The following is a 57,671-nucleotide window of genomic DNA, read 5'->3' on the forward strand; positions in this document are numbered from 1 at the left end:
GCTTCCTTCCCACCCCACCTCACGGTGACGCAGTTGCCATTGACTAGGTCTTAAACCACCTTCTCGACCAGAGGACTTTCACCTCCAAGCAAATGCCCATGCTGGGCGTACTGAAAAAAGCACCCATCCACCAAAGGTGAACGGGTGCTTTTTTGTAAAGAAAGAAGATTTACTTCTTGTTACGACGCTGGTGACGCGTCTTGCGAAGCTGCTTGCGGTGCTTCTTCTTGGACATCCGCTTGCGGCGCTTCTTAACTACTGAACCCATGAAAGTTCCTCACAAACTGCATAGAACAACCTCGAATGAGGCCGTAAACGATTAGGTCGACCGATCTCAGGAATCGGTCAAAGCCGAAAATGGATCTTTCCTAGGGTACCGCCTTTACCCTGTATGCGCCGAACCGGGGTTAGTATGCGGACCTGTGCCATCCACCACTGCCTGGCGCAAATAACTTTCGTCGGCGTTCACTGGGACCCGATATGACCTTCCGAAGCGCACTGCGGGCAGCTCGCCAGCATGCACCCTACGGTAGATGGTCATCTTCGAAACACGCATGAGTTCGGCCACTTCTTGCACTGTCAAGAAGTGAACATCGGAGAAATTCTGCTCCTGCGTCATGGTTGCCTCGGTATTCACTTTCCCTAAAATGACGGCTCCTGGCGGCTTGTGCGCCTTCTGCCCGTAGCGCTAACTCTAGGGGCAGAAGGCGGCTTCGGGGAAGTCTTCACCGCCGTATGAAGCCAAAGCTTAGGCCGTCGCTGCACCCGTGCGGCGGGCGCGTGAAGCGTCGGCCAGCTTGGATAGGACGTCTGCTGTGACGTCCCAATCCATGCACGCATCCGTGACGCTTTGGCCGTACACCAGCTCGGCAGTGCCCGCAGCAACAGCTTCCACCTTCAGGTTCTGGGCACCGCCCACCAGGAAACTTTCGAGCATGACGCCGGCAATGGTGTGTGCGGAATCGTCGCCAGATTCCAGCTGGGCACCAATTTCAAGGGCCACTTCTGCTTGGCGGTGGTGGCTCTTTCCCGAGTTGGCGTGACTGGCATCCACGATCAGACGCGGGTTGACGCCTGCGCCAGCGGCTTTCTCCGAGGCCACAGCCACATCGGCCGCCTTGTAGTTGGGACCCTTGCGGCCACCGCGCAAAATCACATGAGTATCCTGGTTGCCAGCCGTGCTGACCAGGGAGGCACGGCCGTTGCCGTCAATACCGAGGAAAGACTGCGCAGCGCTGGCCGCATTGCACGCATCCAGAGCAACTTGCAGGTCACCGTCAGTGCCATTCTTGAAACCGATGGGCATGGACAATCCGGAGCTGAGCTGGCGGTGAATCTGGCTTTCGGTGGTCCTGGCCCCAATGGCGCCCCAGGAAATCAAATCTGCCGTGTACTGCGGGCTGATCGGTTCAAGGAATTCGGTGCCCGTGGGCAGACCCAATGCGGCCACGTTCAGCAGGAATTCGCGCGCCATTTCCAGACCGGTCGCGACATCGTGGCTGCCATCGAGTGCAGGATCGTTAATGAGACCCTTCCAGCCCACCGTGGTGCGCGGCTTTTCGAAGTAGGCGCGCATGACAATGAGGAGGTCTTCCTCGTGGGCTTTGGCGGTTTCGGCCAGAAGGGCGGCGTATTCCAGCCCTGCCTTGGTGTCATGGATGGAGCAGGGGCCCACCACCACCAGAAGCCTGTCATCGAGGCCGTCCATGATGGCCCGGACCTGATCACGGCCACGTTCGACGACGTTAGAGGTGTGAGCGTCCAGCGGCAGCTTTTCTGCCAGCTGGGCAGGTGACGGCAGTTCGGTGAACTGGCTGACGCGCAGATTTGCTGTTGTAGCTGTTGCGCTTGTTGCGGGGGTTTCGGTGGCTGCGGTGATGCTCATGGGGAGAGTTTCCTTTTACGAAGCTGGCAGCGAGCCCCTTTTCAGAAACCCGCCTGGAAATGGCGAAGGACAGAGAAAAGATTCTCTGTCCTGTTGGCTCTGAAGGTGATGGGATGCGTGTCAGTTAGACGCGGGCCCCTCCAGAGCCAACGAAAAATACGCATACCAACGGTTTGTCATGTCCACACCATATGCCGATGTTTATGCGGCCAGCAAATCGGCCACGTAATGAAGCTGGCGGACCCAGTGATGTTCCTGGCCACCTTCGTGATTATTGAAACGGTAGTACTCCATGTTTTTAGCCGGTTGCAGCGCAGCGTGGCGGCCGTAGGCGTTGTAAGAGCCATAGACGGTCGATGGCGGGCAGACATCATCCAGACCTGCGCAGGAATACAGCGCGGGGGCGGTGCAGCGGCGGGCGAGGTGCACGCCGTCGTAATAATTCAGCACCTCTAAGCTGCTCTCGTAGGAGGTGCGGTGACGCTTGTGAAAGGCGGCAATTTCTGGGTACGGGCCGCGGACAGCGAGGTCAATCGAGCGCGAGAAGTCCTGCAGAAAGGGGACATCGGGCATGGTGGCAATGACACCGTCGAGCCTGCCAGCGGCGAGGCCTGCTGCCGCGATCGCGAGCCCACCGCCTTGGCTGATGCCGGTAACTATGACCTTGTTTTCATCGATTTCGGCGTGAGATTGTGCCGCTTCAATGGCACGGAAGGAGTCAACGTAGGCGCGGCGATAGTAGTAGTCCTCACGGCTGCCAATGCCTCGGGTCATGAGGCCCGGATGGGCCACTCCCCCGGCGGACGGGTGCGGGTCCGGGGTGTCCCCCAGTATTCCGCCGTAGCCTTGGCCGCGCGTGTCCATGATGAAATGCGCGTAGCCGGCCTGCGCCCAGGCTGTGTCCTGCTGGACTAGCCCGCGTCCACCGGAATAGCCGATGTACTGGACCACCACGGGCAGCTTTTCACCGGGGGTGCGGTTCGCCGGAAGGTGCAACCAACCCTTGATCTCGTCCCCGCCGAATCCTGCGAAACGAGCGTCAAAACTATCGATGAGCGGCAGCAAGTTCTCCACCGGCTCAAAGCTGGCGGCCAGCTCAAAGCTGCGGGCCTGCGCAATGGTGTCATCCCAGAAAGAGTCAAAGTCTTCCGGCGCGGTGGCAGTGGATTCGTGGCGTTCCAGTTGCTCCAAGGGCAGGTCGAACAGTGGCATGGAGATACTCCGCTTCGGTCGATTTCCGGCGTCAGCGCCGGACAGTACTTTCCGAAGACATCCTATGTCCTACTTGCCGAAAATGGGCGCCCTTGTGCCAACTTTCTGAATTCGGTTAACGAATTGAGCGGGGTTGCTGGCAGGGCTGGGCCGCCAGGGCTGCCAGGGCTGCCGGTGGGGCAGCCCTGGACAAGCTGCGTTAGCAGCACTGGCGGCCACTACTAGCCGCCAGTGGGCAGCTAACGCAGCTGTTTACCGAAGCGGGTTGAAGTGCCGCATGGTCGCTGGCCGTGTGCCGCCAGTCAGCTCCGCAGCGACCATCTTGCCTGTAAGCGGACCCAGCGCGATCCCCCACATGCCATGACCGCCAGCGACGTGGACGCGCGGAGATCGCGTGGCTCCCACCAGCGGGAAACCGTCGGTGGTGCAGGGCCGGGATCCCACCCATTCCTCGGCGCGATCCTCCCAGTTAATCCCGGTGAACATGGGTGAGGCCGCCTCTACGATGGCCTTGATGCGCCTCGGATCCAGGGGCGCATCGGGATCTCTGAACTCCATCATTCCGGCCACCCGGAACCTATCGCCCAGCGGGGTGCAGGCCACTCGTTGGGCGGGAAAGTAGATGGGGTGGCTGGGCATGGATTCGGGGATCACCGTGAAGCTGTAACCGCGACCGGCCTGAACCACTCGCTTGACACCAAATTTGCTCGCTAGCGATCCCAGCCAGGCACCCGTGGCGAGGACGACGGCGTCGGCCGTCAGGGAGCGGCCTTCCGAGCCGATTACTTCGACGCCTGTTCCGGTGTCACGGACGTCCATGACATTGAAGGACTTAACCAAGGTGGCGCCGCGGGCAATCACCGAATCGGCGAGTGAGTGCATGAAAGTGGGCGGGTCAATGAAGCGCTGGTTGCTGATTTCAATCCCAGCCACCACACCGGCACCTAGGGTGGGCTCCAGCTCGCGGATTTGCTCGCCGGAGATGAGGTTGAAGTCCACCGTGCCACCGGTTTCGCGGATCACATGGAATTCCTTCACCAAAGCGTCGCGGTCTTTCATCGAGGCAAAGCCTGTCAGGAAGGGAGTTGCCTCGTGGGTTGGCTCGGCAACACCGTGACTGCCGGCCGCTATTTCGGCAAAGGCGTCTATCCCGGAACGGCCTAGCTCAGCGAAGACTGCCATGGCTGCGCGCCACTTTCCCGGCGTGCAGTTACGGGCAAACCCGAGCAGGAATTTTAAGAGCGACGGGTCGGTGGAGAAGGGAATATACAGCGGCGACGCCGGATTCAGCATGGCTTTGAGTCCGTAAGTGAGCACGGAGGGTTCACTCAGGGGCAACGTCAGTGCTGGCGTAAGCCATCCCGCGTTCCCCCATGAGGAGCCCGAGGCCACGCCCTCACGGTCCACGACGGTGACCTTGACTCCCCGCTCCTGTAAATACCAGGCAGTAGATAGCCCAATGATTCCCGCACCAACAACCACTACATGCTCAGGCGCCTTTGCACTGACCACGATTCACTCTCCTCGCGCGTTGGTCGGCCCCTTTTTGCGCCGACACTATTCCCAGCGTAGCCGTGTTTCTCTGAGCCGTGGATAACGGCCCCGGACCACCCCTACGGCAAGGCTTTAACCTCAACCCTGTTGCCACCGAGGCGAAAGATACCAACCCCTTCCTGAGGGCCATTCTTGCGGGAGCGGGAGACCTCAAATGCCAGCAATGGGACGCTCATTTTCTCAGTCATGGCAGCTTCCCGCCTGCCGGACGGTCAATGGGGCATAATGAAGAATTAGCAAGAATGAATCGATACAATATATTTTTGACGGCCCGTTCGCGCTCGGCGACGACTGTTGCTGACTTAGCTATCTCAGTAGTTCGCGCAGCCAACACCGCACCCTCCCCGCTATTAACTCTTCCCCCTGCCGCCCAACATCATGCAAGGAACCTTCATGCTCCATGTTTCGCTTCAGCCACCCGAACCTCCCCTGGCGGGCCATCTCCGGATGGGAACTGGCAGCCCGAACCCGGGCGGCAAAAAACAGGACGTCGCACTAGCCGGTGGCATCCACACCAACAGTCAGCACCTGGTCAAGTACGGCAAAGCGTGGTTCCCCATCATGGGCGAATATCACTACGGCCGGCAGGATCGAGCACACTGGAAATCTGGGCTGGAACGTATGAAGCAAGGCGGCATCACGGTGGTCTCCACCTATGTCTTCTGGCATCACCATGAAGAACGCCGTGGCCAATTCCACTGGTCAGGTAACCGCAATCTCCGCGCTTTCGTGGAACTGTGCGAGGAGTTGGACCTAGACGCTGTGGTTCGCATTGGACCGTGGGTCCACGGCGAAGCCCGCAACGGCGGATTCCCGGATTGGCTCCAGGAATTACCCATCGAGCACCGCAGCAACGATCCCGAATATCTGATGCACGTCAAGCCATTTTTTGCCGAGATTGCGCATCAGCTCAGGGGCTTGTATAGCGGACACGGAAACAGCACCGACAGGAACAGCGGAGACAAAGACACCGGCGAGAACGGCGGCCCCATCGTCGCCATCCAGTTGGAGAACGAGCTCTACGACCAGCCCGAACACATCCTCACGCTCAAACAAATGGCCACCAGCCTCGGCATGACTCCCCCGCTATGGACGGCAACGGCGTGGGGCGGCGACCAGCTTCCTGCCGGCGAGGTACTCCCGCTTTACGGCGGCTACCCCGAAGCATTTTGGGAGGATGCGCATCCCGGTTGGGCTCGTGGCAGCCGCAAGCACTACTTTTTCAGCAACATCCGCGATGACCACTCCATTGGCGCGGACCTGCGCTCCACCGCGGCCAGCGATGAGGACAGCGACGATGCCCTGTATCCGTACGCCACGTGCGAGCTCGGCGGCGGCATGCCCTCGGCCTATCACCGCCGCCCCATCATCCCCGCTCAGGACGTCGCGGCGCTTGCCCTGTCGAAGATTGGCAGCGGCTCCACGTGGCAGGGCTATTTCATGTACCACGGCGCCACTCAGGGCATGGGGCAGGATTCCACCTTGCAGGAGTCTCAAGCCACCGGTTATCCCAACGATCTGCCCGTCATGAGCTACGACTTTCAGGCGCCGCTGGGTGAGTACACTCAGGTCCGCGAGTCCTATCACCGGCTACGCGCGCAGCATTTGTTTCTCGCCGAGGCTGGCGAGCAACTGGCCACCATGCCGATGACCCTGCCCGCCAGTGTCCCAGAAGGGCTCGATGACACTCACACCGTCCGGTGGGCCGTGCGCAGCGACGGGCACAGCGGTTTCATTTTCGTCAACAATTACCAGCCGTCAACCGACGCACTCCCCGCTCATGACGGGGTGCAGTTCAGCCTCACGCTAGCCAATGACGAACACCTCGTGGTGCCCAGCCAGCCCATGAACCTCCCGGCCGGGGCGCACTTCATCTGGCCGTTCAACCTGCCCTTGGGCGGCGGCGTTACCCTCCTGAGCGCCACAGCACAGCTCATCACGAGCCTGCCAACCGAAGCCGGGATCTGCCACGTCTTCTCCCGCACCTCCGGCATTGCCGCTGAGTTTGTGGTGCAGCTTCCCGCGGACGACGGCGGCCCGCACCGCACGCTCCGACCGCACGTTCCGCTGGGGTCAGCTCATGTGCTGCTGCAGCTCACCGACGGCGTCAGCGTGCTGCTCGTGGATGAAGCAGCCGCATTGCGCCTCTGGAAGGTGGAATTTGCGGGTAGAGAGAGAATCGTCCTGGCCGATTCCTTGGTGGTCTCCGATCGAGAACTTCTGCTCGATGCCGCCCCTGAACAGGTGGTGGGTTTCTTCCCGCCCCTCGAACAGCTGCGGGTGACCGCAGAAGCTCCACTGCTGACGGCGAGAATTGACCGGGCACCGAATCGGGGCCCCTTCAGCACGTTCTCAGTGACCGTCCCAGCGGCTCCACTCGAAACGGCTCTGGACGTGCGGCTGGAAAAAGCAGCTGCCGGACCCGCGCCCATCCGCGCTGGTGGCCTCCACCAGAGGGCATCGGCACCTGTGGACACGGACTACATTAACGCTGCACACTTCCACATCAAGTTCACGCCCGAAGAGCTGGCCACCGGCCCCGACAATCTGCTCCGTATCGACTGGACGGGCGATTGCGCACGCGCATACGTCAACGGCCAGCTCATCTCCGACAACTATTGGAACGGCTTGCCGTGGGACATTGACCTGAGCGCTCACCGTGAAGACCTACTGCGCCACGGTCTGAGCATCCAGGCTTTCCCCTTCAACCCCGAGGCCGCCATCTACGTCGAGGAGTCCATCCGCCCCCGGACCACCACACTCGAGATCCACACCGCGCGCATTCTGCACCGCCAAAAAATTCAACTCTCGGCAGGCTGAAGGCAACCTCCTGCCGCAGCACTTGGGCACTATTAGTGCTGTGGCAGGTACTGGATTCCAGGCTGGCTCGCGGCAATAATCGCGCGCAAATCGGTGAGTGAACTCGGGGCAGCACCGGCGGCCCGCGCCTGAGCGAGCACGTTGCCTAGAGCAGTGGCCTCTACCGGTCCGGCCACCACCGGCAGCGACGTTGCGTTGGCTGTGAGCTGACAGAGCAATTCATTTTGCGAGCCACCGCCCACAATGTGGATCACATCGACGCTCTTTCCAGACAGCTCTTGGGCCTGCATCAGAGTTTCTGCATAGGCGGCAGCCAGGCTGTCCAAAATGCACCGCACGACGGCGGCTGGCTCGACGCCCAGCGCCCCTCCCCTTGCGTGCACCGCGGCACGGATGCGCTGTGGCATGTTTCCGGGGGCGATGAAGTCCGCCGAATCCACGTCAATTCGCGGCCCGCCAGCAGGCTCAGCCGCAGCGGCAGCCAACAACTCAGGCAAGTCCAACAGCTTAGGCAAGGACAGCGTGGCGGAGGAGGCGCTGGAAGCCGGAGTCCCGGCGTCGTACGCTTCCTGCTCCCAGGTCCGCATTGACTCGCTCAGCAGCCAGAGCCCACCTACGTTGCGCAGGTAGCGAATGGTGCCATCCACGCCGCGTTCATTGGTGAAGTTCGCCAGCCGGCTCGCCTCACTCAGGACAGGATTAGCAAGCTCAACCCCCACCAGCGACCATGTGCCGGAGGAGATGTAGGCAAAGTTGGGGCCAGTGGCAGGAACGGCAGCTACGGCAGAGGCGGTGTCGTGCGAACCAACCGCCACCACCTTTGTAGTGACCGGAAGAGAGGTCTGAGCGGCAATTTCAGGGCGCAAAGTACCGATGGTTTCACCGGGCTCGATCAGCGGCGGGAACAACTCCGCCGGCAAGTCCAGGGCTGCCATAAATTCCGTGGCCCACTCCCCCGCCACCGCGTCAAAGAGACCCGTGGTAGAGGCGTTGGTGGACTCGGTCCGGCGCGCACCACTTAGTTTGTAGGCCAAGAGATCCGGGATCAGCAAAGCTTGCTGGCCGGCCAGATCCGGCTCCGCCGCCACTTGGTAAAGCGTGTTGAACGGCAGATGTTGCAGCCCTGTGGTGGCATAGAGCTGCTCCGTGGAGATCCGTTCGTGAACGCCAGCTACCTGGGTTGCGCCCCGCCCGTCGCGGTAGCTGAAAGGCTGGCCGGTGAGATCACCCGCAGCATCGAGCAGGCCATAATCCACAGCCCAGGTATCGATGCCGATACTCTCGATGACTCCATTTGCTGCGGCAGCAAAATCCGCGGCTTTGCGCAGGCCCGTGAGGACCTCGGCGAAGAGCCCGTCAAAGTTCCAGTGCAGGCTGCCGTCACGTTCAATAACGCCGTTGGGAAAGCGGTGCACCACATGCAGCTGCGCAGCTCCGGCGCCAACTTCACCAACAATGACGCGTCCGGAGGATGCACCAATGTCGACGGCGGCGAACAACGCAGACGATGTAGCTTCCGAGGCAAGCTCAGGCACCGCTTCCCCAACACCACTCATCGCAGGAAGGCTGCGGCTACGCCGGCGTCCACGGGGATGTGGAGTCCGGTGGTGTGGGAGAGTTCTGCACTGGTGAGTACGGCGGCGGCGTTGGCCACGTTTTCTGGCAGGACTTCACGCTTGAGCAGAGTCCGCTGAGCGTAGTATTCACCCAGGTTTTCCTCGTCCACACCGTAAACCGCGGCGCGCTTGGCACCCCAACCGCCGGCGAAGATACCGGAGCCTCGGACCACGCCGTCGGGGTTAATACCGTTGACACGGATCCCGTATTCACCGAGTTCAGCGGCGAGCAGGCGCACCTGGTGAGCCTGATCAGCCTTGGTCGCTGAGTAGGCGATGTTGTTAGGGCCCGCGAACACCGAGTTCTTGGAGGAGATGTAAATGATGTCTCCACCCATGTCCTGTGCGATCAGGACCTTCGCCGCAGCCTTGGAAACCAAGAAGGAACCCTTGGCCATGACGTTGTGCTGGAGATCCCAATCCTTCTCGGAGGTTTCCAACAACGGCTTGGAGATAGACAAACCGGCGTTATTGACCACCAGATCCAGCCCACCAAAAGCCAGCACGGCGGCGTCAACAGCGCCCTGCACAGCAGCCTCATCCGTGACATCGGCACGGATACCGATGGCCACAGCCGGGCCACCCAATTCCAGCGCAACGGCCTGAGCTGCTTCCAGGTTCAAATCTGCAATAACAACGCAGGCACCCTCCGCCGCGAGACGCGTGGCAATGGCCTTACCAATGCCTGAGGCGGCACCGGTCACCAAAGCAATACGGGTCGCATGCGACTTCGGCTTGGGCATCCGAGCCAGTTTGGCTTCTTCCAACGCCCAGTACTCGATGCGGAACTTCTCCGCCTCATCAATCGGCGCATAAGTCGAGAGCGCCTCAGCGCCGCGCATGACGTTGATGGCGTTGAGGTAGAACTCGCCCGCCACGCGTGCGGTCTGCTTATTGGCACCGTAGGAGAACATGCCAACACCGGGCACCAGCACAATGGCCGGGTCAGCGCCACGCATGGCCGGTGAATCCGAAACAGAATTGCGGTCATAGTAGGCCGCGTAATCGGTGCGGTACTCGGCGTGAAGTTCCTTCAGGCGTGCAATGGAATCTTCCACGGAAGCATCTGCTGGCAGATCCAGGATGAGCGGCTTGACCTTGGTCCGCAGGAAGTGATCCGGGCAGCTGGTCCCTAGTGCTCCCAAGCGCGGGTGCTCGGCGGATGCCAGGAAGTCCAGAACTGCGGCGTCATCATTGAAGTGACCCACAGCGGCCTTATCCATCGAGGCCAACCCACGGATAGTTGGTGCCAGTGCAGCAGCCTTGGCCAGACGCTCAGCCTCGGGCAACGCACCGTAGCCGGGCAGGTCCGCGCCGAAGGGGTCCTTGTGGCCGTTCGCGGCAATGAAGTTCTCTGCTGTTTCAATCATCCACAGCGAGTTAGCCTCGGCCTCTTCACTCGTGGCGCCCCACGCCGTAATGCCGTGACCGCCCAAGATCACGCCAACAGCTTCCGGGTTTCCGGCCTTGATCGCAGCAATATCCAGACCCAGCTGGAAACCAGGACGACGCCACGGCACCCACGCCACCTTGGCACCAAAAATCGTGGCCGTGAGTGCTTCACCATCAGCGGCAGTGGCAATCGCGATACCAGAATCCGGGTGCAAATGATCCACATGAGCGGCATCGACGAGGCCGTGCATGGCCGTATCAATCGAGGGCGCAGCACCGCCCTTGCCATGCAAGCAGTAATCGAAAGCTGCCACCATCTCATCTTCACGCTCAACACCCGGGTACGTGTTAACCATGGCTCTCAAACGGTCCAGGCGCAGCACCGCCAAACCGGATTCCTTCAACGTACCCAAGTCTCCGCCGGATCCCTTGACCCAGAGAAGCTCCACGTCCTCACCCGTCACAGGATCAACAGCGGTGCCCTTGGCAGAGGTGTTGCCACCGGCGTAATTGGTATTGCGCTTATCCGCGCCCAAACGATTCGATCGTGAAATCAGCTGTGCCACCGTGTCGGCGCCGGTCTGTGCAGTGGCGGGGGCCGCCGTCGTGCTCGTTGCTTCAGTCATTTTCATGCTCCCCAACCGGCCTGGGTTCCGCCCACGCGCTCTTCGTTGATCTTCTTCTGGTAACCGCTGGCAGCAAATTCGGCCAGCGGATTTGCGGGCAGGCCGCGGGATTCACGCCATGATGCCAGTGTTGGGCGAACATCGGTGTAGAAAGCGTCAGAGAAGATCTCATTCGCTCCCAGAACATCTCCGGCGTTCTGCGCTTCGGTCAGGGCAACGCGGTCCACCAGCAATGCACGGGCCGTCATTTCCTGCACGTTGAGCACGGAGCGGATCTGGCCGGGGATCTTCTCCTCCAGGTTGTGGCACTGATCCAGCATGAGAGCCACGCCGGAGTCTGCGCCCAAACCATCGCCACGGATTACTTCATACATGATGCGGAAGAGCTGGTACGGATCGGCGGCGCCAACAATCAGGTCATCGTCGGCGTAGAAGCGCGAGTTGAAATCGAAGGAGCCAAGCTTGCCCAGGCGTAGCAACTGAGCCACGATGAACTCAATGTTGGTGCCGGGGGCGTGGTGGCCGGTGTCGAGGCAAACCAGCGCCTTCTCGCCCAAAGCCAATGTCTGAGCGTAGGAAGTACCCCAGTCCGGGACATCCATATGGTAAAAAGCCGGCTCAAAGAACTTGTATTCAAGCACCATGCGCTGGTTATCGCCGAGGCGCGCATAGATTTCCTGCAACGACTCCGCGAGGCGATCCTGACGGCCGCGCATATCGCCCTGTCCCGGGTAGTTGGTGCCGTCGGCGAGCCAGATCTTCAAGTCACGGGAGCCGGTGGCGTCCATGACATCAATGCACTCAAAGTGGTGATCAATGGCTTGGCGACGAACCGCCGCGTCCACGTGAGTCAACGAGCCGAACTTGTAAATATCATCTTGGAAGGTGTTTGAGTTCACGGTTCCCAGACCAACGCCCTGCTCCGTGGCGTAGGCGTTGAGGGCGTCATAATCTTCCACCTTGTCCCACGGGATGTGGAGGGCAACCAGCGGGGCCAAGCCGGTGAGCCTATTGACTTGAGCGGCGTCGGCGATCTTCTCTTCAATGGTGCGGGGCGTACCCGGGGTACCAAACACTTTGAAGCGGGTACCGGAGTTGCCATACGCCCACGAGGGCACCTCAATAGCTAGATCATCTAGGCGGTTCAGCGCCGTTGCCATATCCGTCATTTGTTGATTCCTTCTACATCGTTGCCAGCCGTTGCCAGCTGTTGTTCAAGATTAAAAACTTCTTCCAGCACAATGAACCCTTCATCGGGGTTGGTGTCCGACGCCGGGAAGAGACTTGCCATTTCGGCCTGCCACCGGGCATTGACTTGGGTCAGGGCCATCCGGGCGCGTGCCGCATCAAGGTCATCGCAGTCCACGAAGCCAATCAGGAGCCCGTCCGCACCTAGGTGCAGCGTGTAGTCATTCCAGCCAGCAGCCTTGAGTTCCCGGAGCATTTCTGGCCACACCGCCGCGTGCCGTTTTTTGTACTCGATCAGGTTCTTGGGATCGACTTTGGACCGAAAGCAGACTTTCACGGCACTCCCACTCTTGAAACGATTCATTGTTACGATTCAAAGTACACTTGCATGCAAAGTGATGTCAACCATGGTCCTGCAGGAAACTGCGGCCTGAACCTCGAATCTGGAGTACTACATGCGGTCAGCAAGCATCAAGGATGTTGCAAGCCATGCCGGTGTTGCCGTGGGCACCGTTTCTAATGTCCTGAACTACCCTGGCCGCGTAGCCCAGAAGACCCGCGACCGTGTGCTGGATTCAATTTCCGAACTTGGTTTTGTCCGTAATGACGTGGCCCGCCAGTTGCGGGCTGGCCACAGCCGCACCATTGGACTCATCGTCTTGGACATTGGTAACCCCTTCTTCTCATCGGTATCCCGCGCCGCGGAAGACTCGGCCGCGCAGGGCGGCAACGCTGTGGTTCTTGGCAATAGTGGCCACGACAGTCAACGCGAAGGGCACTACATTGAGCTCTTTGAGGAGCAGCGCGTCCAAGGGCTGCTCATTTCCCCTGTCGAGGAGAATTCCAAGCGCCTGACCGCCCTCTCGGAGCGCGGAACAAAGGTGGTGCTGGTGGACAGCACCTCAAGCACCGGCGAATTCAGTTCCGTCTCTACCGACGATATTTCCGGCGGTTACATGGCTACCCAACATTTACTGAACATCGGCCGCCGAAAACTCGCGTTCGTAGCCGGACCGCAGCAATTCCACCAGGTCACGGACCGCCTCGCAGGCGCCAGACGCGCCGTTGCCGAGGTAGCCAGCGCCACACTTGAAGTTCTGCAAGCCAGTGACCTGACGGTTCTGGCCGGACGCGAAGTAGGAGACTCCCTCGCAGAACGCGAGCCTAGCGAACTGCCCGATGGATTATTTTGCGCCAACGATTTGCTCGCCCTAGGGGTCATGCAGTCACTGACCATGCTGCGCACCTTGCGGATTCCCCAAGACGTTGCGCTAGTTGGTTATGACGATACTGATTTTGCCGCCTCAGCCGTGGTTCCGCTGACCTCCATTCAGCAGCCCACTGCCTTGATCGGGCGCACAGCCATTGAGCTCCTCACCGAGCAAGTCGAAAACCCCAAGGCACAACCCCGCGCCGTGGTCTTCAAGCCTGAATTGATAGTGCGGGCCAGCACCCTCGGGTAGCCACTCACAGCCACTTTCTTCACGAGTCCATCGAGACTATCGAGACTATCGAGTCCATTACGCGCGTTGCGCCCGCCGCGCCTGCTCCGCTCGCAGGTCTTTCGCCCCACCTTCATGGCCCCGGCAGGCCTCACATGGTCCAACTAAAAATGTGGCGTTGACCACCTCCATCCATTTTTGATACGTTTCATATCAGCATGAAGGCCACGCCTTCTGCTCACACGCTAAGGGCCCCAAGTAGCAGCTTTGGCCCCCGCTTCTGAGTTACCCACACTCTCCCGGAACACACCTCAAAAGGATTCTCGTCATGGCCAGCACGGAACACTCCGCTTCCCCACAAGCTCCAGCGACCCGCGTTGCGCTGGTGGGGGTACATGGCTTTGGTACTCACCATTTGGTCAATCTTGACCGGCTCGCGGCGGCAGGTCTCGTGGAACTGGTGGCTGTTGCCGATCCCAACCCGCCGGCTCCGGGCCGTTTGGCGGAGCATGTGGCAGTCTTCAATGACTTGGAGCAGTTACTGGCTGCCGGGACGGCACCGGAAATCATCATCATCGCCACCCCCATCCAGACCCATGCCACGCTGGGCTTGGTAGCGCTGGCATCGGGCGCCGATGTCTATTTGGAAAAACCCACAGCAGCTTCCATGGCCCAATTCCAGGAACTACGTGAAGCTGCCGCGCAAGCAGGCAAGGCTGTCCAGATCGGCTTCCAATCGTTGGGCTCACTTGCCCTGCCGGCACTGGCTACTTTAATAGCCGACGGCGCTCTGGGCACCATCCGCGGCTACTCCGCGTCAGGTATGTGGGTGCGCGACAAGGCTTACTACCAACGTTCCCGCTGGGCAGGTAAACGCACTATCAACGGTGTGGACGTGGTGGATGGTGTCACTACCAATCCGTTAGCCCATGCGGTGGCTACGGCTCTTCATATTGCCGGCATCAATTCGGCAGAAGCTATTGAACGGGTCGATACCGATTTGTACCGTGCCCACGACATTGAAGGGGACGACACCTCCACGGTTCGCATTGTTCCCCGCCAAGGTCCCGCGGTGATGGGCGCCCTGACGGTGTGTGCTGCCGCAGAATCGGACCCATTCGTCACGGTTCACGGCACTGGAGCCCAAGCCGTTTTCTACTACACCGAAGACATTTTGGAAATAACCACCCCAGCAGGCACTGTTCGTCAGGAGTTTGGCCGGACCGATCTTCTGGAAAACCTCATTGCCCACCGGAACCATGGCACGGCTTTGTTGAGCTCTTTGGAGAACAGCGGCGCGTTTATGAGCGTTCTCGAAGCCGTCCGCACCGCCGAAGACCCCGCCCCCATAGCGCCAGCCCACCTGGACTGGATCGGCGAGGGCTTGGCTGCCCACCCGGTTGTCAAAAATATTGACCAGTGGATAGCACGGGCTGTTGCAGCACAAGCCACCTTCAGCGAAATTGGTGCACCCTGGGCTCGAGCTGTCCCGCCTCAGAAATCAATGAGCATCTCTGGCGTTCCGCTCGCTGATGAAATCAGTGGCCGGAACATCGCCCAAACACTATCCCCCCGCCCCTATCTGCACCCGGTCACCACCCGTGAGGGCACCGTGGTTACAGCGGCTATGCCGTTGGATCACCCGTGGCACCTAGGCGCAAGCGTTGCCATCCCGGCAGTGAATAACGTGAACTTCTGGGGCGGGCCAAGCTTTGTCCGTGAAACCAACTCCTACCAATGGCTTCCGGACCACGGCGTGGTGGTGGTGAACCATTCCACCGAAGACAACGGTTCCTACCGCCAAGAATTGTCATGGCAAGCTCCGGACGGAACACCGCTGCTCCACGAAATACGAACCTGGTCTTGGCATGAGGCAGATTTGGGGGCCTGGACGCTGCTGCTGAACTTTGTTCTTTCCCCGGCATCAGACACACCGGTGGTGCTGGGCAGTCCCGGCTCCAACGGCCGCGAAGCCGCCGGATACGGCGGATTCTTCTGGCGCTTCCCTCCTGCGGAGAAGGTGCAGGTGCAGACAAACACCCACACAGGCGAGGACGCCGTCAATGGAACTACCGCCCCATGGCTCGCCTTTTCGGGCGAATTCGGCGGCAAGGAAGCAACTCTGGTTTTCACCGCACCGCCTGAGGCGCAGGACCCATGGTTTGTTCGTTCAGATGACTATCCGGGCGTTGGCTCATGCCTAGCCTGGGACAAACCCGTCACACTGCATCCCGGGGAACCACTCTCCCGGACCATCACCGTCACGGTGGCCGACGGCCGCATGACTGAGGAACAGATCCAGCGCTGAAGCAACACCCACTGAACTTCATCATGGTGACCGCGTCCACCCAAACGGTCATCTAGGAATCACTCAAAGCCGTTCAAGGCACCCAACCCCAAGGAGCTACATGCCCTCCCTGACTCCCAGGTCTTCCAGCCATCCCGCAGCCGGCACCGGCGCGCTCCCCACAGCGGAGGAATCTGCCAGCACCTTACGGATGCAGCAGTTCTGGAACAAAATCCCGGGCATCGCCTATGGTGCCGACTACAACCCGGAACAGTGGCCCGCTGAGGTGCACCATGAGGATCTGGAGTTGATGCGCCAAGCCGGTGTCAATGCGCTCAGCGTGGGCATCTTCTCCTGGGCGTGGCTGGAACCTGCCGAAGGTGACTACAACTTCAGCTGGCTCGATGAAATCATGGACAACCTCGCCACGGCCGGGATCAACGTTGCCCTCGCAACCGCAACAGCGGCGCCGCCCGCATGGCTGGTCCGCAAGCACCCAGAGATCTTGCCTGTCACCATGGACGGCACCACGCTGGGACCGGGCTCACGGCGGCACTACTCTCCGTCGTCGTCCGTCTACCGCGGGTACGCCGCGAAAATGACACGCGTCCTCGCCCAGCGGTACAAGGACCATCCGGCGTTGGCCTTGTGGCATGTGGACAACGAGCTGGGCTGCCACGTCTCGGAATTCTACGGCCCCGAGGACATCGCGGCCTTCCGCAGCTGGCTGGAACGGCGCTACGGCACCATCGACGCCCTCAACGAGGCTTGGGGCACCGCCTTCTGGTCCCAGCGCTACGGCAGCTTTGCCGAAATCCTGCCCCCAGGGAACGCCCCCACCACGTTGAACCCCACTCAGCAGCTGGACTTTGCGCGCTTTAGTTCATGGGCCTTCATCGATTTTTACAACATGTTGGCCGCCGTCATCCGCGAGGTCACCCCACTGATTCCCACCACCACCAACTTCATGGCCAGCAGCGCCACGAAGGCATTGGACTACTTTGACTGGGCCAAAAACGTCGATGTGATCGCCAACGATCACTACTTGGTGGCGGCCGATACTGAACGCCATATCGAGTTGGCTTACAGCGCCGATCTGACCCGCGGAATTTCCGGCGGCAAACCGTGGATGCTCATGGAACACTCCACCTCGGCCGTGAATTGGCAGCCCCGCAACATGCCCAAGATGCCCGGGGAAATGCTCAGAAACTCGCTGACCCATGTAGCCCGCGGAGCGGATGCCGTGATGTTCTTCCAGTGGCGCCAAAGCAAGGCGGGCTCGGAGAAATTCCACTCGTCCATGGTTCCTCACGGCGGAACCAACACCCGGGTCTGGCGCGAGGTGGTGGAACTTGGCTCCGCTTTGACGCAATTGGCGTCCATCCAAGGCTCCCGAGTGGAGTCCCGCGCAGCCATTGTCTTTGACTATGAGGCGTGGTGGGCCAGCGAATTGGATTCCCATCCCAGCACCGATGTGCAGTATCTGGACATGCTGCGCGCGTTCCACCGCTCGCTGTTCCTGCGCGGCATCACAGTGGACTTTGTGCACCCGGACGCCGCCTTGGAGAACTATGATCTGGTCTTCGTTTGCACCCTCTACAACGTCACCGACAGCGCCGCAGCGAACCTTGCCGCCGCCGCTCAACGCGGGGCAACGGTGCTCATCAGCTACTTCAGTGGGATCGTCAATGAGAACGACGCCGTCCGTCTAGGCGGCTACCCCGGCGCCTTCCGCGAATTGCTGGGTATCAACGTCGAAGAGTTCCATCCCCTCCCCGAGGCCGCCACAGTTGCGCTGGACAACGGCAACGCGGGAAGTATTTGGAGCGAACACGTTCACTTGGCCGGCGCCGAGGCGAAGGTCTCCTTCACGGCTTACCCGCTTGCTGAAGTACCCGCCATCACCCGCAACACCGTGGGGGCTGGGTCCGCCTGGTACCTCGCCACATTCCCCGACACGGCCACTTTGGAAGGCTTGGTGGATGCCCTGCTGGAAGAATCTGGCATCGCCGCTCCCAGCACGGCAACTGCCGGAGTTGAGTTGTCCCGACGCGTGCATGCCGATGGCCGCAGCTTCCTCTTCGCCATCAACCACAGTGACCTCGAGGCAGCAGTGAGCGCCCAAGGAACCGAGCTCATCAGCGGAGCCGCCTTCACCGGCGTCGTAGCACCCGGAGCAGTCGCCGTGATCGCCGAATCCTAAGCCACACAGCAAAAAGCCGGTGGCCTTGCAGGAAATCCTGCAAGGCCACCGGCCTTTTGCTGTACTACTCGCTTCGCTTGCTTTGCTAGCTCGAGACGGTGCGGTACCGAACACCAACAACGGCCAGCACCAGCGCTCCGGGAACAATAAAGACCAGTGGCGGCAGCATCCAGACAAACGTCACAGCCATAGCCATGGCTGCCAGTAACAAGATTGAACCGGAGATATCACCGGCCGCATCAACTTTGGCCTGTGCCCATGCACCTGACCAGACATCCTTGGCACGTACAGCTGTGGCTGGTGCACCATTAGTTGGCACCTCCTTGACGAGCAGCTGCGCTGCCTCACGTTCAACCTGCCACAAGGCTGCTGTGCGCAAGAGCACCACCGCCAACCCAGCAACCAGAACCACCGTGGCAACGAGGACAGGAGTTCCGCCGGGCAGTTGCTCCGAACCAGCGAGCAAGGCATTGATGGCTGCCACCGCGGCGGCCACCAAGGTGATCAGACCGAAGCGCCAGCTTCCGGGCCATGCCGCCCGGAAGTCGCTCCACAGAGAGGCCACACTGTCGCTTCGGCCTGCCACATGGCGTTCCATATGAGCGGAACCCGCAGCGAAGGCTGCCGGGGCAGTCACCACAGGAAGCGCCAGCACAAACAAGCACACTCCTAGCAACAGGGTCTCGCTGAGGAGAGCGAACTTGTTGACTTTGGGCGCCGCCGTCGCGGCTAGCCTGGCATTGCGTGCCTGCCGGGATTCTTTGCCGGAACGGAGTGAGGAAGCCATTTCTCTAGCCCTTGAGTCCTTGCGTAGACACACCTTCGACGATGTGGCGCTGGAAAATCAGGAAGAACAACAGCACCGGGAGCAGCGCCAAAACAGACATGGCTATCATGGCGCCATAATCGGAGCTTTGCGTCTGGTCCACGAAGAGGCGCAGGGCCAGCGGCAGCGGGTACTTGTCCGGGGTGTTCAAGTACAGCAACGGGCCCAGGAAGTCGTTCCAACTCCAGATGAAGGCAAAGATAGAGGAGGTAATGATGGAGGGCTTCATCAGCGGAAGCATGATGCTGACGAAGATCCTTACGTGGCCGGCTCCGTCAATACGTGCAGCCTCATCCAATTCCCTGGGCAAGTTGCGCATGAATTGAACCATCAAGAAGACAAAGAATGCTTCCGCACCAAGGAACTTGCCCAAGAGCAGCGGCACAAAGGTATCTACCAGTCCCAACTGTTGGAAAATGATGTACTGCGGGATGATGACCACGTGGAAGGGCAGCAACAAGGTCACGATCATCAGAGTGAAGAAGAGCTTTCGCCCCGGGAAATTGATACGCGTGAACGCATACGCCGTCACGGTTGAGGAAAACACCACACCAACAACTGAACCAACGGCTAAGAAGAGCGAGTTACCGAAGAACTGCAGCGTGCTAACCCCGCCAATGCCATCCATGGCCTTGGCGAAGTTTTTGAAGCTGAAGTTGCTCGACCAGATGGCGGCGTTGCCGACAATCTCACTGCTGGGCTTGAAGGATGAAGCCACCATCCACACTGCAGGGTAGAGCACTACAGCGATGAGAATCAGTGACACACCATGGAAAATCAATGTTTTGATGCTGCGACCAAAAAAGGTCCGTGACTTCGGTGAACGCAGTACCGGGGCACCAGCACTGCCACCAATGGTTTCATCGGGTTTGATGGAAGTGATTGTCATTTTTCATCCCCGCTGTAGTGGACCCAGTTGTTGGAGGTCTTGAAGAAGATCAAAGTGATGATGCCGATCACGATCAGCAGCAACCAGGCCATCGCCGAGGCGTAACCCATCCGGTAGTCCCCAAAACCACGCAGGTACAGGTAGAGCGTGTAGAACATGGTGGACCCTGCCGGACCGCCTGCACCATTGGAAATGATGAAAGCTGACGCGAAGATCTGGAACGCGTGGATGGTCTCCATCAACAGGTTGAAGAAGATGACCGGGGAGAGCATGGGCAAGGTGATACTGGTGAATTTCTTCAACCACCCCGCACCGTCCATGTCGGCCGCCTCGTAAAGCTCTGTGGGGACCTGCTTCAGGCCCGCCAAGAAAATGATCATCGGGGCGCCGAACTGCCAGACAGTCAGCAGGATCATCATGGGCATGGTCATGTTGGGGTTACCCACCCAGCCACCGATCCCGATCCCGAAGAACTGCAGGAATTGGTCCACCGGACCGGCGTCACCAAACATGGCTTTCCACACGATAGCGATCGAAACGCTCGCACCAATAAGCGAGGGAACATAGAACGCAGAACGGTAGAACCCTTGGCCGCGGCGCTTGCTATTGAGCAACATAGCAATAGCCAAAGCGGCCAGCAACTTCGTCGGAGTGCCGAAGACCACGTACGTCAGCGTGACCTTCACGGACTGGATGAAACGATCGTCTTGGAAGAGGTCCGTGTAGTTCTCAAAACCAATCCACTTGGGTGCTTCAAACAAGTTGTAATTGGTGAATGACAGGTACAGAGAATAGATCATCGGACCCGCTGTCAGGACAATGAAGCCCAACAGCCAGGGAAGAAGGAAGGTGTAACCGGTGAGGGCCTCAGCCCTCCGCTGCTTGGACTTTTTAGTCGGCAGCGGAGGACCGGTTTTGGCGCGCCGGGAGAGGGCTGGTGTTCGCGTCACAATGCCTTACTTTCGTTGACTACGCGTTTTGCTTAATGACGTCTTCAGCCGAGATGAACCACTGGTCCACAGCCTTATCCACGTCAACCTTGCCGAAGTTCAGTTCTTCCTGAATGCGCAGGAACTCGGACTCGAGGGTACCGAAGCCAACAATGGGCGGCTCGGGTGCATCGCTGAGGTACTTGGAGATTGAGTCCTCGTACGCCACCACCTGAGCATCGACGCCTTCAAAGGTAGTGCCGTCACGCTGAACCTTGGACGCCGGTACGCCACGAGTGGTCTTGAAGATTTCACCCACCTCGGGTGAGTTGACCATGAAGTCGATGAACTTCGCAGCTGCTGCGGCATTCTTGGTCTTGGCACTCGCCACCATCAGCATGGCCGGTTTAAGGAACAGACCCAAGTTTTCAGGATCATCGGAGGGTACCGCAACCATTTTCAGTTCCGCAGCACCGGAGTCTCCCAGGTATCCGCCCATGAAGTTATCCCACGTGGGCTCGGAGACCGTTGCGTTGGCGCCAAAGGGCGACTTGGGTAGCAGCTGGGTCACCTTGTCAGGCGAAATCATTGCAGGAGTCCCCCGCAGTTCCGAAACGGATCCCCACCACTTCTTCAAGTCAGCCTTGGTGAAGCCCAACTTTCCGTCAGCGGTAAAGGCCTCGATTTTGTTCTGGCGAAGCCAGATGTTGAACTGCCACCAGACCCCGGTGTAATCCGAAGAACCGAAGTACTTGCCGCTGCTGGCCTGGCCAGCATCCTGCAAGAACTTCTTGTACTCGGCGTAGCTCCAGTTACCTGTCGGTTCGGCCACGCCAATTTCTTTGAGCTTGGCCGGATCGTAGTAGATGGCGAACGCGTTGGTTCCGGTGGGTACAGCGAACTGCTTGTCGCTGACCTTGCCCGAGGGCAGCAGGGTCTTCTCAAAACCGGAGAGGTCCACGCCGGCCGCACCCAAGTCCAGCAGCTGGTTGCGCTGTGCGTAGTCACGCAGGTAAGACAAATCCCACTGCATGACGTCCGGCAAGCCGCCACCGGCAGCTTCGGTGGAGCGCTTCTGCCAGTAGCCGGCCCAGTCAGTGAACGTGCCAACAACCTTGATGGTGGGGTTCTGCTCGTTGAACAAGGCAATGGCCTTATTTGAACGCTCAGCACGATCCTCGTTGCCCCACCAGGTGTAGTTGATGACGGTGGGCTCCTCGACGGTGCCAGCACCGGAATCACCGGAATTGCCACAGGCGCTCAGTAATGCCGTCGCGGCCACGCCGGTAGTAATGGCGGTAATGAAATTCCTTCTGCTGATCATGAGAGCTCCTTCGCTCGTAGATTTGCGCGGAGCCGCCGTGGCCGCCGCAACTTACATTTCCGCTGTGGTTTCCACAACCGGATACGTGATTCAAATAACACTTATGAAACGATACAATATCGTCCGAAAGCTCTCTTGGCAAGCGCATTCCCAATACCTCGAAAGTTATTTCTAATTCGTTACTCAGCGCGCCTCGCCAAGATTTGCTGCCTGGCCAGCCGTCCCCTCAATGCGTGAACGTGTCAGGGGCAGGCACAGTGGCTCCGTGGACGGTACCACTGGCTCCAGCAGTCCAGCAGCGCCGTGATGCAAGCGGCCAAAGCACAACTCCCGGTGAGATCCGCTGCCCCTTGGAATGACAAAACGATGGTAGGCAATCACCCCATCGTCAGAGCCGGGGACAACGGTAATGGAGTGGTGACCGGTGCCTAAGATGCCGCGCTCATCCACCTTGCTCAGGAGCACTCTCCTGTCCCGCCAGGGGTCCAACGGATCCGAGCTCATGGCATAGTGCACCCGGTAACCCTCACTCCGGGTGTCATCCACCGACCACGAGGCGTAGAAGATATCCCCTCGCCGGCGTGCTTACACAGCTTCACGGAATTCTTCCGGCACCCAGGACACAACTGCCGTTGGGTCAAAGGGCACCATGTCAGGAGCCAGCCGAACGCCGTGGGCCACGCCATTGCCCCAGAACAGATAACTGGTTCCAGTCCCGCCCGGGTAACGGATCACAATGGCGCCAAGTTCCTCGTCAGCGCAGGCACGTCCTTGCGGAAACCTTGTTCGTCGGCTGCCGGATGACCAGGTTCATACATTCCCGTATAGACGCATCTGCCCATGTGCTCCACAAAAGAACCAAAGAGTCGGCGCGGAACTTCGGAGATAGTGAAATCGCGGTCAACACTGATCCGGGCACGTGACATGACAATTTGCTCCTTGGCGTTGCTCTCCTTGGTGTCGCTCTGGGGAACGCAAGCACATGAGGCACTCGCTGCGCATCAGCCAGCGTGAGCGCTCACACACATCATGTCTAGGCAAAATGGCGCACTAGTGAATCCTTCCACCCGTGACGGCAGTTTGGCCCTTAAACGGCAACTGACCCGCAGCGGACGGCCAGGGAACTTGATTCCTGTCCATCCGCTACGGGTCAGCTGTGATACTTAGAAGGTCCTAGATTAGGCCCTGTGCCAGCATGGCGTCGGCTACCTTGACGAAGCCGGCGATGTTGGCGCCAACTACGTAGTTGCCGGGCGAACCGTAGGTATCTGCGGTCTCAGCGCAACGATCGTGAATACCAATCATGATCTTGTGTAGGCGATCTTCGGTGTGCTCGAAGCTCCATGCGTCACGGCTGGCATTCTGCTGCATTTCCAGTGCGGAGGTGGCGACGCCACCGGCGTTGGCTGCCTTGCCCGGAGCGAACAAGATGCCCGCTTCCTGGAAGACTGCAATGGCACCGCTGGTGGAAGGCATGTTGGCGCCTTCAGCAACCGCCACGAGGCCGTTCTTAACCATGCGCGTTGCTGCTTCAGTGTTGACTTCGTTCTGCGTAGCGCAGGGAAGTGCAACAGCAGCATTGACGTCCCAGACTGAACCGCCCTCAACGTAGCTGACAGCGGAGCCGCGGCGAACCGCGTATTCCTTCAGGCGGCCACGCTCTTTTTCCTTGATCTGGCGCAGCAGCGGAACGTCAATGCCGTTCTCGTCCACAATGTAGCCGGAGGAATCAGAACAAGCCACCACCTTGGCGCCGTACTGCTGGGCCTTAGCGATGGCGAAGGTGGCAACGTTTCCGGAGCCGGAAACAACCACGCGCTGCCCGTCGAGGCTGCTGCCACGAGTCTTGAGCATTTCCTGGGTGAACATCACGGTACCGAAGCCCGTAGCTTCCGGACGGACCAGTGAGCCGCCCCAACCAACACCCTTACCGGTCAGAACACCTGACTCGTAACGGTTGGTGATGCGCTTGTACTGGCCGAAGAGGTAGCCGATCTCGCGGCCACCAACACCAATGTCACCTGCGGGGACGTCGGTGTACTCGCCGATGTGGCGGTAGAGCTCGGTCATGAAGCTCTGGCAGAAGCGCATTACTTCGGCGTCTGACTTGCCGCGGGGATCAAAGTCAGATCCACCCTTGCCGCCACCGATGGGCATGCCGGTCAGGGCGTTCTTGAAGATCTGCTCGAAGCCGAGGAACTTCACAATGCCCAAGTACACGGACGGGTGGAAACGCAGGCCACCCTTGTACGGGCCCAAGGCCGAGTTGAACTCAACACGGAAACCACGGTTGATCTGCACGCGGCCGGCATCGTCCATCCACGGCACACGGAAGATGATCTGACGCTCGGGCTCGCACAAACGCTGCAGCACGGCGGCATCAACAAATTCTGGATGCTTATCCAAAACGGGGCCGAGGCTTTCAAAAACTTCTAAAACAGCCTGGTGGAATTCTTTTTCCCCGGGGTTACGGGCTAGAACTTGCTCCCGGATGGCTTCGAGCCTGGTATCCATGAGTCTCCTGAAAAGGGTGAGGCGCCGCCGCGCGGCGCATAAATAAGCTCAGTGGTAATTTTCCAGTCACAGCGCCAGATAGGCTAATTCTTCTCATCTTTCAAGCATTTATGCATGATCTTGCGGATTATGTTGGAGCAAGATTCCATTTCTGAAGATCGTGACGGTGCTAACTACGCCAACCGGGGCACTTCTTAGTTCTTGCGACGCTTGAAGGTGGGCAGAGCTGGCAGGTTGGAAAGCAAGTCAGCGGCCTTATTAGCCAATCGGCCTGCGTTGCCCACACTGCGGCTGAATTGTCCTGAGGTGACGGCGTCGTTCTCATTTGCTTGCACCACTCCGGACTGCACGCTGCCGAACGGCACGACGGCGGCTGTTCCGTTCGACGTTGCCGCGGGAGAAGCTGCCTCTGCTGCTGAGTCGGCCTGAACAGAAGCCGCCACAAGAACTGGAACCTTCTCAGGTACTGGCTGGCTAGCCGGAACCGGCTGCGCAGCTGAAGCCGGAATTTTCGCAATAGGCGCAGGCGCAACAGACGCCACAGCGGCCGCGTCGGAATCCCCTGAGAAGGCCTCGGAACTGCTGGCAGTCACTGCGCTATCAGCCCGAGCGGCGCCATTTCGCTTCGGCACAACGGTGTCGATTACACCGGCGCCTAAGGATTCCAGCCAAGTGGATACCAATGTCAGCGGTTCGGTATTGATGCCGTAGTAGCGTTTCTGGCCTTGGGCGCGCATGGTCACCACACCGGCTTCACGCAGCACCCGCAAATGCTTAGAAACAGTGGGCTGGGAAATACCCAGTTCATCGACCAGCTGCCCCACCGATTTGCTTTCTTGTGCCAGCGCTTCCAAAAGATCTCGGCGGGTGCTTTCGGCGATCACCGCAAAGACTTTTTCAACAACCATTCCACTACCCTAACGACATATGCCCAATCCGGCATCCTGAGCACCCCAACATGGCACAGTAGAACCCAAAAATAGCCCTCAGTCGAACCAGGGATCCAGTCCATACAACGGGAAAACAGACTTACGCGTCGCCATGACGGTCCGATCCAGCGCATCCGAGGGGTTGTAGCCCACTTCCCACGAACGCCACCACGTGTCCGCGTCCTCGCTCATGAGCAGAGGTGCCACTATGGCATATTTTTCCGCCACATAACTTCGCCACGTCTCCGGAACTGCGGTACGCAAAGGCACCGGCCGTCCTGCCACGATCGCCATGAGGTGACTCCACACCCGCGGCACCACACTGACAATGTTGTAGCCACCGCCACCGGTCGCAATCCACCGCCCCTCGCACACCTTGTCAGCGAGGGCTGCAATACTCAAAGCCGCCTCCCGCTGCCCATCCACGCTGGTATTCAAGTGTGTCAGCTCATCCTCCCGGTGCGAGTCACAACCGTGCTGGCTGACAATCACCTCGGGCGCAAAGGCTTCCACGAGTTGAGGCACGACGGCGTGAAAGGCTCTGAGCCAACCGGCATCTGAGGTGCCAGCTGGCAAAGCGACGTTGACGACCGAACCTATCGCTGCTGGCCCACCTAGATCATTGGCGAAGCCAGTCCCGGGAAACAGCGTCATCCCCGATTCGTGCAGGGATATGGTCAGGACGCGTGGATCGTCCCAAAAAATTCTCTCGGTGCCGTCGCCATGGTGCGCATCAATGTCAATGTAGGCCACCTTGGAAACCCCTGAATCCAGCAGTTTCTGAATGGACACGGCAGCATCGTTATAGATGCAGAAACCGCTCGCTTTCCCAGCGAAGGCGTGGTGCATGCCGCCGCCAAAGTTCACAGCCCGAGGAACAGCTCCACTGATGATGGCATTGGCAGCTACGAGAGATCCTCCGGCCAGCCGTGCGCTTGCCTCATGAATGCCGTCAAAAACCGGGTCGTCTTCTGTGCCAAGCCCGCGTTCGGGATCGGTCAAGGTGGGGTCATCCCCCACTCGGCGTACCGCGGCAATGTAGTCACGGGTGTGTACCGTCGCCAAATCGTCGTCGGAGGCTACATAGGACTCCACCACATCCACCTGCGGGAGATCGAAGATACCCAACTCCCGAGCGAGCGTGGCAGTGAGGTCTAGACGCTTGGGCGACATGGGATGGTTGGGGCCAAAATTGTACGCGGACATGGCCGCATCGCAGACTATGCTTGTCGGGACGGCCGTTGGCCCTGAGCTGACGAATGATGACATCAATCACAGGCTATCGAAGTCCGGGCACAAATGCCGTATCCGCGACTTTTGCGCATTTCTAGTTTCAGAGCAGGATTTCACGGCAGGAGGGGAAGCACCGCGTTGACTGCTAGAACCGCACTCCCCCAGAAACTGCCCCGCTGGCCGCTCAAAGTAGTGGTCAGCATCCGCGACTTCGTAGACGGGGTAGCCAATAGCTCCCCGGCCAGACTGGCGCTGATTGTCTTTGCGCTCGTCATCTTAGCTTTCACCCTGACCCTCAGCCTGCCGGTGGCGGCCCGCGACGGCCAAGCCACTGCGTTCCATGACGCACTCTTCACCGCCGTCTCGGCAGTGTGCGTGACGGGGTTAACCACTGTCTCAACCGCCTTGCACTGGTCCTTCTTTGGCCAGCTGGTTATTCTAATTGGCATCTTTGTTGGTGGTTTGGGTATTTTGACGCTGGCTTCCTTGATGTCGCTCATGGTCAGCAAGCGCCTTGGCGTGCGTGGAAAATTGATCGCCCAGGAAGCCATGAACGCCGGCCGTTTAGGTGAGGTGGGTACTCTGCTGCGTATTGTCATCAGTACCTCGGTGGCCATTGAGGTGGTGTTGGCGCTGACCCTCGCGCCGCGGTTCCTGATTCTGGGCGAGTCCCTTCCCCAATCAATCTGGCATGCCACCTTTTACGCCATCTCAGCCTTCAACAATGCCGGCTTTACACCGCACTCCGACGGCGTAGTCCCCTACGAAGCCGATCTATGGATCCTGACGCCGCTCATGATCGGTGGTTTCATCGGCAGCCTCGGCTTCCCGGTCTTGATGGTCCTGCTGGCCACCGGCTTCCGCTTCAAGAAGTGGACGCTGCACGCCAAGCTGACCATTCAAGTCTCACTCATGTTGTTGGTGGCAGGGGCCATTTTGTGGGGCGCCATGGAATGGACCAACCCGGAGACCATGGGTGGCATGAGTGTGGGGGATAAGATCACGCACGCCATATTTGCCTCCGTCATGACGCGATCTCTGGGTTTCAACTTGGTAGATATGAACTCCATGAATACCTCCACCATGCTGCTCACGGACGCTCTGATGTTCGTGGGCGGCGGCTCCGCATCCACCGCCGGCGGCATCAAGGTCACCACGCTGGCCGTGATGTTCTTGGCCATCGTGGCCGAGGCCCGCGGCGACAGCGACGTAAAAATTTACGGCCGAACCATCCCCCAAGGCACCATGCGCGTGGCCATTTCCGTGATCATGATGGGTGCAACACTGGTGATGATCGCCTGTGGCCTGCTGCTTGCCATCTCCGGAGAAAGCCTAGATCGGGTGCTCTTTGAAACCATCTCGGCCTTCGCCACCGTGGGTCTGAGCACGGGGCTCAGTGCCGAGCTCCCGCCGCCGGGCGTCTATATTTTGTGCGCCATGATGTTCTTTGGCCGCATCGGATCCATCACACTGGCCGCCGCCTTGGCCCTGCGCCAACGCCGCCAGCTGTTCCACTACCCGGAAGAAAGGCCCATCATTGGCTGAGAAAATAGACCCCAGCAACCGCCCGCCGCACAACGCGCCAGTGCTGGTGGTTGGGCTGGGCCGCTTCGGTGCCGCCACGGCTCATCAGCTCGTGAAGCAGGGCCGAGAGGTGCTCGCCATTGAGCGCGACCCCGCCCTCGTGCAGAAGTGGGCCGGCGTGCTCACACACGTCGTGGAGGCCGACGCGACCAACATTGACGCCCTGCGCCAGCTCGGGGCACAGGACTTCAGCTCCGCCGTCGTGGGTGTGGGAACGTCCATTGAATCCAGTGTGTTGATCACCGTGAACCTGGTGGATTTGGGCATCGCACACCTATGGGTCAAGGCGATCACGCAATCGCACGGCAAGATTCTCACCCGCATTGGCGCCAACCACGTCATTTATCCCGAGGCCGACGCCGGTGTCCGCGCCGCGCACCTTGTGGGCGGTCGCATGCTGGACTTTATCGAGTTCGACGACGATTTCGCGATCGTGAAAATGTATCCACCCAAGGAGACTCAGGGGTTCACACTCGAGGAATCCAAGGTGCGCTCCAAGTACGGAGTGACGGTGGTGGGGGTGAAATCTCCTGGCGAAGATTTTACGTATGCGCAGCCGCACACCCGCGTTTCCAGCCGTGACATGCTCATTGTTTCCGGCGATGTTGAGTTGCTGGAGCGGTTCGCCGCACGGCCCTAACCTCACGTTTTTGACGTCCGGAACGTCTACTGGGCAGGAGGTGTTTATTGATGATCAGGCATCTGGTTTTTGATTCCCCGTTGGGGCTGTTGACCGCAGTAGAGCACGACGCCGGACTCGCGGCTGTGTACATGGCGGAGCATAAGCGCCGCCCGGCTTTGGAGACGTTCGGGGACGCGGTGCTCCCGTCTGCCTCCTTGGTTCTGGCTGCCACGGTGGAGCAGCTCGGCGAATATTTTGCTGGTGTGCGCCGTAGTTTTTCCCTGACATTAGCGCCGGTTGGCAGCGACTTCCAGCACCGTGTTTGGGCTGCGCTGCGGGAGATTCCCTATGGTGAATTACGTAGCTATCGAGAGTTGGCAGCGATGCTAGGTGATCCGTCCATGGCTCAGGCCGTGGGTTCTGCCAATGGTCGCAATCCGATCAGCATTGTGGTGCCGTGCCACCGGGTGGTGGGATCTGACGGATCGTTGACTGGTTATGCCGGCGGTCTGGAACGCAAACAATTTCTCTTGGAACTGGAAAATCCGGCCCGGACCCACACGGAGGCACTGTTCTAATGCGTCGCCGCAAGGTGGTGTTGCTTTGACAGCCGGGTCTGCGGAGGCTGCTGGTGGGGCTGCTGGTCAGGGAGCACTGCCGCCTTTTGAGGAGCTCGTGGGGGTGCATGGCGCCGTGGTCCTGCGTGTTTGCCGAGGCTTGGTGGGTCCGGACGACGCTGATGATGTGTGGCAGGAGACGTTCTTGGCCGCACTGCGGGTGTACCCGTCCACCGACGCTGTCGGCAACAGACAGGCGTGGCTAGTCACGATCGCCCGGAACAAGGCCATGGACCATCACCGGAAAGCCCAGCGTCTGCCGGCGCCGGACGGCGACGCGGCCGCATCAGCGCTCTCGGGCGATCCCGAGGGCATCTCACGCACTGACGCGCGAAGCTCCCGCGGGATGGGGCTGGGAGGAAGGGACGGCGTCGTACGTGCTGTTGAGGCCGGTGAAACGGCGGCTATGGTGTGGGCCGCATTGGCTGCATTGCCACTCAAGCAGCGTGAAGCCGTGGCATACCACCATTTGGGCGGGCTGCGTCATGCCGAGGTGGCGGCCATTTTGGGCAATTCGGAGGCGGCCGCGCGCAGGGCTACCGCCGATGGGATGAAGGCTTTGCGGGCGATGTTAGGTGAGGGAAGGGCTGATTTCCAATGACTGAAGACAAGATCGATGGGGTGTTGGCCGCTGTGGCAGGGGTCCAGGACGCACAATTGTTCAATCTCACCGCCCAGTTCAAGATGGCAGCCGCCGTTGAAGGGCTAGTGGATGTGGCGTATCGGGTGGTCGATTCACCCGTGGGTCCGCTACTCCTAGCTGGGACCGAGGCGGGCCTCGTGCGTGTGGCCTTCGCCGTTGAGGGGCACAACGCCGTGCTGGAACAGCTCGCCACGGCCATTAGCCCGCGGGTGCTGCTGGCCCCGGCACGGTTGGAGTCCGCTGCCCGGGAGTTGGGCGAATATTTCGAGGGGCACCGGAGGCGGTTCGATCTGCCGTTGGACTTCCAGTTGTCGCACGGATTCCGGCGTGAGGTGCTGGGCCATCTGCCAGAAATTGGCTACGGGCACACGGCTAGTTATGCCTCGGTTGCAGCTATGACATCGAGCCCCCGCGCGGTGCGGGCTGTGGGCACGGCGTGCGCCCGCAACCCGCTGCCGCTGGTGGTGCCTTGCCACCGCGTGGTCCGTTCCGATGGCAGCCAGGGCGCGTATCTGGGAGGACCCGAGGCGAAGTCGCTGCTCCTAGCGCTAGAAGCGGCGGGAGCCTGAGAACCCCGTTCTCCCCGCTGGCACTGCGAACACACGGACCACGAACTACGAACGCTACGGACGCTACGGACACACGGACGCTAGCGCAGCAAATACCGTATTTTGGTGAACGCTAGCGCATCTTGTTGGTGTTAGTTGCTGCCCAGCTCTTCGGTGATTTGGGCTGCTCTGGCGGCGGCTGACTGTGCGCCGGCCTTGATGATTCCGGGCAAGCCTAGACGGTCAAACGTGGCAATGGCCTGTTCCGTGGTTCCGTTGGGGCTGGTGACTGCTCGGCGTAGCTGCGTGGCGTTTGCCCCGGGTTCTGCCAACATGATGCCAGCCCCGGCCACCGTTTCACGGGCCAAGACCTGCGCGATCGCCGGGTCCATGCCGAAATTCTCGGCGGCGGCTGCCATCGCTTCCGCCAAGTAGAAGGCGTAGGCCGGGCCCGAACCACTAATGGCTGACACCGCGTTTTGCTGCTCCTCGGGAATGTCAATGACAACGCCGGAACCAGCAAATACCTCATGGGCGGCCGAGAGATGGTGTTCGTCGACGCTGCTTCCACCGGACAGTGCCACGACACCACGGCCCACCTGCAACGGAGTGTTGGGCATGGATCGAACCACGGGCTGCCCTGGCTTCAAGGCGCCCTCTAATTGAGCAAGAGATACAGCTGCGGCCACACTGATGACCACGGTTTCAGATTCCAACGCGTCGGCAATTTCCCGGCAGAGATCGAGCGTGCCAACGGGCTTCACACCCAAAATGACCACCGATGCACCCACCACAGCCTGAGCATTGGCATCAGCTTCTTCTTGGGACGCCAGAGCGGTGACGCCGTGACGGGCGGCCAACTCATTGGCCCGGTCGGGGCGACGAACCGTGACCACCACGGAAAGCGGTGGGACGCCAGCTGCCAACAATCCTGCAAGAATTGCTTCGCCCATGGAACCGCAACCCAGAAATACAATCTTTTTCGTCATATCCCCATCTTTCTTTGCCGGGGCAGTGCATGCAACTGCAAACGATCTTCAAGGCTTAATGGGAAACGCACAGCTGACGCCCCGGCTATTCTCAACCGCGGCCCGTAATCTCTTAATTACCTCATAAGGGTGCGAGTGATGATCGGACTGGTCTTGTCCTGAAGACTAGTCAAATCGCCGGAGATCTCGCCAGTGATTCCCCCCATCCACTGGTGCAGAACCTCCGGCGATTTCGCATTTAACGATCGAATCGTGCGCACGAAGTAAATCTTCGCGCACGGAGTAGCCAGGACATCAGGCAGTACTGCCAGCACTGAAAGCATCAGGCAGTACCGCTAGTCCGGCTACGGCGTTGTCTGCCCCAGATGCACCCGAGCAAATTCGAGAGTTTCAGCCAGCCATTCCTCGCGCTGACCAGCACCTTTGGCTTTGCGGGTGGAGATCTCGGCGACCACTGCGCCGTCGAACCCGTTGTTGGCAATGTGCTGGAGCACCTCAACGCATTCCTGTGTGCCATGGCCAGGGATCAAGTGCTGGTCCTTGGTCGAGGGCGAAATACCGTCGGTCAGGTGAATGTGGCGCAACCGCGATCCCAGAGCCTTGGCGGCGTCCAAGCTGGATGCCCCGGCGGATGCGGCATGGGAAAAGTCCCACGTGACATCTTTATAGTCCTGAGCTACTGGATCCCAGTGCGGCAAATAGGCTAGGGCCTCGCGTCCACGGACCCTCCAGGGGTACATATTTTCAACCGCAATGCGTATGCCAAAGGATTCGGCAATGTCTCGAACGCCCTGCGCAAAAGTCTCCGCATAGTCGTTCTGCCAGCGGAACGGCGGGTGTACCACCACCACATCAGCCCCTACATCCACCGCCATCTGCGCCGATCGCTGAATCTTATTCCACGCGCTGCCCCACACTTGTTGGGTCAACAGCAATGTGGGTGCATGAATGGCCACGATGGGCTGGTCGTAGCGCTCGGCAAGGCGGTTTAAAGCGCTCGAATCCTGGCTGTCACCGTTGTGCGTCACTAGAACTTCGACGCCGTCGTAACCTAGGTCCGCGGCAACCGCAAAACCATCATGAACTGAGAGCGGATATACGGAGGCCGTGGAAAGTGCCACGGGAATATGGCGCGCCGGTCCGGGCGTGGCCTCGGAGTCCTGGTCATGGTTGTGCTTACTTTGATCGCTCATATCCACCTACTTTGTGTCCGAATTTCTCAGCTTAGCAACATGTGCAGGAGGATCCAGCGGCCCGTCAAAAATCAGCTGGTCAAGTCGCCGCAGAATTAGCCCCTCGCGCAGCGCCCACGGACTGATCTGCATGCTGGTCACCTTGAACATCTCCAGCGCGGACTGAGCCACGAGCGCCCCGGCCAGAACCTGCTGGGCCCTCGCCGGAGAGACCCCGGGCAGATGGAGCCTGTCTGCGGAAGACATGGCCGATAACCGCTGGGACCAGAGTCCCAGATCGCTCAGGTGTAGCTCGCGGCGCACATAGGGCCCCATGGACGACGGCGCGGCACCAGTGATGCGCGCCAGCGCCCTGAATGTCTTAGAGGAGCCTGTGACGAGGTGTGGTGTCCCCAGTTCCTTGGTCGCCGCGATGGGTTCCTTGAGAGTTGCTTTGATGTGTTTGCGGAGTTCTTTGATGCTCTTGGCTGTGGGCGGGTCCTCCGCTAACCATTCGCGGGTGAGTCGACCGGCACCCAGCGGAACGGAATGCGCAACATCCGGAAGCTCGTTGGAGCCTTGGGAGATTTCAAAGGAACCCCCACCAATGTCCAGGTTGAGGATGGACCCGGCACCCCAGCCATGCCAGCGCCGCACAGCAAAGAACGTCATCGCAGACTCTTCCTCGCCGGTCAGTTCGGTCAACCTAATGGTGGTCTCATGTTGCACCCGGTCTAGAACCTGCGCACCGTTGGTGGACTCTCTGATAGCGGAAGTACAAAATGCCAGAAGGTCCTTGGCTTTGTGCTTGGCGGCAAATTCCCATGCCTCAAGGATGAACTCAATGAGCTCGTGCTGGCCCTCATCGGTAATGTTGCCGTCTGCATCCAAATATTTAACGAGGCTTAGAGCTCGTTTATGGGAAGCAAACGGAACTGGATTGGCGCCCGGTCGCGCATCAACAAGCAGCAAGTGGACAGTATTGGACCCGATGTCGAGCACGCCTAATCTCATAGCCCCATTATTGTCCTCCCAGCTCCAAAACATGCCAATGGCCACCCGATGGCGCAGCAACATTAACTTTTTGCCACAGTGTGATCTGTGGATACAGCTAGTTACTGGGGTAATCAGACAATGAGGGCGTCAGGGCCTCCTGCGTCGGAGTCGGCCACCAGAGCACGCAACCACAGCACGCAACCGCAGCACGCAATCGGCCATGGCGAGACGCTTGCCGGCATCGGAGCAAATCTTGTAGTAGCTGTCCTTGGTGGCCGGGAAGTGCCTAAGCTACGTTGCGGCTGCGGAGGTGCGGTCGTAAACGTTGTAGTCCGATATTCCGGATGTTACAGGCCCCACTTTGACCAGTTCACACATATGGGGACATTCGCTATTTGCGCGTACCGCCAAAAAACCCCACAGCATAGGATGTGGGGTTTTTTGCAGGACACAGATTTCAACCTGACAGTCCGGTCACAGTGTGAATTATTTCTTGGCAGGTGCCTTCTTCTTGGCCGGCGCCTTGGCTGCCGGCTTCTTCGCGGCAGTCTTGGTGGTCCGCTTTACCGGTCCACGGGCCCGCTTGTCAGCCAAGAGCTCGATGGCGCTCTCGCGGGTCAGGTCCTCAATATCAGTTCCTCGCGGCACGGTGATATTGGTGATGCCGTCCGTGATGTACGGGCCGAAGCGGCCTTCCTTGACCACAATCTTCTTCTCAGAAACGGGATCGTCACCGAACTCCGCCAAAGGCGCCACTGCTGCGCGTGCACCACGCTGTTTGGGCTGAGAGTAAATCTCTAGAGCCTGCTCCAGCGTGATCGTGAAGATTTCCTCCTCCGTTCCAATGGAACGTGAATCCGAGCCCTTCTTCAGGTACGGACCGAAGCGGCCGTTCTGCACCGTGATCTCATTGCCTTCAGCGTCAGCACCCAGCACCCGAGGCAAGCTCATGATCCCTAACGCTGCTTCCAAGGAAACGGAATCAACGCTCATGGACTTGAAGATTGAACCTGTCCTGGGCTTGACCTTGACGGGCTTCTTCGGCGGCTTCGGCTTGCCGTTCTTGTAGTACTCGATGGGCTGATTAGCGATTTCTTCAGCCGTCATCTCCGGAATAACTTCGGTGACATACGGGCCGTAACGGCCATTCTTGGCCACCACTGTGTGTCCGGATTCAGGATCGACGCCGAGCACGCGTTCCTCGGACGCCGCCGTCTCCATGAGTTCCTGGGCCTTGGCAGGCGTCAGCTCATCAGGAGCCAGATCCTCGGGAACATTGGCGCGAGCTGCCTCAATGATTTCCCCTGTCTTTGCATCCAGAGTGGGAACAGTGCTTTCCAGGTAAGGCCCGAACTTGCCCACGCGCAGCACCAAGGTGTCGGTGATGGGCATCGAGTTAATATCGCGGGCATCAATCTCCCCGAGGTTGTTCACAATGGCTTGCAAGCCCCTGTTGTCATCCCCACCGAAGTAGAAGTGCTTAAGCCAGTCGGAGCCTGCCTCCTGGCCGTTGGCGATCCTATCAAGGCCCTTCTCCATGCCGGCCGTGAACTCGTAGTCCACATAATCGGTGAAATGCAGTTCCAGCAATCGCACCACGGAGAAAGCAATCCAGCTCGGCACCAGGGCTGAACCTTGCTTGCTGACGTATCCGCGGTCCATGATGGTGGACAGAGTGGAGGCGTAGGTGGACGGGCGGCCAATGCCACGCTCTTCCATTTCCTTCGTCAGCGATGCTTCTGTAAAGCGCGGCGGCGGCGAGGTGTCGTGGCCATTGGCCTGCACCTCGGCAGCGGTCAAGGAGTCATTTTCCTTGACGTTGGGCAAGCGGCGATCCGAGTCATCGGAATCGTTGCGTGACTCGTCACGGCCTTCTTCATAAGCGGCCAAGAAGCCACGAAAGGTGATGACAGTACCGGAGGCTGAGAATTCAGCATCCTGGCCGTCGGCGACGCCACCGATAGCCTTGGCACCCAACTTGATGGTCGCCGTCGAGCCTTTGGCATCTGCCATCTGGGAGGCGACGGTGCGCTTCCAGATCAGCTCGTAGAGCTTGAATTCATCCTTGCCCAAGGCGCTGGCCACCTGGGCGGGGGTCCGGAAAGAGTCCCCAGACGGGCGGATAGCCTCGTGGGCTTCCTGCGCATTGGCGCTCTTGCTTGCGTAGACGCGCTTTGCCGTAGGCACAAATTCCGGGCCGTACAGCTCCGAAGCCTGGCGGCGGGCGGCGTTGACGGCTTCATCGCTCAAGGAGGATGAATCGGTACGCATATAGGTGATGTAACCGTTTTCATACAGGCGCTGGGCGGTCTGCATGGTGGATTTGGAGGAGAAGCGCAGCTTGCGGCCGGCCTCCTGCTGCAGGGTCGACGTCGTAAACGGCGCGGCCGGGCGGCGGGTGTAGGGCTTATGCTCCACTGAGCGGACGGCAAAGCTGACGTCCTGCAGCGCAGTGGCGAGGGCCTTGGCAGCTACCTCGTCCAGGTGTGCCACGTTCTTGCCGGTCAGCACGCCCTGATCGTTGAAGTCGCGGCCAGATGCCACGCGCTTGCCATCAACGGCAGCTAGTTTGGCGCCGAAGGACTCACCGGTCTCCGGCGTGAACGTGCCAGCCAAATCCCAGTAGTTGGCCGAACGGAACGCCATGCGCTCACGCTCACGCTCCACCACCATGCGAGTCACCACGGACTGAACACGGCCAGCAGAGAGCTTCGGCGCGACCTTGCGCCACAACACGGGAGAGAGCTCGTAGCCGAACAAGCGGTCCACCACGCGGCGGGTTTCCTGCGCATCCACCAGATCGGTATCCAGTTCGCGCAAATTACCCAAAGCGCGCTGCAGGGACTCCTTGGTAATTTCGGCAAACGTCATGCGGTGCACGGGCACCTTGGGCTTGAGCACCTCGAGCAAATGCCACGCGATAGCTTCGCCTTCGCGATCCCCATCAGTTGCGAGGTACAGTTCGTCGGCGTCCTTGAGCTGCGCCTTGAGCTCCGCCACCTTCTTCTTCTTGTCGGAAGAGACCACGTAATACGGCTTGAAATTGTTCTCAAGATCGACAGCGAACTTGCCAATCGAGGACTTCTTCAGCTCCGCAGGGAGCTCGGAAGGCTGCGGCAGGTCACGAATGTGCCCAATGGAGGCTTCGACAACGAAACCCTCGCCAAGGTACTTAGCGATGGTCTTGCTTTTGGCAGGGGACTCGACAATCACGAGCTTTTTGCCAGTCTTGGGCTTGCTAGCTGCTGCCTTGGTGGGCACGGTACTCCTACAGGGAATGAAAGGTGGACGAACGGCGTCCCCAAGAGCCTAGTTCACCATATTTTTACCGCGAACACGTATTGCTTGGGAAACCGAGTGTGGAAAACAGCCCATTTTTCGGCCTGTTCGTGGCCAAGCTCATTTATTTTCGCAGGGCATGTGAAGTTCGACGGCGGCCAGCTGACACTACCGCCGGGGCCCCGTCATTGGGCAGGAACCAAGAATCCGTCACGCACCAAGTTACGGACTTCGATGGCGAGAGATACAGCAAACTCTGGGTCGTCCCTCTCCAAGAGGACCGCTAACGCGCCGATGATCTGCCCGGCGGTCAAATCGCCGTCGCACGCAGAAACAAAGCCTGCCAACTCGGTGCTCAACAGGTTCGTGCGGCGCAGCCCAGCGCCTTGGCGTAACAAGATCACGCCGGGATGTTCGGCGCCGGGGCTCTGGTGGCGTTCTTCGGTGACGTCCGAGGCAACCAGCAAGTACTCGAAGGTGAGGTCCACATGGTGTTTGAGCCAGAGCCCCCTGTCAATAGTGTTGGCCAGATGCGGTCCCACTGGCTGTTCAATCGGGTACAGGATCTCTTCGAAGCGCGGCGCGTCGGCCACCTCGCCCGCTGCGGGGCGGCGCAGGAAGATGTAACCGAAGCCGATTCCGGCTACGTTCCGTGAGGCAAAGTCCAGCAAATACTCCTCATACGCGTTGGCGTAGGCTTCGGAATCCCGGCCCTGCGAGGCGTCCTGGAGCCAGGTTTCGGCGTAACCGCCAGGAGATACCTGTTCGCGCTGAATGAACCACGCCTCAATGTCCGCATCCAGCCACTGAGCGGGACGCGCATGCCACTGCTCTACTGCGCCAGCGTTGTCTGGATTTGTACTATCTGTTGCTGCTTCTGTCTCTACTTCGGCGTCTGTTTCAGAACGGGTGATTTCCCAGTTCCCGAGCATTTGCGCCGTCCCGCCCGGGTTCAGTACATCCGGCAACCCGCGGACCAGCGATTCCACAATGGCATCGCCCGCCATGCCGCCGTCACGGTAAGTGAACTGGTCACTGCTCTGTTCGCCGCGGTGCCTAGGAGTGATGACGAAGGGCGGATTGGAGACCACTAGATCGAAGCGCTCCCCCGCAACCGGCTCGAGGAGGCTGCCTAGACGGAGCGAGACTCGGGCATCCGGGTTAGCCGGGTCAAAATCGTTGGACTCCAGGTTCAGCGCCGCGGCGTTAAGCACCAGGTTGAACCGTGTGAAGGCCAGTGCGCGTTCGGAAATGTCAGTCGCCACCACACGGTCGGCATGGTGCAACAGATGAAAAAGTTGAATGCCGCAGCCGGTCCCAAGGTCCAGCGCTGTGCGGACCGGGCGACGAATGGTGCCTTGGGCCAGAGTCAACGAAGCTTGGCCAATGCCCAGCACATGATCTTTACGAAGCACGCCGGGGCGTTGGTGGGCGCCGAGGTCACTGGCAACCCACAAGTTCGTATCGTCGCCGCCCTCATCAGCTGCGGGCCAGCCGTAGGGACGGAGGTCGACGGCCGCGCGCGCCATGCCTGGCTGTTCTGCCGCTTCGATAATGCCCAGTTCCACAAGTGCATCGATGCCAGTGCTGGGCAACGCCGCGGCCAGTGTCTCCTCGGGGACCTGATGCGAGAGCAGCCACAGTTTCACCACGGTGGCCAGCGGATCAGTGTTGGTCCGCAGCAGCAGTGCGGCAGGAACCGTCTGATCCCGATCCAGAGCACGGTTGGCATCGTCGCCTAGGAGCTCCGCCACGCCGTCGACCGTGTAGTTGATGGCAATCAGGTCAGCGGCCAGAGTGGCAAGAAGGCCGGGGTTGTCGCTGCGTGGGGCATCCGGAACAGTGGCGAAATCAGTCATGCCTCAAGCCTAACGAGTCAGCGGAAGTATCCTGACGCCACCCCGGTTTAGGGCGAGCTGGAGGCTATGGTGCGAACGGCGTCGTACCTGTGTTTTAGTCCGTGCAGCCCTGCGGGCATTTCAGAGTTGCCGGGTCGCTGGCGCAGTCGGCGCAGTACAGGTTCAGGTTGCGGCAGCTGGGGTTGGAGCAGTTTTCAAATTTGTTGCTGGGGTTATTGCAACGGATGCAGTGGCCAATTTCGGCGGCCTCGTCACTGAATTCCATGTGCATGCGCTTGTCGAACACGTACAGGGAGCCCTCCCAGAGGCCTTTATCTTTGAAGGTTTCGCCGTAGCGGACAATCCCACCGTCCATCTGGTAGACCTCTTTAAATCCGCGGTTGACCATGAGGGAACTGAGGACTTCGCAGCGAATGCCGCCGGTGCAGTAGGTGACGATGGGTTTGTCTTTGAGGTCGTCGTATTTGCCTGAGTCCAGTTCCTTGATGAAGTCGTGGGTGGTGTCGACATCAGGGACGATCGCGTTCTTGAATTTTCCGATCTGCGCTTCGAAGGCGTTACGGCCGTCAAAGAACACCACTTCTTCGCCGTTGGATTCTTTCTTGGCAACCAGTTCGTGGAGTTCTTCGGGTTTGAGGTGTGTGCCGCCTCCCACCACACCATTCTCATCAACTTTGAGTTCACCGGGGGCGCCAAAGCTGACGATTTCATCCCTGGCCTTGACGCTCAGGCGGGGAAAATCATCACCTGTGCCATCGGACCATTTGATGTCCATGTTTTTGAACCCGGGGTATTCGCGGGTGGTCTTCAGATACTGTTTCAGATCCTTGATGTCACCGCCGACGGTGGCATTGATGCCATCTTTGGAGATGAGGATGCGCCCCTTCAAACTGAGCTTTTCGCACAGGGCACGCTGCCAGAGCTTGATCGCTTCCGGGTCGCTGAGGGGGGTAAATCCGTAAAAGAGCACAATTTTGTTCATCGACACGATTAAAAGCCTACTTTGTGCCACCAAACCGCGGCATATGAGCTTCCCCACTGACCCGCTGACATAAGCTGGGTGGCATGATGGTTGCTTCCACAGGGCTAGCTGGCCAGACAGCTGCATGGTTCGCCGGTTGGACTGCGCTACGAAGCTATGCCAGTCGCTCCGGACCGGGGTTTCTCGCTGCGTTACGCCTCGATCGCAACGGTGGGTGGGAGTATTTCACCACCAATCCCACACCCTCCTCGTTTGCTGACTTGGCACAGGAGGTGAACTCCTCACCACGGCGTGCCTTGTGTGTTCTGGGCCCCGACGTTCACCGCTATGTGAAAATGGCACACCAATCAGGGATGGGCATGCTGTCCACCTCAGAACAGCTCATGCTCTGCCACATGGAAACTCAAGACAATCAGGATCCTTTCCTAGGTGATCCCGAACTGTCTTTGCTCGTCGAGCCTATGGGCGGGCGGCACAGCGCCTCGGTCTGCGATGCCAGGTTCTCCGTATCGATCGTCCGCGAGCAAACTGTGCTGGCTACCGGAAAAGTGGCGATCTACGGTGAATATGCCATCTTTGACCAAATCGAAACTCACGCCCAACACCGCCGGCGAGGCTACGGACTGCTGCTGATGAAAGCCCTCACAGCCAGAGCCCAGGCCTATCCGGTCACCACCGGGTTGCTGCTAGCCAGCACCGATGGACAGCGGCTGTACTTCAAACTAGGTTGGCGCAGTATCAGTCCCGTCACCGTCTTGGTGCCCAAAGCACGCATTGAAGAGCTGGCACGGGGACTCTGATCACCGCCTCCGATTGACTGTGTCAGGACAGATTGCGCTAGGACTCAGCGGGCCAACAGGAACAGGCCGGCAACAGGAAACTGCGGGCACGCTGCAGTGGCACAATGATGAGGTGTCCACCAATAATTCCCTGATTCAGCTACTCGGCGGGGGAAACGCCCCTGCCCAGCTGCAGCATGTCCGGAGAATTCCGGCGCGTCAGGCTGTACACCAACCGTGGCCAGAGTGGGTTCACCCGGACATTGTCAGGGCTTACTCTCTGTTAGGTGTTGACCAGCCATGGCGACACCAAGTGGAGGGTGCCACTGCCGCGCACGACGGCCAGCACACCATCATTGCCACAGGGACCGCCTCGGGAAAATCACTGGCATACCAGTTGCCCGCCCTCGACGCGATTCATCGCGCAGGTCTACGCTTGGCGGAGAATCCCGGTCTCCTAGAGGTCGACGGCGCCGTAACCCTCTACCTCTCCCCCACGAAGGCACTGGCTGCTGACCAGCTCGCCACCCTGAACTCGCTCAATCTACCCACCTTGCGGGCAGCAACGTACGACGGCGACACAGCGCCCGCGGATCGGCGTTGGATCCGTGATCACAGTAACTTCATCCTGTGCAATCCGGACATGCTGCATTTTGGTGTGCTGCCTAACCACACCTGGTGGGCGCGCTTTTTCAAACGGCTCAAGTACGTCATCATCGACGAAGCCCACAGCTACCGCGGAGTTTTCGGTTCTCACGTGGCCGTTTTGCTGCGTCGATTGAAGCGGATCTGCGCCCATTATGGGTCAGATCCGGTTTTTATCGGTGCCTCAGCCACCTCGGCAGATCCCAGTAGCTCGTTCGCCCGACTGATTGGGGGCCCTGTCACCACGGTCACCGAAGACTGTTCACCTCACGGCTCCACCACTGTGGCCTTGTGGGAGCCTGAACTGACGGAGTTCGCCGGTGAAAACGGCGCAAAGACACGCCGCACCGCCATAGCCGAAACGTCCGACTTGCTGGCCAATCTGGTGTCCGCTCGTGTGCGCACCATCGCCTTCATCAAGTCCCGCCGCGGCGCTGAGACCATTTCCTCAGTGACCAAGCGACTCCTGCAGGATGTTGATGCCAGCCTTCCCTCTCGTGTGGCTGCCTACCGCTCCGGCTATCTTCCGGAGGAACGTCGGGAATTAGAAAAAGCCCTCCGCGCTGGCGATCTACTGGGCGTCTCCAGCACCTCAGCATTGGAACTCGGGATCGATATTTCCGGGCTCGATGCGGTCCTAGTCGCCGGCTGGCCGGGCACCAAAGCCTCCTTTTTCCAACAAATTGGACGTGCCGGGCGTGCCGGGCAGGACGCCCTGGCCGCGTTTGTGGCTAGCGATGATCCGCTGGACACGTTTTTGGTCCACCATCCGGAAGCCATCTTTGACAGCGCGCTCGAAGCCACAGTGTTCGACCCGTCCAACCCCTACGTCTTGGGCCCGCATCTATGCGCGGCAGCTGCCGAGTTGCCCATCACCCTTCAGGACTTGAGCATTTTTGATGCCAGCACCCCGGCGTTACTTGATCAGCTGGTGACCCAAGGCTATTTGCGACGACGCCCTGCCGGCTGGTTTTGGACGCACCCGCAAAGTGCAGCAGCCATGGTCAACCTCAGGGAGGACGGAGGCGGCCCCATCAACATCATTGAAGCTGATACGGGTGCTTTGCTGGGAACAATGGGCTCACCCCAATCTCATTACCAAGCCCACACCGGAGCTGTCTATGTCCACCAAGGCACCAGCTACGTGGTGCTGGAACTCAATGAAGCCGATCACTGCGCCCTTGTTCGCCGCGGCACCCCAGACTTTTATACGACGGCCCGTGACGTCACCCAAATTGAGGTCGTGGAATCGCTTAAGCACGAACTGTGGGGGCCAGTAGAAATGCACTTCGGTGCGGTTCAGGTTCGCACTCAGGTTGTTTCTTTCCAGCGCAAGGCGCTCATGTCCAATGAGGTCTTGGGTGAGGAGCCCTTGGAGCTGGAGGCCCGTGACCTGTTTACTAAGGCTGTGTGGTTCACGCTGGACAATGAGACGCTGTTGGCAGGAGGCCTAGTGGAACCGCAATTTCCTGGGGCCCTCCACGCAGCCGAACACGCAGCCATCGGTTTGCTGCCCTTGGTCGCTTCCAGCGACCGGTGGGATGTTGGCGGCGTTTCCACGGCCATTCACGCCGACACCGGCCAGCCCACCATTTTTGTCTATGATGGTCATCCCGGTGGAGCAGGTTTTGCTGAGCGAGGTTTCGACATGGCCCGCGTCTGGTTGCGCGCCACGAAGGAAGCTATCGAGGCGTGCGAATGTCCGTCAGGCTGCCCGTCATGCATTCAATCGCCCAAATGTGGCAACAAGAATAATCCTCTGGATAAGCGTGGAGCCGTGCAGCTGTTAGAGACGCTTTTGACGCACGCACCGGGCTAATTTCACTGTTCAATTATCAAAGAGCATGTGCGCCGTCACGCAGTTTAGTTCTCCGTTATGGCCCAGGTTGATTGCTTCCGGGCGGCACCGAATCTGCCGGCGGTCCGGCCCTAGCTTGGCCGTACGCTGGCCACGGCAGCGTGGTTCTGACAGCCACTTTTAGTTGCACCGATTTGCTCCCCGCCAGCTCAGTACAGGCCACGAGTGTTGCGGAATTGGCAGCGGCCACCTCTGCCGCAATGTGGCAAGGTGAACCCTCTCTCAGCCCCCTGAAGGCATCTGCGGCTGCGAGCGCAGCAAGATCTGCAGCGGTGGCTGCCTTCCCTGCCGCGACTGCGGCCGTTGCCAAACCCACCACAAGCATCATCAGGACCAGCATGGACAAGGCGAGACCTGCCGCCAACACGGTCCCGGCCCCGCGGTCATTGACGCTCATGACCGTTCTTTTCCCCGCTCATTGCCACAGCGTCGCACTGCCCGTTAGCCACAGAGCATTGGGCTGTCCGGACCCAACGCCACAGGGAAGTTTTGCGGATGGGCTGGCGATCCTCGGCTGTAGCGGTGTTGCCGGCAGGAAGGATCTTCCTCTCCTGCGGTTGCGATGGGCGCAACCGCGACGATTCGAGTTTTGCCGTTGCCTTGGCAGTTTGAGTCCACGGCACCAGACCAGACAAGGCTCCTCCGGACCGGCCTTGAACGGTGACCGTGCCGTACCCTCCGGAACTGCCAACACTGGTTGAAACGTTGTCTCCTGCCACGCGGGAAACGATTGCCGTGATTTGCCCGTGGGAGTCTCCACGAGCCATGGCCCGGGCACCTGCTCTGGCGCCCTCTTCGAGACGCAGCTGCAGCATGCCGGTGGAGACGCCGAGAAGCAGCAGTGCCAACAGCACCGTGACAGCAGGCAGGACCACCGCGAATTCAGCGGTCACGGACCCTCGAATTCGCTGTGGTGAGGGTCCGCCGGTCAATAGCGGCACACTCTGCTCCCGTTGTAGGCCCATAATGTGGCCCCTCCCCTGCTGTTCTGGTTGTGTCTGTAAAGACTGATCCATGTCACGTTGCCGGTGGTGGCCTGCCTCGACCAGTAAGGCTCTTGCACTACATGCTCAAAGCAGCCCGGATGATGTTCATGAGGAAGCCACGGACTTCATCGCTTTTGAGGATGACCACCAACAGGCCAGCGAATCCGACGGCAGCTAGAGTGGCTATGGCATATTCTGCAGTGGCCATACCGGCTTCAACTCCTGTCCACGGACGCCATCGCCAGTTCCGCCCGGAACGGAACTGCCGGTTCACCACCGGAGCAGTCTTGGTGGCGCCTGGAAATATCTCGGCTACGTTCTCTAATGCGAGGTTTTCCTCCGCACCGATTGTCATAGTAGGTACAGCACCATTGCTGCTCATCGTGACTCCTCATAGGTAGGGATGATCTTGGCAGCGGCCGATTTGCCCTGCCCAGCCCGTTGCCTCCGCTGCCGAAACTGTCGGGGCCAAAGGGACAAGCTGTTGCATCAACCTTTCACCCGTCTCAATCCCGGCGAAAGCCCGCAAAGGCGTTTCGTGGGCGGGTGAGACCCTAGCCAGGGCTGTGGATTAATCAAAATTAATGAAAGAGGTATGGTTCAGCAGATTCAACCGGCCACCCAGGGCAGGAACCGACGCAGAAGCAGGGGTGGGCGCAGCCGCATGGACGCAGGCCGGTGCCGCTGCAGGAGCGAGTGCAGCTTAGAAGCTCGTTAGAAGGCCGGGACCATGGCGATGACGACAGGAACAATTCCCAAGGCGACAAATGCGGGTAAGGAGCAAAGCCCCAGTGGCAGGACCAGCTTCACACCGAGCGCCGCCGCCCGCTTTTCCGCCTGGCGCCCGCCAGCCTTCCGAAGATGGGCTGCTTCGGCGTAGAGCAGAGGAGCCGCACCCGCTCCCGTTAGGGCGCCAAAGCTCAAGGCTGCATGAAGCTGGGCCAGTTCACTGTTGCCTGTGTTTCCCTCCCAGGCGTCATGCCAAGAAATCCCGATTTCTAACGCAGCTGCCACCCTCAGTAGTGCCTCGCGGATACCACTGCCAGAGACCGCGGCCACCACATGCAACCCGTTTTGAATGGTAAGCCCAGATTCCAGCGTAGTTCCGAGCAGATCCAGCAGCAGTGGCACCTTCACTACACCGGAGTAACTTTTTCCAACGGGGCCCCTCAGCTCTGGCCTAGATACGTCCCCATCTTCGTAGATTCCACCGCCACTCCGTGCTGCCGCCGTGGCCTTAAGAGGCTTTGCCGCTAGGCCAATACCCCAAGACAGCGAAAGGACAAGCATGGCGGCCCCTGCAAGGATGAAGACCATGCCTGCTCCCATGGTTATCGCCTTGTTTTCTCAGTGGCCACGTTTACTGGCCCCCTAATCCCGTGTGCTCGCCGGCTAGGGCGGCCAGCGGGCCCTGCAGCCTGAGCAATCAAGGCTGACGACCACATCCTGCCAACCACAGTGAAAGCAATCCCAGCGGCCAGCACGGTCCACCCCGCGGGCGATCCGAACAGAATAGCCAGTGGATCCACCCCCATGGCCATGCCCAGACCCAGCCCAACAAACGGCAGCCAGCCCAGCAGGCGTACCGTGGCTCGAGGACCTGCCAAGGCCGTTTCACGCAAGGCAGCTGCATCAAAGTCGGCTTCCATGGTGGTCGCCAGTCTGTTCAACACTGCCCCTACTGGCGCACCACTGGCTTCGCAGACTTCAAGGCACGCAGCAATTTCCAACCACATCTGGCGTTGCCCAGCACTCAAACTTGGGACTCGCCGCCGGTCTTTTGAAGTATCCGGGGCACAGGCGTTGCGGATAGCCGCCGCGCTGGATAATCCCAAAACGTTGGCACGTTGCACCACCAGTAACAGGGTGACCGTCGCGGTATTCCCCGCTTCCTCGGCCGCATTCTTTCCGGCCGCCAACCATCGGCGTCCCGTCCCGGCGTTGTGCGGCTCAGCCGCAACTACATGGGCCAACACGCCCCAAAGCTCAGGTCCTGTCCGGCCGGCAGCCAGCAGCGCAGCCAACTGACGGACCAAACGCGGAAGTGCCTCCGCTTCCGTTTCCTTCCGACTATTTGATGTTGCACCCCGAGGCGGCAAGGGCTCTCGCTTAGGTGTGCGCCGAACTGCCGTCATGCCGGTAAAGAGCAGCCAGACCGCCAGCGCAGCTGCCCCGAAGAAGAGCACTGTTCCAGTCATTTCGCCCCCACTTCCGGAACAACACCGATCCTTGGATTAGACAGCGAATCAGCCAATACTCCAAATAAGCTCTGCCCACTATGGCCCTCTGGAAGATTGTCAGCCCCGAGTCCCAACCTGTCAGCAAGCTCCGACCAAGCTGGACCGCGAAGCAACCTAGCAGCGGCTCCTTCACGAGCATCTTCGGGGACGGCCGCCGCCAGCGAAACAGCAGGGACCACTTCCAACTTGCCGTGCCGCAATTCCACCATGGCAATCTCAGACACCACCCGGCGTCCGTGGTGGCGTTCAATATGGATCACGGCATCGAGGGCGCTGGCACCCTGCAAGAACACAGCTTCTTGACTCATTCCTGCGAGCGCGCCCAAAGCTGCCAGCCGTGCAGGGACATCGTGGGCCCCGTTGGCGTGAATGGTTCCGCCACCTCCACTGTGACCGGTGTTCAGTGCCATGAGCAGCTCGCGAACTTCCCGCCCTCGACACTCCCCAACGATGAGCCTTCCGGGGTTCATCCGCAGAGCTTGACGAACCAGTTCTGCCAAGTCCACAGCACCGGCACCTTCCGAGTTTTCATGCCGGGCTTCCAACGTCACAACATGCGGGTGCGGCGGCTCGAGTTCTGCGGCGTCCTCGATGAGAACCAGGCGCTCGGATGGATCGCACGTCCCTAAAAGCGCTGACAGCAAGGTCGTTTTCCCAGCCCCCGTGGCACCGCTGATAAGAAAGTTCAGGCGCCTCCCCATCACCTTCATGAGGAGCTCGGCCATCGTCTGAGGCAGCGCCCCGGATGCCACCATGTGAGCTAGGGTCAGTGGGTCCTTCTTCTGGGTTCGAATGGACAACAACGTTCCGGCAGAAGAGATGGGCGACAGCACCGCATGTACGCGATAACCTCCGGAAATTTTGACGTCAACGCAGGGACTACTGTCATCGAGCCGTCGACCACCGCTGGCGATGAGCCGCACAGCCAAAGCGCGCAGCTGCCCTTCATGGCTGAACGTCACCCCCACCCGCTCCGGACCAGCACCCCGATCTATCCACACCGAATCGGGGGCGTTCACAAAGATGTCTGTCACGGCGGGATCGGCGGCAAGACCTTGCAGCGGTCCCAGACCGTTGAGTTCCGCCGTGATGCGGTCCATGGCGACCAACGACCCAGCAGCACCTAGCAAGCGCCCACTCTCACGCACCGCGCTTGCCACCTGAAGGTCGGTGACCGGTCCAGCCTGCGCCAGCACCGCCCGGCGGACCGTATCCAACAGCTCGGTGTCCAAGTGCTCAGCATCTAACAAGCTGAGATTGGGCCGTGCACCCGCCTCCGCCCCCGGTGCAGGGTACTCCGCGCCACCGGCATCCGAGCCCTTGATCTCGTCAGCTGCCCCTTGCCCAGACCACGTGGCAGAAGAATGTTTTCCCCGTGCACCCCGCGGCGTCATGACATGTCCCCAGATCTGATTCGCTGCGGCACCAGAGTGTCCCCTGCCATCCATTCAAGAACGCCAGCTAACAGCGGACGCACACGCCGCCTTCGCAGTAGCTCCGGAAAGCGCTGGGCCGCCAAAGCCGGCTCCAAACCGCGCAGCTTGGGTAGCTCCCCCACCAAGGGAAGCCCGGCAGCCGTTGCGACCAATTCAGCATCGATCCCCTCCCCTACAGGGCCACGAACGACGGCGGCAACCGGCAAGGTTGGCAACGCCTCTCCCAGCCGCACTGCTGCCGCCACGGCACGCAACCGGCCCGGGACAACCACCACCACACCGTTGCAATGGGAGCCGAAGGTTTCTAGGGCCTCCGGGGTCCTCCCCAGATCTACCACCACCAGGCCGTAGGCGCCTTGGGCCGCGCGCATAACTTCCGTGACGGCGTCGTGCGTTTGGGGTTGCCCGTATGTCGATTGCTCAGACCGCCCCGGCTGCATCACTTGAAATCCGGCGGGAGATTCTCTTACCCTTTCAGCCACCATGCTCCGCCCACCGACGCCTTCTTCTTCAGTGGCTCGCCCCGCTTCCCACGACAGCAGCGCCAAGGGGCCCACTTGAGGCAAGGCCGCTGCCAACTGCCCAGGATTGATAGATCCGGATACCCGAAGCAATTCCGGCCAGTGCAATCCGGGCACACCTTGCGTGCTCAGCATGGTTCCTAGGCCCCCACCCCACCGGTCCCCGTCCACCAGCAAGGTCCGCGTCCCCCTCGCCGCGGCCTCTGCTGCCACCAACAAGGACAAGGTTGAGGCACCGGCTCCACCACACCCGCCCACTACACCCAAAACCCCGGCACGTGACGCCGGGTTTTGCAGGCAGGCCAGATAATCGGCGAGCCAGTGGGCCGAATCGGGTAAAACAGCCACCCGATCGGCTTCCAAACGCGCAGCCTGTTGCCACATTCGGGCCGCATCAGCCGCAAAACCCACCACAATCACGGGCCCACTCCACCCTGCCGTTGCTGCGCCCGGCGCCGCATCGACCAGCACCGCGGCAATCTCCCCCTGCGCACCGGCGTTTTGTTCAAGGTCTTCGCCAAAGACCAGTTCGACGGCGGCTGCCGCAGCAACGCGTCCCACTTCACCTTGCAACTGCGAAGATGTAGACAGCAGCAGAACGGTGGTGTCTCGGCGCGGTAGCCACGGCTTCTGCGCCGGGTCAAAAACATGGCTGGATGCCGGCCCTTGATGTCGTCTCATAGGCATACTCTGCGCGTACTGCGTCGTTTGGCACAGACCCTCCCCGGTAAAAGTGGACGACGTCCCGAGCAAGGCAGGCTGTGGAGGAATTAATACCCCAGCCAGTGGAGAATGGAAGCTATGTACGCATTGCTGGCTGTGAGTCCCCACGATTCTGCCGTTGCCCTCCAGCTCAGGCACGACGACGGCACAGCTGCAGCACCCGTCCAAACACTCTCACGCACCGCTTTAGCAGCCGCCGTTGTCGCGCTGGAGCAAACCCACCGCCCTCGTTGGGTCTGGGACCGGGCCACCCATTGGTACCCGGAACTCCTTGGTGCCAATGTGCGTTTGGAACGATGCCACGATCTGGCACTGTGCCAAAACATCCTGCTGCACTCTGAATTTACTGCGGCCACAGGCTACTCCGAGCAAGCCACGGCAGTCCCTCCGGAAAATGAGGCTCCACGGCAAAGCGCTTTCGTGCCGGGTAATACAGCCGGCCAGGACAGCTTATTTGATGCTCCTCCAGTCGGGACTGGCAGCAGGAACTGGGACTTGGCAGCGGTCGCGAGGGAACTTGGCGCCCAAAAATCTGCCATTCATTCCTCCACACACCCCGCCAGGCTCACACTCTTGCTCAGTGCAGAATCTGCAGGTGCGCTGGTCGCTGCGGAGATGCATCATGAAGGTATCCCTTGGAGGGAAGATCTGCACAGGAGGCTGCTTCATGATGTACTCGGCCCGGAACCCGTTGGCTACGCTCGCCCAGAAAAGCTGGAAGCTCTGGCCGGAGTCCTGCGGACCGCCCTAAACGCACCATCCTTGAATCCAGACTCGCCGCAGGATCTGATGCGCGCCCTGCACCGGGCTGGGATAGAAGCAAAGTCGACCCGAAGCTGGGAACTGCAAGAGTTTAAGCACCCGGCCATCGAACCGCTGCTCGTCTACCGGAAGCTCAGTCGGCTCTTCACCACCAACGGCTGGAACTGGCTGCAACAGTGGGTCCACGACGGCCGCTTCCATTCCGAATATGTGGTGGGCGGTGTGGTCTCTGGGCGCTGGGCTTCGCGAGGAGGTGGCGCCATGCAGATCCCAGCGCAGATCAGGGGCGCCGCAGTGGCCGATCCCGGATACACCTTCCTCGTGGCCGATGCGGCCCAATTGGAACCCCGCGTGCTGGCGGCCCTGTCCCAGGACAGTGCCATGGCAGCTGCGGGCCGGGACTCGGCCGGCCACAACAAAGACCTCTACGCAGGCATCGCCGCCCAAGGCTTTGGCGGCGATCGCAGCATGGCCAAGATTGCTTTGTTGGGTGCCATCTACGGTGCCACCACGGGCGAATCTGGCCGGTTGGTCCCACAGCTGGCGCGGATGTATCCGCGTGCCCTTGACTTTGTTGAGCAGGCTGCCCGGGCCGGTGAGCGCGGCGAGAAGGTCACCACCCATCTGGGCCGCAGCACACCACCCACCTCCTCCGATTGGCAGGCAGGCCAGCAAAGTTCTTCGGCTCAGGAACAGCGCCGTGCCGAGTCCGCAGCCCGCTCCCGCGGCCGGTTCACGAGAAACTTTGTGGTTCAGGGAACCGCCGCAGAGTGGGCAAGTTGCTGGTTGGCTGAATTGCGACGCCGGCTCCACACTCTCGCGAGTAGCTCAGCTGCCGCTGGGGGCAGCACCACTTCAGGCGGTCCTGCGCTGGTGGCATTCCTGCACGACGAAGTGGTTGTGCACTGTCCCGTGGAATTAGTGGATGATGTCAGAGTGATTCTTCATGACTCCTCGCAGGCCGCCACTGACCTGCTCTTTGGCCCGATACCGTTGTCATTTCCAGTAAATGTCACTGTGGTCCAGTGCTACGCCGACGCGAAATAGCCAACGTTTCTGATCAACAGAGGCAATCAAATCGGCGCTGGGATTTCCCGTTTTTCATTCCATGGCACTGACCAGCCAAGCTCATGGAAGACATAGTTCAAGATCCCGGCGGTGAATCCCCAAAGCACCACATCGTTGACTTTAAAGGCCGGTCCGCGGTAGGTAAATCCCTCACGTTCCAACACTGCGGTGAAGCGATTGACCGGATCCAACAAGTCTCGAACCGGTACGCGGAATACCTGAGCCGATTCACCGTAGTCAACAACATCCACAGCTGTTTGCCGCGCCCACCAGCCAATTACCGGCGTAACCATGAAGTTGCTAACAGATAAGTAAACCTCTGGAAGCACTCCTAAAACTTCCACACCGGCGGGGTCAAGGCCCGTTTCTTCCTCAGCCTCGCGCAAGGCGGCCGCAGTGACGGATTCATCCTCAGGGTCCACGCCTCCGCCGGGGAAAGCTACCTGACCGGGGTGATCATTTAGGGTAGCTGCACGTTCCACCAGCAGTACATCGAGATCTGCCGAGACCAAGGGGTTTTCTGAGGCGGCCAAAATATCGTCTAAGGCACCAAAGAGCATCAACACTGCGGCGGGACGAGTTCCTGTGGCGTCCATGGGTATGTTCCACAGGGAGGTGTTGCCCAGTGTTTCGGTATCCGGCAGCGCTGCAGTGGCCGCAGCCTTTCCGGCCAGCTTGGCTAAATCTGAGTGGGCACTCACTGTTTGATCTTCTCGTTCTGGGGTGTGGCCGCGGCGACGGATTTGCTCCGGGCCGCCAGTTGCGACTCTTGCCGGTACTGAGCGGCCTTATCCACATCGGCCAGCATGCGAGCCAACAGTTCTTCTTGTCCCGCAGCCAGCTCGTATTTGAGCAACTTGGCAGCCTTCACAGGATCTACTTCCCCGTCCCCGTAAGCAGGGCATAGGTGGGCGATGGGGCAAGCCCCGCATGCGGGTTTCCGGGCGTGGCAGATGCGTCGTCCGTGAAAAACTACCCGGTGGGACAGCATGGTCCAGTCCTTGCGCTCAAACATCGCAGCCACATCGGATTCGATCCGGACGGGGTCAGTGGACTCGGTCCAGCCGAATCTGCGCGCTAGGCGAATGAAGTGGGTGTCCACCGTGATTCCGGGAACACCAAACGCATTACCCAGGACAACATTCGCCGTTTTCCGCCCGACTCCCGGGAGCGTAATGAGAGCCTCCAGGGAGCCAGGAATCACGCCGTCGTACTCGTCGACAATGCGCGTGGCTAAAGCCAAAAGATTAGCTGCCTTGGCCCGGAAAAAACCGGTGGACTTGATCAGTTCTTCAAGCTCCACGCTATGCGCCTGTGCCATCGCCAGCGGGGTGGGGAACCGGGCGAAGAGCTCAGGGGTTACTGCATTGACACGAATATCAGTGGTTTGCGCCGAGAGTACGGTGGCCACCAACAGCTCAAACGGATTGCGAAAATCAAGCTCGGCATGCGCGTACGGGTACAGCTCCGCCAGCTCGCGGTTGATTTTTCGTGCCCGCCGCTTGAGTCCAAGCGCTGTTTCCTTAGCCACCATCGTTGCGAGCTACTGGCTGTCGGAAGCCCGCTCGATACCGACCAAGTCGAGCAACACTCCGGTCTTGCCGTGGCTGTCCTGAACCAGGAAGCTGTTGCCACGATCTTCCAACGCCAGAATCCACGCGCCTGGAGCCAGCTTGAACGCGAATTGGCGCGTCTTTTCGTTAATCACGTTCTGCGGACGGTCAACGGCAAACCAGAAAGGTTCGGCCACTACTGGCTTCGCAACCGGGTTGACGGTAGCGGTGATGCTTTCGCGTGCAGCTGCCGGGGCGACAGGGCTCTCAGCAGCGGCTTCAGGCTTGACGGCTTCGGCCTTAGCCGCTTCAGTCTTGGCGGCCTCGGGGACCTGCGGGTTCAATGTGGTTGCAGCGGCGTCCTTGGACTTTCCGCTCTCACCGCGGGCAGCTTCGAGGTTGTCCGCGGAGGCCTGCCCGGAGGCGGCGGTGTGCGCGGCGGTGTTGGCGGCCGTAACACTTTGGTCTGCGAGAGGGTTCTGCGTGGAGCCATGTCCGGAGGTTGCAATGGCGGGGGTCGCCGAGCCGGAAGATGTAGCAGCGGATGCTGCGGGATTGGCTGCGGCCACAGCGCCTGCAGCGGCAGTCCCCGCGGCGCCACCAACAGCCTCTGCACCTGCACCTGCACCTGCAGAGTTTTCTTTGGCCGGGGTGAAAATCTGGCCAGCCGAGGTGTGAGTAGCTGCCGGGGCCGCGTTCCAACCGCCCTGCTGAGCACCAGCACCCGGCTGGCCTGCACCCTGCTGGCCGGGAACATACTGAGCAGGCACGCCCTGCGAGGGGGCACCCTGTCCCAACTGCTGGCCCCCACCCTGCTGGACCCCACCCTGCTGGCCAGCAGCAGTCTGGGCAACAACAGGTTTAGGTGCAGCCGGACGCTTGAGCGCAGGAACGGCGTCGCGCGCGGCAACATGAGCGGGAACGTCGGTGCGGCCGCTGAAGTCTGCCGCAAAAGCGGGGATCCACTGGGCACAGACTGTGGAAACCAGCAGGAGCAGGGCGCCGATCAGACCAATCAGGTACGCGATGCTGAAGTTGCTCACCGTTGCTGAGAAGAAGAAAAATGTTGCGAAGGAGGCCACCACTGAGGCGAACTGATCAACAGAGAGCGAGCCGATGCGGACCTTTGTGGCCGGGCTCATGCGCCGGGCCAAGAACAGCCCACCCACAACGAGGGGCAAGATCACCCCGATGCCAATGAAGAACAACCCAGCGGTATTCCACAGATTCGCGTTTCCGAGGACGGTCTTGATGATCGGCACCACGGAGGCTACGAAAATGATCGCTACTGAACCCAGTATTACTAGGTCCCGTAGGGTCAAAGGGCCCACGGCAGCTGTAGCAGCCGTTGAACCTTTTGCTGCGGTCTCGGTGGAGCCTGCTGACGCAGTTCCTGCTGCCGGACCAGCCCCAGTTCCCGCCGCTGTTCCCGTCGAAGGCCTACTTTGTTCATTCATGGTCTTGCTCCTCAAATGTCACGTTTGCTCCCAGCCTAGTTAACGGCCCGCGGCAACACTAGCGAGCCACGGTTCAAGTACAGCTCAAATACGCTGAAAATACGCCAAATTGGTGTGAAATGGGGCAGAATCACGGAGAACTACTCAGGGCCGCAGACCAAAAAATGCTGTTGAGCGCAGAAACCACCCCATTGGCCCCATCCAACTGTGACGGCGAACACTCCGGGCTGTGAGAAGCGATACAGTTAAAGAAGGAACGAAACGCTGTCCTTAGCAACCATCCATCGGGCATTTACTTCCTCAGCAGGAAGCGGCTTCATGCCGCCCAAACCTCAAAGTTTGAGTGAATTTTCGCTGGTCAGTCACTAAGCAGGAATGAAGGGATATTAGATGTCTGAGGTCACAACCGAAGCAAACGACCAGTCCGGAGACGCACTGGAGAACCTGCTCACCGAAAGCCGTCACTTCGCGCCGAGTGCGGACTTTGCCGCAAACGCGATTGTTCACGGAGACGAGTACGCGAAAGCTGAAAACGACCGGCCAGCCTTCTGGGGCGAGCAGGCCCGCGAGCTTCTGACCTGGTCCAAGCCCTTCACGAAGACCCTGGACTGGAGTAACCCTCCCTTCGCTACTTGGTTCGAGGACGGCGAAATCAACGCCTCCTACAACGCTTTGGACCGCCACGTCGAGGCCGGCAACGGCGACAGGGTGGCCATCCACTTCGAGGGTGAGCCCGGCGACACCCGCACCTACACGTATGCGCAGCTGACCGAAGAGGTCAAGAAGGCCGCCAACGCCTTCGAAAACTTGGGTCTCGTCAAGGGTGACCGCGTCGCTGTCTACCTGCCCATGATTCCCGAAGCCGTCATCACTCTGCTGGCTTGCGCCCGCATCGGCGCCATCCATTCTGTGGTATTCGGCGGCTTCTCCGCCGACGCTTTGCGCAGCCGCATTGACGATGCCGAAGCCAAACTAGTCATCACCTCCGATGGCACCTTCCGCCGCGGCAAGCCCAGCTCCTTGAAGCCTGCCGTTGACGAGGCCTTGAACACACCGGGCCATTCCGTGCAGCACGTAGTTGTGGTCAAGCGCAATGGCCAGGACGTCACCTGGGTCGAGGGCCGCGATATCTGGTGGGACGATTCCGTTGGCACGGCCTCCACCGAGCACACCGCCGTTGGCCACGCCGCCGAGCACCCGCTGTTTATCCTTTACACCTCCGGCACCACCGGCAAGCCTAAGGGCATTTTGCACACCACCGGCGGCTACCTCACCCAGACCGCGTACACGCACCGCGCCGTCTTTGATCTGCACCCGGAAACCGATGTTTTCTGGTGCACCGCCGACGTCGGCTGGATCACCGGCCATTCCTACGTCACCTACGCGCCGCTTATCAATGGTGCAACGCAGGTCATTTACGAGGGCACCCCCGATTCCCCGCATCAGGGCCGCTTCTGGGAGATCGTTGAGAAGTACAAGGTCTCGATCCTGTACACCGCGCCCACGGCGATCCGCACGTTCATGAAGTGGGGCGAGGACATCCCCAATAAGTACGATCTCTCCTCTATTCGCCTGCTTGGCTCAGTGGGCGAACCCATCAACCCGGAAGCCTGGATGTGGTACCGCCGCGTCATTGGCGGGAACAACGCACCCATCGTTGATACGTGGTGGCAGACAGAAACCGGCGCCATCATGGTGGCACCACTGCCCGGCGTCACCAACACCAAGCCAGGCTCGGCCCAGGTTCCCATGCCGGGCATCGCCGTTGATGTGGTGGACGAACTTGGCGCCTCTGTGCCTCACGGCCATGGCGGCTACCTCACCATTCGTGAGCCCTGGCCGTCCATGCTGCGCGGCATCTGGGGAGATAACGAGCGCTACAAAGATACTTACTGGTCTCGCTTCGATGACATGTATTTCGCCGGCGACGGCGCCAAGTGGGACGACGACGGCGACATCTGGCTACTGGGACGCGTGGACGACGTCATGAACGTTTCCGGCCATCGCCTCTCCACCACGGAAATTGAATCCGCGCTGGTCAGCCACCCTTCAGTCGCCGAGGCCGCCGTGGTTGGTGCTGCGGACGAGACCACCGGCCAGGCCGTCGTGGCGTTCGTCATCCTGCGCGGTTCTGCCGTGGAAGATGCTGACATTGTCACCACCCTGCGCAACCACGTGGGTAAGGAAATTGGCCCCATCGCCAAGCCCAAGACCATACTGGTGGTGCCCGAGTTGCCCAAGACTCGCTCGGGCAAGATCATGCGCCGTCTGCTCAAGGACGTTGCCGAAGGCCGTGCCGTGGGCGATGCCTCGACGCTGGCTGACAACACTGTCATGAACCAGATTGCAGAGTCCCTGAAGGCTTAACTGACCGAAGCAATGCCCGGGTCTCGATGGGCTCGACCACTGGTGGTCGAGCCCATCGAGACCCGGGCAGCCTCATTTAAGGGCATTATTAAGCCATGACTTCCTCCCACGCTACGGACCGCGGCACCTTGCTGATCCTCAACGGACCCAACCTCAACCTCTTGGGGACACGCGAACCTGCGATTTACGGCTCAAGTACCCTGGCCGACGTCGAACATCTCACCGAGGCGGCTGCCGAGTCCGCAGGATTCAGCACTACGTGCCTGCAGTCCAACCACGAGGGGGCGCTGCTGGATGCGATCCATGCCGCGCGAGGCACGGCTGTGGGCATCATCATCAACGCAGGCGCGTACACGCATACCTCGGTGGCTTTGCGGGACGCGATTTCCGGCGTCGAGCTTCCCACGGTGGAGGTACACATTTCTAACGTTCATCAGCGCGAGGAATTCCGTCACCATTCCTACCTCTCGGCAGTATGCAGTGCCGTCATCGTGGGCGCAGGCGTCCACGGCTACGAGCTGGCCGTGAACTACTTCGACAAGACACTCGCCTAGGACTCAGCGCTCTAGGACTCAGCGCTCTGGAACTCCGTTACCAGGCGTTACCCCACCTTGCAGGAACCTGCCCCCACCGGGCTGCTGAGGGCGGGGGCCGCTGCGATCACAGGCCCCGCTTCTTCCATGGTCAGCGCGAACCCAATGTTCTCGGTTGTGGTGGCCTTGGCGAAAACCACTCCCACCACGCGTCCGTCGCGGTCCAGGAGCGGGCCGCCGGAGTTCCCTGACTGTACATTTCCAGCCAGCTGGTAGACATCAAGAGCCGATTTCTCGCCACCGGTAATATCCGGAACCAGCATGGGCCCCGAGGACAGGACCGTTGCCGGGCGGACCTGCAAGGGACCGCCCAGAGGGTAACCGGCAAACGCTGCATCCGTGTTCCCGGGCAGGGTTCCGGCCGAGGGCAGCGGCGCGGCATTGAGGGAGTCGACGGCGAGCACAGCCAGGTCAGCGACGGGGTCGAAGTACACCACACGTGCAGGCAGGGCGCCCTGGGTCTGAGTCTGCACCATGGGCATCGAAACACCGGCCACGACGTGGGCATTGGTGACCACGCGTC

The 57,671-nt window shown here is 60.1% G+C and carries 48 protein-coding genes and 1 pseudogene (1 of these 49 running past the window's edge); 14 read left to right on the forward strand and 35 right to left on the reverse strand.

Features of this window, described 5'->3' with window-relative positions; genetic code table 11:
• Positions 1-169: 169 nt before the first annotated feature.
• From ACX80D_RS08650 to ACX80D_RS08670, 5 genes are all read right to left on the reverse strand, one after another.
• On the reverse strand, positions 170-268 hold the full coding sequence (locus ACX80D_RS08650) for a 30S ribosomal protein bS22 (protein WP_074712200.1): 99 nt from the start codon (positions 266-268) through the stop codon (positions 170-172).
• Between the two features lie 114 nt (positions 269-382).
• Positions 383-619 (reverse strand): helix-turn-helix domain-containing protein, encoded by a 237-nt coding sequence (locus tag ACX80D_RS08655; protein WP_459322330.1) that lies wholly within the window; start codon positions 617-619, stop codon positions 383-385.
• Between the two features lie 129 nt (positions 620-748).
• A complete protein-coding gene (locus ACX80D_RS08660) occupies positions 749-1,885 on the reverse strand; it encodes a 3-deoxy-7-phosphoheptulonate synthase (protein WP_459322256.1) in 1,137 nt (378 codons plus the stop codon).
• Between the two features lie 201 nt (positions 1,886-2,086).
• The gene (locus ACX80D_RS08665; protein WP_459322257.1) at positions 2,087-3,097 is read right to left on the reverse strand and encodes an acetylxylan esterase; all 1,011 of its coding nucleotides are present in this window, start codon (positions 3,095-3,097) and stop codon (positions 2,087-2,089) included.
• 252 nt (positions 3,098-3,349) lie between these two features.
• Complete coding sequence (locus ACX80D_RS08670) at positions 3,350-4,609, reverse strand: NAD(P)/FAD-dependent oxidoreductase (RefSeq protein WP_459322258.1); 1,260 nt, start codon at positions 4,607-4,609, stop codon at positions 3,350-3,352.
• Between the two features lie 435 nt (positions 4,610-5,044).
• On the opposite strand from ACX80D_RS08670, the gene ACX80D_RS08675 reads away from it, so the two are divergent.
• Positions 5,045-7,471: a beta-galactosidase gene (locus ACX80D_RS08675; protein WP_459322259.1), complete on the forward strand. Its 2,427-nt coding sequence runs from the start codon at positions 5,045-5,047 to the stop codon at positions 7,469-7,471.
• Between the two features lie 32 nt (positions 7,472-7,503).
• Here ACX80D_RS08675 and ACX80D_RS08680 read toward each other — a convergent pair whose 3' ends face one another.
• Genes ACX80D_RS08680 through ACX80D_RS08695 form a run of 4 tightly spaced genes read right to left on the reverse strand, consistent with a single transcriptional unit; the run spans position 7,504 to position 12,630 of the window.
• On the reverse strand, positions 7,504-9,027 hold the full coding sequence (locus ACX80D_RS08680) for a rhamnulokinase (RefSeq protein WP_459322260.1): 1,524 nt from the start codon (positions 9,025-9,027) through the stop codon (positions 7,504-7,506).
• The gene (locus tag ACX80D_RS08685; protein WP_459322261.1) at positions 9,024-11,105 is read right to left on the reverse strand and encodes a bifunctional aldolase/short-chain dehydrogenase; all 2,082 of its coding nucleotides are present in this window, start codon (positions 11,103-11,105) and stop codon (positions 9,024-9,026) included. The genes ACX80D_RS08680 and ACX80D_RS08685 overlap by 4 nt, the downstream gene beginning before the upstream one ends.
• 2 nt (positions 11,106-11,107) lie before the next feature.
• Entirely contained in the window at positions 11,108-12,274 is a 1,167-nt protein-coding gene (gene rhaI / locus ACX80D_RS08690) for an L-rhamnose isomerase (RefSeq protein WP_459322262.1), read from the reverse strand.
• Complete coding sequence (locus ACX80D_RS08695) at positions 12,271-12,630, reverse strand: L-rhamnose mutarotase (RefSeq protein ID WP_459322331.1); 360 nt, start codon at positions 12,628-12,630, stop codon at positions 12,271-12,273. The genes rhaI and ACX80D_RS08695 overlap by 4 nt, the downstream gene beginning before the upstream one ends.
• Positions 12,631-12,748: 118 nt before the next feature.
• Here ACX80D_RS08695 and ACX80D_RS08700 point away from each other — a divergent pair, with 118 nt between their 5' ends.
• The 3 genes from ACX80D_RS08700 (at position 12,749) to ACX80D_RS08710 (ending at position 18,225) form a co-directional block, all read left to right on the forward strand.
• On the forward strand, positions 12,749-13,756 hold the full coding sequence (locus ACX80D_RS08700) for a LacI family DNA-binding transcriptional regulator (protein WP_459322263.1): 1,008 nt from the start codon (positions 12,749-12,751) through the stop codon (positions 13,754-13,756).
• A 307-nt stretch (positions 13,757-14,063) separates the two neighbouring features.
• The gene (locus tag ACX80D_RS08705; RefSeq protein ID WP_459322264.1) at positions 14,064-16,043 is read left to right on the forward strand and encodes a DUF6807 family protein; all 1,980 of its coding nucleotides are present in this window, start codon (positions 14,064-14,066) and stop codon (positions 16,041-16,043) included.
• A 190-nt stretch (positions 16,044-16,233) separates the two neighbouring features.
• The gene (locus ACX80D_RS08710; RefSeq protein ID WP_459322332.1) at positions 16,234-18,225 is read left to right on the forward strand and encodes a beta-galactosidase; all 1,992 of its coding nucleotides are present in this window, start codon (positions 16,234-16,236) and stop codon (positions 18,223-18,225) included.
• 85 nt (positions 18,226-18,310) lie between these two features.
• Here ACX80D_RS08710 and ACX80D_RS08715 read toward each other — a convergent pair whose 3' ends face one another.
• The 9 genes and pseudogenes from ACX80D_RS08715 to ACX80D_RS08755 all read right to left on the reverse strand — a co-directional run bounded on the left by ACX80D_RS08715 (position 18,311) and on the right by ACX80D_RS08755 (position 26,842).
• Positions 18,311-19,012, reverse strand: coding sequence for a Poxvirus protein I5 (locus tag ACX80D_RS08715; RefSeq protein WP_459322265.1), 702 nt, complete (start codon positions 19,010-19,012; stop codon positions 18,311-18,313).
• A 4-nt stretch (positions 19,013-19,016) separates the two neighbouring features.
• The gene (locus tag ACX80D_RS08720) at positions 19,017-19,940 is read right to left on the reverse strand and encodes a carbohydrate ABC transporter permease (protein ID WP_459322266.1); all 924 of its coding nucleotides are present in this window, start codon (positions 19,938-19,940) and stop codon (positions 19,017-19,019) included.
• Positions 19,937-20,890: a carbohydrate ABC transporter permease gene (locus tag ACX80D_RS08725; protein WP_459322267.1), complete on the reverse strand. Its 954-nt coding sequence runs from the start codon at positions 20,888-20,890 to the stop codon at positions 19,937-19,939. The genes ACX80D_RS08720 and ACX80D_RS08725 overlap by 4 nt, the downstream gene beginning before the upstream one ends.
• Positions 20,891-20,909: 19 nt before the next feature.
• Positions 20,910-22,193, reverse strand: coding sequence for an ABC transporter substrate-binding protein (locus ACX80D_RS08730; RefSeq protein WP_459322268.1), 1,284 nt, complete (start codon positions 22,191-22,193; stop codon positions 20,910-20,912).
• 183 nt (positions 22,194-22,376) lie between these two features.
• Positions 22,377-22,760 carry a family 43 glycosylhydrolase gene (locus ACX80D_RS08735; protein WP_459322333.1) on the reverse strand — a complete coding sequence of 128 codons (384 nt, stop codon included), beginning with the start codon at positions 22,758-22,760 and terminating at the stop codon, positions 22,377-22,379.
• A 111-nt stretch (positions 22,761-22,871) separates the two neighbouring features.
• Positions 22,872-23,119, reverse strand: a pseudogene (locus tag ACX80D_RS08740) (alpha-L-arabinofuranosidase); the annotation flags it as partial.
• 247 nt (positions 23,120-23,366) lie between these two features.
• A complete protein-coding gene (gdhA, locus tag ACX80D_RS08745; protein ID WP_459322269.1) occupies positions 23,367-24,707 on the reverse strand; it encodes an NADP-specific glutamate dehydrogenase in 1,341 nt (446 codons plus the stop codon).
• Between the two features lie 194 nt (positions 24,708-24,901).
• Positions 24,902-25,615 carry an ArsR/SmtB family transcription factor gene (locus ACX80D_RS08750; RefSeq protein ID WP_459322270.1) on the reverse strand — a complete coding sequence of 238 codons (714 nt, stop codon included), beginning with the start codon at positions 25,613-25,615 and terminating at the stop codon, positions 24,902-24,904.
• A 78-nt stretch (positions 25,616-25,693) separates the two neighbouring features.
• The gene (locus ACX80D_RS08755; protein ID WP_459322271.1) at positions 25,694-26,842 is read right to left on the reverse strand and encodes an acetoin utilization protein AcuC; all 1,149 of its coding nucleotides are present in this window, start codon (positions 26,840-26,842) and stop codon (positions 25,694-25,696) included.
• Between the two features lie 165 nt (positions 26,843-27,007).
• Between ACX80D_RS08755 and ACX80D_RS08760 the strand changes: the two genes are divergently transcribed.
• From ACX80D_RS08760 to ACX80D_RS08780, 5 genes are all read left to right on the forward strand, one after another.
• The gene (locus ACX80D_RS08760) at positions 27,008-28,414 is read left to right on the forward strand and encodes a TrkH family potassium uptake protein (RefSeq protein ID WP_459322272.1); all 1,407 of its coding nucleotides are present in this window, start codon (positions 27,008-27,010) and stop codon (positions 28,412-28,414) included.
• A gap of 40 nt (positions 28,415-28,454) precedes the next feature.
• On the forward strand, positions 28,455-29,093 hold the full coding sequence (locus tag ACX80D_RS08765) for a potassium channel family protein (protein ID WP_459322334.1): 639 nt from the start codon (positions 28,455-28,457) through the stop codon (positions 29,091-29,093).
• Positions 29,094-29,143: 50 nt separating this feature from the next.
• Positions 29,144-29,653 (forward strand): methylated-DNA--[protein]-cysteine S-methyltransferase, encoded by a 510-nt coding sequence (locus ACX80D_RS08770; RefSeq protein ID WP_459322273.1) that lies wholly within the window; start codon positions 29,144-29,146, stop codon positions 29,651-29,653.
• A gap of 25 nt (positions 29,654-29,678) precedes the next feature.
• Positions 29,679-30,293: an RNA polymerase sigma factor gene (locus tag ACX80D_RS08775; RefSeq protein ID WP_459322274.1), complete on the forward strand. Its 615-nt coding sequence runs from the start codon at positions 29,679-29,681 to the stop codon at positions 30,291-30,293.
• Positions 30,294-30,376: 83 nt separating this feature from the next.
• The gene (locus tag ACX80D_RS08780) at positions 30,377-30,904 is read left to right on the forward strand and encodes a methylated-DNA--[protein]-cysteine S-methyltransferase (RefSeq protein ID WP_459322335.1); all 528 of its coding nucleotides are present in this window, start codon (positions 30,377-30,379) and stop codon (positions 30,902-30,904) included.
• Positions 30,905-31,035: 131 nt separating this feature from the next.
• Here the strand turns inward: ACX80D_RS08780 and proC are convergent, their stop codons facing one another.
• From proC to trhO, 6 genes are all read right to left on the reverse strand, one after another.
• The gene (gene proC, locus ACX80D_RS08785) at positions 31,036-31,872 is read right to left on the reverse strand and encodes a pyrroline-5-carboxylate reductase (protein WP_459322275.1); all 837 of its coding nucleotides are present in this window, start codon (positions 31,870-31,872) and stop codon (positions 31,036-31,038) included.
• A gap of 344 nt (positions 31,873-32,216) precedes the next feature.
• Positions 32,217-33,065 (reverse strand): sugar phosphate isomerase/epimerase family protein, encoded by an 849-nt coding sequence (locus ACX80D_RS08790; RefSeq protein WP_459322276.1) that lies wholly within the window; start codon positions 33,063-33,065, stop codon positions 32,217-32,219.
• 6 nt (positions 33,066-33,071) lie between these two features.
• Positions 33,072-34,058 carry a Ppx/GppA family phosphatase gene (locus ACX80D_RS08795; protein WP_459322277.1) on the reverse strand — a complete coding sequence of 329 codons (987 nt, stop codon included), beginning with the start codon at positions 34,056-34,058 and terminating at the stop codon, positions 33,072-33,074.
• Positions 34,059-34,526: 468 nt separating this feature from the next.
• Entirely contained in the window at positions 34,527-37,301 is a 2,775-nt protein-coding gene (gene topA, locus ACX80D_RS08800) for a type I DNA topoisomerase (RefSeq protein WP_459322278.1), read from the reverse strand.
• A gap of 203 nt (positions 37,302-37,504) precedes the next feature.
• Positions 37,505-39,178, reverse strand: coding sequence for a DUF7059 domain-containing protein (locus ACX80D_RS08805; protein ID WP_459322279.1), 1,674 nt, complete (start codon positions 39,176-39,178; stop codon positions 37,505-37,507).
• Between the two features lie 94 nt (positions 39,179-39,272).
• On the reverse strand, positions 39,273-40,166 hold the full coding sequence (gene trhO, locus ACX80D_RS08810) for an oxygen-dependent tRNA uridine(34) hydroxylase TrhO (protein ID WP_459322280.1): 894 nt from the start codon (positions 40,164-40,166) through the stop codon (positions 39,273-39,275).
• Positions 40,167-40,243: 77 nt separating this feature from the next.
• Here trhO and ACX80D_RS08815 point away from each other — a divergent pair, with 77 nt between their 5' ends.
• The gene (locus ACX80D_RS08815) at positions 40,244-40,960 is read left to right on the forward strand and encodes a GNAT family N-acetyltransferase (RefSeq protein ID WP_459322281.1); all 717 of its coding nucleotides are present in this window, start codon (positions 40,244-40,246) and stop codon (positions 40,958-40,960) included.
• A gap of 112 nt (positions 40,961-41,072) precedes the next feature.
• A complete protein-coding gene (locus ACX80D_RS08820) occupies positions 41,073-43,403 on the forward strand; it encodes a DEAD/DEAH box helicase (protein ID WP_459322282.1) in 2,331 nt (776 codons plus the stop codon).
• Between the two features lie 55 nt (positions 43,404-43,458).
• On the opposite strand, the gene ACX80D_RS08825 is transcribed toward ACX80D_RS08820, so the two are convergent.
• The 7 genes from ACX80D_RS08825 to ACX80D_RS08855 all read right to left on the reverse strand — a co-directional run bounded on the left by ACX80D_RS08825 (position 43,459) and on the right by ACX80D_RS08855 (position 49,306).
• Complete coding sequence (locus ACX80D_RS08825) at positions 43,459-43,839, reverse strand: Rv3654c family TadE-like protein (RefSeq protein ID WP_459322283.1); 381 nt, start codon at positions 43,837-43,839, stop codon at positions 43,459-43,461.
• Entirely contained in the window at positions 43,826-44,407 is a 582-nt protein-coding gene (locus tag ACX80D_RS08830; protein ID WP_459322284.1) for a TadE family type IV pilus minor pilin, read from the reverse strand. The genes ACX80D_RS08825 and ACX80D_RS08830 overlap by 14 nt, the downstream gene beginning before the upstream one ends.
• Before the next feature lie 97 nt (positions 44,408-44,504).
• The gene (locus ACX80D_RS08835; protein ID WP_459322336.1) at positions 44,505-44,783 is read right to left on the reverse strand and encodes a DUF4244 domain-containing protein; all 279 of its coding nucleotides are present in this window, start codon (positions 44,781-44,783) and stop codon (positions 44,505-44,507) included.
• Positions 44,784-45,142: 359 nt separating this feature from the next.
• Positions 45,143-45,757 carry a type II secretion system F family protein gene (locus ACX80D_RS08840; protein WP_459322285.1) on the reverse strand — a complete coding sequence of 205 codons (615 nt, stop codon included), beginning with the start codon at positions 45,755-45,757 and terminating at the stop codon, positions 45,143-45,145.
• Positions 45,758-45,759: 2 nt separating this feature from the next.
• A complete protein-coding gene (locus ACX80D_RS08845; RefSeq protein ID WP_459322286.1) occupies positions 45,760-46,626 on the reverse strand; it encodes a type II secretion system F family protein in 867 nt (288 codons plus the stop codon).
• A complete protein-coding gene (locus tag ACX80D_RS08850; RefSeq protein WP_459322287.1) occupies positions 46,623-48,062 on the reverse strand; it encodes a TadA family conjugal transfer-associated ATPase in 1,440 nt (479 codons plus the stop codon). The genes ACX80D_RS08845 and ACX80D_RS08850 overlap by 4 nt, the downstream gene beginning before the upstream one ends.
• Positions 48,059-49,306, reverse strand: a complete 1,248-nt coding sequence (locus ACX80D_RS08855; RefSeq protein WP_459322288.1) for a hypothetical protein — start codon at positions 49,304-49,306, stop codon at positions 48,059-48,061. The genes ACX80D_RS08850 and ACX80D_RS08855 overlap by 4 nt, the downstream gene beginning before the upstream one ends.
• A 120-nt stretch (positions 49,307-49,426) precedes the next feature.
• Between ACX80D_RS08855 and ACX80D_RS08860 the strand changes: the two genes are divergently transcribed.
• Positions 49,427-51,157 carry a bifunctional 3'-5' exonuclease/DNA polymerase gene (locus ACX80D_RS08860; protein ID WP_459322289.1) on the forward strand — a complete coding sequence of 577 codons (1,731 nt, stop codon included), beginning with the start codon at positions 49,427-49,429 and terminating at the stop codon, positions 51,155-51,157.
• A 26-nt stretch (positions 51,158-51,183) separates the two neighbouring features.
• Here the strand turns inward: ACX80D_RS08860 and ACX80D_RS08865 are convergent, their stop codons facing one another.
• The 3 genes from ACX80D_RS08865 to ACX80D_RS08875 are packed head-to-tail and all read right to left on the reverse strand — an operon-like array spanning position 51,184 to position 54,188.
• On the reverse strand, positions 51,184-51,879 hold the full coding sequence (locus ACX80D_RS08865; RefSeq protein ID WP_459322290.1) for an NUDIX hydrolase: 696 nt from the start codon (positions 51,877-51,879) through the stop codon (positions 51,184-51,186).
• Positions 51,876-52,712, reverse strand: coding sequence for an endonuclease III (gene nth, locus ACX80D_RS08870; RefSeq protein ID WP_459322291.1), 837 nt, complete (start codon positions 52,710-52,712; stop codon positions 51,876-51,878). The genes ACX80D_RS08865 and nth overlap by 4 nt, the downstream gene beginning before the upstream one ends.
• Before the next feature lie 9 nt (positions 52,713-52,721).
• Complete coding sequence (locus ACX80D_RS08875; protein WP_459322292.1) at positions 52,722-54,188, reverse strand: hypothetical protein; 1,467 nt, start codon at positions 54,186-54,188, stop codon at positions 52,722-52,724.
• Between the two features lie 390 nt (positions 54,189-54,578).
• On the opposite strand from ACX80D_RS08875, the gene acs reads away from it, so the two are divergent.
• The gene (gene acs, locus ACX80D_RS08880) at positions 54,579-56,555 is read left to right on the forward strand and encodes an acetate--CoA ligase (RefSeq protein ID WP_459322293.1); all 1,977 of its coding nucleotides are present in this window, start codon (positions 54,579-54,581) and stop codon (positions 56,553-56,555) included.
• Positions 56,556-56,650: 95 nt separating this feature from the next.
• Entirely contained in the window at positions 56,651-57,109 is a 459-nt protein-coding gene (gene aroQ, locus ACX80D_RS08885; protein WP_459322294.1) for a type II 3-dehydroquinate dehydratase, read from the forward strand.
• A 47-nt stretch (positions 57,110-57,156) separates the two neighbouring features.
• On the opposite strand, the gene ACX80D_RS08890 is transcribed toward aroQ, so the two are convergent.
• Positions 57,157-57,671: the 3' end of a MarP family serine protease gene (locus ACX80D_RS08890; protein WP_459322337.1), read on the reverse strand. The gene runs 670 nt beyond the window's last position; only the last 515 of its 1,185 coding nucleotides appear in the window; its start codon lies off the right edge, out of view; its stop codon occupies positions 57,157-57,159.

The sequence above is a fragment of the Arthrobacter sp. Sr24 genome (genome assembly GCF_054511175.1).

What these genes read in the sequence shown, in the direction of transcription:
- ACX80D_RS08730 (WP_459322268.1), bottom strand. Translation starts at nt 22,193, where the DNA reads ATGATCAGCAGAAGGAATTTCATTACCGCCATTACTACCGGCGTGGCC.
- ACX80D_RS08660 (WP_459322256.1), bottom strand. Translation starts at nt 1,885, where the DNA reads ATGAGCATCACCGCAGCCACCGAAACCCCCGCAACAAGCGCAACAGCT.
- acs (WP_459322293.1), top strand. Translation starts at nt 54,579, where the DNA reads ATGTCTGAGGTCACAACCGAAGCAAACGACCAGTCCGGAGACGCACTG.
- ACX80D_RS08845 (WP_459322286.1), bottom strand. Translation starts at nt 46,626, where the DNA reads ATGACTGGAACAGTGCTCTTCTTCGGGGCAGCTGCGCTGGCGGTCTGG.
- ACX80D_RS08665 (WP_459322257.1), bottom strand. Translation starts at nt 3,097, where the DNA reads ATGCCACTGTTCGACCTGCCCTTGGAGCAACTGGAACGCCACGAATCC.
- ACX80D_RS08790 (WP_459322276.1), bottom strand. Translation starts at nt 33,065, where the DNA reads ATGAGCGATCAAAGTAAGCACAACCATGACCAGGACTCCGAGGCCACG.
- ACX80D_RS08685 (WP_459322261.1), bottom strand. Translation starts at nt 11,105, where the DNA reads ATGACTGAAGCAACGAGCACGACGGCGGCCCCCGCCACTGCACAGACC.
- ACX80D_RS08750 (WP_459322270.1), bottom strand. Translation starts at nt 25,615, where the DNA reads ATGGTTGTTGAAAAAGTCTTTGCGGTGATCGCCGAAAGCACCCGCCGA.
- ACX80D_RS08680 (WP_459322260.1), bottom strand. Translation starts at nt 9,027, where the DNA reads ATGAGTGGTGTTGGGGAAGCGGTGCCTGAGCTTGCCTCGGAAGCTACA.
- ACX80D_RS08755 (WP_459322271.1), bottom strand. Translation starts at nt 26,842, where the DNA reads ATGTCCGCGTACAATTTTGGCCCCAACCATCCCATGTCGCCCAAGCGT.
- ACX80D_RS08855 (WP_459322288.1), bottom strand. Translation starts at nt 49,306, where the DNA reads ATGAGACGACATCAAGGGCCGGCATCCAGCCATGTTTTTGACCCGGCG.
- ACX80D_RS08710 (WP_459322332.1), top strand. Translation starts at nt 16,234, where the DNA reads ATGCAGCAGTTCTGGAACAAAATCCCGGGCATCGCCTATGGTGCCGAC.
- rhaI (WP_459322262.1), bottom strand. Translation starts at nt 12,274, where the DNA reads ATGACGGATATGGCAACGGCGCTGAACCGCCTAGATGATCTAGCTATT.
- ACX80D_RS08825 (WP_459322283.1), bottom strand. Translation starts at nt 43,839, where the DNA reads ATGAGCGTCAATGACCGCGGGGCCGGGACCGTGTTGGCGGCAGGTCTC.
- ACX80D_RS08840 (WP_459322285.1), bottom strand. Translation starts at nt 45,757, where the DNA reads ATGGGAGCAGGCATGGTCTTCATCCTTGCAGGGGCCGCCATGCTTGTC.
- ACX80D_RS08815 (WP_459322281.1), top strand. Translation starts at nt 40,244, where the DNA reads ATGATGGTTGCTTCCACAGGGCTAGCTGGCCAGACAGCTGCATGGTTC.
- ACX80D_RS08835 (WP_459322336.1), bottom strand. Translation starts at nt 44,783, where the DNA reads ATGACAATCGGTGCGGAGGAAAACCTCGCATTAGAGAACGTAGCCGAG.
- ACX80D_RS08780 (WP_459322335.1), top strand. Translation starts at nt 30,377, where the DNA reads ATGGCAGCCGCCGTTGAAGGGCTAGTGGATGTGGCGTATCGGGTGGTC.
- ACX80D_RS08715 (WP_459322265.1), bottom strand. Translation starts at nt 19,012, where the DNA reads ATGGCTTCCTCACTCCGTTCCGGCAAAGAATCCCGGCAGGCACGCAAT.
- aroQ (WP_459322294.1), top strand. Translation starts at nt 56,651, where the DNA reads ATGACTTCCTCCCACGCTACGGACCGCGGCACCTTGCTGATCCTCAAC.
- nth (WP_459322291.1), bottom strand. Translation starts at nt 52,712, where the DNA reads ATGGTGGCTAAGGAAACAGCGCTTGGACTCAAGCGGCGGGCACGAAAA.
- ACX80D_RS08805 (WP_459322279.1), bottom strand. Translation starts at nt 39,178, where the DNA reads ATGACTGATTTCGCCACTGTTCCGGATGCCCCACGCAGCGACAACCCC.
- ACX80D_RS08655 (WP_459322330.1), bottom strand. Translation starts at nt 619, where the DNA reads ATGACGCAGGAGCAGAATTTCTCCGATGTTCACTTCTTGACAGTGCAA.
- ACX80D_RS08705 (WP_459322264.1), top strand. Translation starts at nt 14,064, where the DNA reads ATGGCCAGCACGGAACACTCCGCTTCCCCACAAGCTCCAGCGACCCGC.
- ACX80D_RS08720 (WP_459322266.1), bottom strand. Translation starts at nt 19,940, where the DNA reads ATGACAATCACTTCCATCAAACCCGATGAAACCATTGGTGGCAGTGCT.
- ACX80D_RS08850 (WP_459322287.1), bottom strand. Translation starts at nt 48,062, where the DNA reads ATGACGCCGCGGGGTGCACGGGGAAAACATTCTTCTGCCACGTGGTCT.
- ACX80D_RS08650 (WP_074712200.1), bottom strand. Translation starts at nt 268, where the DNA reads ATGGGTTCAGTAGTTAAGAAGCGCCGCAAGCGGATGTCCAAGAAGAAG.
- ACX80D_RS08795 (WP_459322277.1), bottom strand. Translation starts at nt 34,058, where the DNA reads ATGAGATTAGGCGTGCTCGACATCGGGTCCAATACTGTCCACTTGCTG.
- ACX80D_RS08860 (WP_459322289.1), top strand. Translation starts at nt 49,427, where the DNA reads ATGTACGCATTGCTGGCTGTGAGTCCCCACGATTCTGCCGTTGCCCTC.
- ACX80D_RS08770 (WP_459322273.1), top strand. Translation starts at nt 29,144, where the DNA reads ATGATCAGGCATCTGGTTTTTGATTCCCCGTTGGGGCTGTTGACCGCA.
- ACX80D_RS08830 (WP_459322284.1), bottom strand. Translation starts at nt 44,407, where the DNA reads ATGGGCCTACAACGGGAGCAGAGTGTGCCGCTATTGACCGGCGGACCC.
- ACX80D_RS08675 (WP_459322259.1), top strand. Translation starts at nt 5,045, where the DNA reads ATGCTCCATGTTTCGCTTCAGCCACCCGAACCTCCCCTGGCGGGCCAT.
- proC (WP_459322275.1), bottom strand. Translation starts at nt 31,872, where the DNA reads ATGACGAAAAAGATTGTATTTCTGGGTTGCGGTTCCATGGGCGAAGCA.
- ACX80D_RS08700 (WP_459322263.1), top strand. Translation starts at nt 12,749, where the DNA reads ATGCGGTCAGCAAGCATCAAGGATGTTGCAAGCCATGCCGGTGTTGCC.
- ACX80D_RS08875 (WP_459322292.1), bottom strand. Translation starts at nt 54,188, where the DNA reads ATGAATGAACAAAGTAGGCCTTCGACGGGAACAGCGGCGGGAACTGGG.
- gdhA (WP_459322269.1), bottom strand. Translation starts at nt 24,707, where the DNA reads ATGGATACCAGGCTCGAAGCCATCCGGGAGCAAGTTCTAGCCCGTAAC.